Source organism: Luteibacter sp. 329MFSha (assembly GCF_900111665.1).
Classification (GTDB): Bacteria; Pseudomonadota; Gammaproteobacteria; order Xanthomonadales; family Rhodanobacteraceae; genus Luteibacter.
This window is the reverse complement of record NZ_FOJE01000001.1, coordinates 795,808-853,478: the sequence shown is the minus strand read 5'-3', so window position 1 is coordinate 853,478 and position 57,671 is coordinate 795,808. Positions and strand designations below refer to the sequence as shown.

The 57,671-nt window shown below is 67.7% G+C and carries 45 protein-coding genes and 1 tRNA gene (1 of these 46 running past the window's edge); 21 read left to right on the top strand and 25 right to left on the bottom strand.

The window, feature by feature from the left end; all coding sequences use genetic code 11:
• Positions 1 to 970: the 3' portion of a GDSL-type esterase/lipase family protein gene (locus tag BMW54_RS03720; protein WP_090053083.1), read on the top strand. Its footprint begins 581 nt before the window's first position; 970 of the gene's 1,551 nt are visible here — the last part of the coding sequence; its start codon lies off the left edge, out of view; its stop codon occupies positions 968 to 970.
• 177 nt (positions 971 to 1,147) lie between these two features.
• On the opposite strand, the gene BMW54_RS03715 is transcribed toward BMW54_RS03720, so the two are convergent.
• The 3 genes from BMW54_RS03715 to BMW54_RS03710 form a co-directional block, all read right to left on the bottom strand.
• Positions 1,148 to 1,702 (bottom strand): hypothetical protein, encoded by a 555-nt coding sequence (locus tag BMW54_RS03715; protein WP_090053082.1) that lies wholly within the window; start codon positions 1,700 to 1,702, stop codon positions 1,148 to 1,150.
• Positions 1,703 to 1,978: 276 nt separating this feature from the next.
• Positions 1,979 to 2,479 (bottom strand): hypothetical protein, encoded by a 501-nt coding sequence (locus tag BMW54_RS18430; protein WP_139206030.1) that lies wholly within the window; start codon positions 2,477 to 2,479, stop codon positions 1,979 to 1,981.
• On the bottom strand, positions 2,476 to 3,474 hold the full coding sequence (locus BMW54_RS03710) for a hypothetical protein (RefSeq protein ID WP_139206029.1): 999 nt from the start codon (positions 3,472 to 3,474) through the stop codon (positions 2,476 to 2,478). Before BMW54_RS03710 ends, BMW54_RS18430 begins: the two co-directional genes overlap by 4 nt.
• A 545-nt stretch (positions 3,475 to 4,019) precedes the next feature.
• Between BMW54_RS03710 and BMW54_RS18425 the strand changes: the two genes are divergently transcribed.
• Complete coding sequence (locus BMW54_RS18425; protein WP_139206028.1) at positions 4,020 to 5,546, top strand: site-specific integrase; 1,527 nt, start codon at positions 4,020 to 4,022, stop codon at positions 5,544 to 5,546.
• 54 nt (positions 5,547 to 5,600) lie between these two features.
• On the top strand, positions 5,601 to 6,905 hold the full coding sequence (gene mauJ, locus BMW54_RS03690) for a methylamine utilization protein MauJ (protein WP_090053074.1): 1,305 nt from the start codon (positions 5,601 to 5,603) through the stop codon (positions 6,903 to 6,905).
• A 247-nt stretch (positions 6,906 to 7,152) separates the two neighbouring features.
• Here mauJ and BMW54_RS03685 read toward each other — a convergent pair.
• The 6 genes from BMW54_RS03685 to BMW54_RS03660 all read right to left on the bottom strand — a co-directional run bounded on the left by BMW54_RS03685 (position 7,153) and on the right by BMW54_RS03660 (position 15,008).
• Positions 7,153 to 7,242: transfer RNA gene (locus BMW54_RS03685), tRNA-Ser, on the bottom strand.
• Positions 7,243 to 7,341: 99 nt separating this feature from the next.
• Positions 7,342 to 8,622 (bottom strand): serine--tRNA ligase, encoded by a 1,281-nt coding sequence (serS, locus tag BMW54_RS03680; RefSeq protein WP_090053072.1) that lies wholly within the window; start codon positions 8,620 to 8,622, stop codon positions 7,342 to 7,344.
• A 242-nt stretch (positions 8,623 to 8,864) separates the two neighbouring features.
• A complete protein-coding gene (locus tag BMW54_RS03675; RefSeq protein WP_090053071.1) occupies positions 8,865 to 9,437 on the bottom strand; it encodes a hypothetical protein in 573 nt (190 codons plus the stop codon).
• A gap of 157 nt (positions 9,438 to 9,594) precedes the next feature.
• Positions 9,595 to 10,923, bottom strand: coding sequence for a replication-associated recombination protein A (locus BMW54_RS03670; protein WP_175472750.1), 1,329 nt, complete (start codon positions 10,921 to 10,923; stop codon positions 9,595 to 9,597).
• Between the two features lie 64 nt (positions 10,924 to 10,987).
• Positions 10,988 to 12,340, bottom strand: a complete 1,353-nt coding sequence (locus tag BMW54_RS03665) for a DUF3999 family protein (RefSeq protein WP_090053068.1) — start codon at positions 12,338 to 12,340, stop codon at positions 10,988 to 10,990.
• Positions 12,330 to 15,008 (bottom strand): DUF2339 domain-containing protein, encoded by a 2,679-nt coding sequence (locus BMW54_RS03660; RefSeq protein ID WP_090053066.1) that lies wholly within the window; start codon positions 15,006 to 15,008, stop codon positions 12,330 to 12,332. Before BMW54_RS03660 ends, BMW54_RS03665 begins: the two co-directional genes overlap by 11 nt.
• 139 nt (positions 15,009 to 15,147) lie before the next feature.
• Between BMW54_RS03660 and BMW54_RS03655 the strand changes: the two genes are divergently transcribed.
• Positions 15,148 to 18,162, top strand: a complete 3,015-nt coding sequence (locus tag BMW54_RS03655; RefSeq protein WP_139206027.1) for a sensor histidine kinase — start codon at positions 15,148 to 15,150, stop codon at positions 18,160 to 18,162.
• 107 nt (positions 18,163 to 18,269) lie between these two features.
• Here BMW54_RS03655 and lolA read toward each other — a convergent pair whose 3' ends face one another.
• The 4 genes from lolA to BMW54_RS03635 all read right to left on the bottom strand — a co-directional run bounded on the left by lolA (position 18,270) and on the right by BMW54_RS03635 (position 22,829).
• Positions 18,270 to 18,920 (bottom strand): outer membrane lipoprotein periplasmic chaperone LolA, encoded by a 651-nt coding sequence (gene lolA / locus BMW54_RS03650; protein ID WP_090053063.1) that lies wholly within the window; start codon positions 18,918 to 18,920, stop codon positions 18,270 to 18,272.
• 32 nt (positions 18,921 to 18,952) lie between these two features.
• Positions 18,953 to 19,381: a hypothetical protein gene (locus tag BMW54_RS03645; RefSeq protein WP_090053061.1), complete on the bottom strand. Its 429-nt coding sequence runs from the start codon at positions 19,379 to 19,381 to the stop codon at positions 18,953 to 18,955.
• A 6-nt stretch (positions 19,382 to 19,387) separates the two neighbouring features.
• Entirely contained in the window at positions 19,388 to 21,667 is a 2,280-nt protein-coding gene (locus BMW54_RS03640; RefSeq protein ID WP_254779043.1) for a DNA translocase FtsK, read from the bottom strand.
• 97 nt (positions 21,668 to 21,764) lie between these two features.
• Entirely contained in the window at positions 21,765 to 22,829 is a 1,065-nt protein-coding gene (locus BMW54_RS03635; protein WP_090053058.1) for an alanine dehydrogenase, read from the bottom strand.
• A gap of 222 nt (positions 22,830 to 23,051) precedes the next feature.
• Between BMW54_RS03635 and trxB the strand changes: the two genes are divergently transcribed.
• The 3 genes from trxB to aat are packed head-to-tail and all read left to right on the top strand — an operon-like array spanning position 23,052 to position 25,896.
• The gene (gene trxB, locus BMW54_RS03630; RefSeq protein WP_090053057.1) at positions 23,052 to 24,014 is read left to right on the top strand and encodes a thioredoxin-disulfide reductase; all 963 of its coding nucleotides are present in this window, start codon (positions 23,052 to 23,054) and stop codon (positions 24,012 to 24,014) included.
• 38 nt (positions 24,015 to 24,052) lie between these two features.
• Positions 24,053 to 25,186 (top strand): GNAT family N-acetyltransferase, encoded by a 1,134-nt coding sequence (locus BMW54_RS03625; RefSeq protein WP_090053055.1) that lies wholly within the window; start codon positions 24,053 to 24,055, stop codon positions 25,184 to 25,186.
• On the top strand, positions 25,183 to 25,896 hold the full coding sequence (aat, locus tag BMW54_RS03620; protein WP_090053054.1) for a leucyl/phenylalanyl-tRNA--protein transferase: 714 nt from the start codon (positions 25,183 to 25,185) through the stop codon (positions 25,894 to 25,896). The genes BMW54_RS03625 and aat overlap by 4 nt, the downstream gene beginning before the upstream one ends.
• Positions 25,897 to 26,009: 113 nt before the next feature.
• Here the strand turns inward: aat and BMW54_RS03615 are convergent, their stop codons facing one another.
• Both BMW54_RS03615 and BMW54_RS03610 read right to left on the bottom strand, forming a co-directional pair.
• The gene (locus BMW54_RS03615; protein ID WP_090053052.1) at positions 26,010 to 27,407 is read right to left on the bottom strand and encodes a DHA2 family efflux MFS transporter permease subunit; all 1,398 of its coding nucleotides are present in this window, start codon (positions 27,405 to 27,407) and stop codon (positions 26,010 to 26,012) included.
• A 44-nt stretch (positions 27,408 to 27,451) separates the two neighbouring features.
• Positions 27,452 to 28,315 (bottom strand): pseudouridine synthase, encoded by an 864-nt coding sequence (locus tag BMW54_RS03610; protein WP_090053050.1) that lies wholly within the window; start codon positions 28,313 to 28,315, stop codon positions 27,452 to 27,454.
• 210 nt (positions 28,316 to 28,525) lie between these two features.
• Here BMW54_RS03610 and BMW54_RS03605 point away from each other — a divergent pair, with 210 nt between their 5' ends.
• Positions 28,526 to 29,473, top strand: coding sequence for an HDOD domain-containing protein (locus BMW54_RS03605; RefSeq protein ID WP_175472749.1), 948 nt, complete (start codon positions 28,526 to 28,528; stop codon positions 29,471 to 29,473).
• Between the two features lie 31 nt (positions 29,474 to 29,504).
• On the opposite strand, the gene BMW54_RS18720 is transcribed toward BMW54_RS03605, so the two are convergent.
• Positions 29,505 to 30,032, bottom strand: coding sequence for a hypothetical protein (locus BMW54_RS18720; RefSeq protein ID WP_175472748.1), 528 nt, complete (start codon positions 30,030 to 30,032; stop codon positions 29,505 to 29,507).
• 214 nt (positions 30,033 to 30,246) lie between these two features.
• On the opposite strand from BMW54_RS18720, the gene BMW54_RS18715 reads away from it, so the two are divergent.
• The 3 genes from BMW54_RS18715 to BMW54_RS03590 all read left to right on the top strand — a co-directional run bounded on the left by BMW54_RS18715 (position 30,247) and on the right by BMW54_RS03590 (position 34,513).
• Positions 30,247 to 31,032 (top strand): restriction endonuclease, encoded by a 786-nt coding sequence (locus tag BMW54_RS18715; RefSeq protein ID WP_175472747.1) that lies wholly within the window; start codon positions 30,247 to 30,249, stop codon positions 31,030 to 31,032.
• A gap of 86 nt (positions 31,033 to 31,118) precedes the next feature.
• On the top strand, positions 31,119 to 33,485 hold the full coding sequence (locus tag BMW54_RS03595) for a phosphoketolase family protein (protein ID WP_090053046.1): 2,367 nt from the start codon (positions 31,119 to 31,121) through the stop codon (positions 33,483 to 33,485).
• A complete protein-coding gene (locus BMW54_RS03590) occupies positions 33,482 to 34,513 on the top strand; it encodes an acetate/propionate family kinase (RefSeq protein WP_090053044.1) in 1,032 nt (343 codons plus the stop codon). The genes BMW54_RS03595 and BMW54_RS03590 overlap by 4 nt, the downstream gene beginning before the upstream one ends.
• A gap of 60 nt (positions 34,514 to 34,573) precedes the next feature.
• Here the strand turns inward: BMW54_RS03590 and BMW54_RS03585 are convergent, their stop codons facing one another.
• The gene (locus BMW54_RS03585) at positions 34,574 to 36,091 is read right to left on the bottom strand and encodes a fumarate hydratase (protein WP_090053043.1); all 1,518 of its coding nucleotides are present in this window, start codon (positions 36,089 to 36,091) and stop codon (positions 34,574 to 34,576) included.
• 117 nt (positions 36,092 to 36,208) lie between these two features.
• Between BMW54_RS03585 and BMW54_RS03580 the strand changes: the two genes are divergently transcribed.
• The 5 genes from BMW54_RS03580 to BMW54_RS03560 all read left to right on the top strand — a co-directional run bounded on the left by BMW54_RS03580 (position 36,209) and on the right by BMW54_RS03560 (position 42,044).
• On the top strand, positions 36,209 to 37,180 hold the full coding sequence (locus BMW54_RS03580) for a thioredoxin family protein (protein ID WP_090053041.1): 972 nt from the start codon (positions 36,209 to 36,211) through the stop codon (positions 37,178 to 37,180).
• A gap of 81 nt (positions 37,181 to 37,261) precedes the next feature.
• Positions 37,262 to 37,867, top strand: coding sequence for a PadR family transcriptional regulator (locus tag BMW54_RS03575; protein ID WP_254779041.1), 606 nt, complete (start codon positions 37,262 to 37,264; stop codon positions 37,865 to 37,867).
• Positions 37,864 to 38,613 carry a siderophore-interacting protein gene (locus BMW54_RS03570; RefSeq protein ID WP_090053039.1) on the top strand — a complete coding sequence of 250 codons (750 nt, stop codon included), beginning with the start codon at positions 37,864 to 37,866 and terminating at the stop codon, positions 38,611 to 38,613. Before BMW54_RS03575 ends, BMW54_RS03570 begins: the two co-directional genes overlap by 4 nt.
• Before the next feature lie 240 nt (positions 38,614 to 38,853).
• Positions 38,854 to 41,001, top strand: coding sequence for an AsmA family protein (locus tag BMW54_RS03565; protein ID WP_090053038.1), 2,148 nt, complete (start codon positions 38,854 to 38,856; stop codon positions 40,999 to 41,001).
• A gap of 146 nt (positions 41,002 to 41,147) precedes the next feature.
• Positions 41,148 to 42,044 carry a DMT family transporter gene (locus tag BMW54_RS03560; protein ID WP_090053037.1) on the top strand — a complete coding sequence of 299 codons (897 nt, stop codon included), beginning with the start codon at positions 41,148 to 41,150 and terminating at the stop codon, positions 42,042 to 42,044.
• Between the two features lie 209 nt (positions 42,045 to 42,253).
• On the opposite strand, the gene BMW54_RS03555 is transcribed toward BMW54_RS03560, so the two are convergent.
• The 4 genes from BMW54_RS03555 to orn all read right to left on the bottom strand — a co-directional run bounded on the left by BMW54_RS03555 (position 42,254) and on the right by orn (position 46,220).
• On the bottom strand, positions 42,254 to 43,192 hold the full coding sequence (locus BMW54_RS03555; RefSeq protein WP_090053036.1) for an isopenicillin N synthase family dioxygenase: 939 nt from the start codon (positions 43,190 to 43,192) through the stop codon (positions 42,254 to 42,256).
• Positions 43,193 to 43,256: 64 nt separating this feature from the next.
• Entirely contained in the window at positions 43,257 to 44,660 is a 1,404-nt protein-coding gene (glmM, locus tag BMW54_RS03550) for a phosphoglucosamine mutase (RefSeq protein ID WP_090053034.1), read from the bottom strand.
• 83 nt (positions 44,661 to 44,743) lie between these two features.
• Positions 44,744 to 45,649 (bottom strand): dihydropteroate synthase, encoded by a 906-nt coding sequence (folP, locus tag BMW54_RS03545; RefSeq protein WP_090053033.1) that lies wholly within the window; start codon positions 45,647 to 45,649, stop codon positions 44,744 to 44,746.
• Between the two features lie 4 nt (positions 45,650 to 45,653).
• Positions 45,654 to 46,220 carry an oligoribonuclease gene (orn, locus tag BMW54_RS03540; protein WP_090053031.1) on the bottom strand — a complete coding sequence of 189 codons (567 nt, stop codon included), beginning with the start codon at positions 46,218 to 46,220 and terminating at the stop codon, positions 45,654 to 45,656.
• A gap of 105 nt (positions 46,221 to 46,325) precedes the next feature.
• Here orn and sbcB point away from each other — a divergent pair, with 105 nt between their 5' ends.
• Together sbcB and BMW54_RS03530 are read left to right on the top strand one after the other, a co-directional pair.
• A complete protein-coding gene (gene sbcB, locus BMW54_RS03535; RefSeq protein WP_090053030.1) occupies positions 46,326 to 47,750 on the top strand; it encodes an exodeoxyribonuclease I in 1,425 nt (474 codons plus the stop codon).
• Between the two features lie 8 nt (positions 47,751 to 47,758).
• Positions 47,759 to 48,445 carry a DUF2461 domain-containing protein gene (locus tag BMW54_RS03530; protein ID WP_090053028.1) on the top strand — a complete coding sequence of 229 codons (687 nt, stop codon included), beginning with the start codon at positions 47,759 to 47,761 and terminating at the stop codon, positions 48,443 to 48,445.
• Between the two features lie 541 nt (positions 48,446 to 48,986).
• Here the strand turns inward: BMW54_RS03530 and BMW54_RS03520 are convergent.
• The 3 genes from BMW54_RS03520 to ligA are packed head-to-tail and all read right to left on the bottom strand — an operon-like array spanning position 48,987 to position 52,713.
• Complete coding sequence (locus BMW54_RS03520) at positions 48,987 to 49,370, bottom strand: SMU1112c/YaeR family gloxylase I-like metalloprotein (RefSeq protein ID WP_090053025.1); 384 nt, start codon at positions 49,368 to 49,370, stop codon at positions 48,987 to 48,989.
• Between the two features lie 5 nt (positions 49,371 to 49,375).
• Positions 49,376 to 50,326 (bottom strand): EF-P lysine aminoacylase EpmA, encoded by a 951-nt coding sequence (gene epmA / locus BMW54_RS03515; protein WP_090053023.1) that lies wholly within the window; start codon positions 50,324 to 50,326, stop codon positions 49,376 to 49,378.
• Complete coding sequence (gene ligA, locus BMW54_RS03510) at positions 50,323 to 52,713, bottom strand: NAD-dependent DNA ligase LigA (RefSeq protein WP_090053022.1); 2,391 nt, start codon at positions 52,711 to 52,713, stop codon at positions 50,323 to 50,325. Before ligA ends, epmA begins: the two co-directional genes overlap by 4 nt.
• A gap of 144 nt (positions 52,714 to 52,857) precedes the next feature.
• On the opposite strand from ligA, the gene BMW54_RS03505 reads away from it, so the two are divergent.
• On the top strand, positions 52,858 to 54,288 hold the full coding sequence (locus BMW54_RS03505) for an MFS transporter (protein ID WP_254779234.1): 1,431 nt from the start codon (positions 52,858 to 52,860) through the stop codon (positions 54,286 to 54,288).
• Between the two features lie 65 nt (positions 54,289 to 54,353).
• Positions 54,354 to 55,541: a cation:proton antiporter gene (locus BMW54_RS03500; protein ID WP_090053018.1), complete on the top strand. Its 1,188-nt coding sequence runs from the start codon at positions 54,354 to 54,356 to the stop codon at positions 55,539 to 55,541.
• On the opposite strand, the gene BMW54_RS03495 is transcribed toward BMW54_RS03500, so the two are convergent.
• Positions 55,480 to 56,958 carry a cryptochrome/photolyase family protein gene (locus BMW54_RS03495; RefSeq protein WP_090053017.1) on the bottom strand — a complete coding sequence of 493 codons (1,479 nt, stop codon included), beginning with the start codon at positions 56,956 to 56,958 and terminating at the stop codon, positions 55,480 to 55,482. The genes BMW54_RS03500 and BMW54_RS03495 overlap by 62 nt on opposite strands.
• Before the next feature lie 115 nt (positions 56,959 to 57,073).
• Between BMW54_RS03495 and BMW54_RS03490 the strand changes: the two genes are divergently transcribed.
• Positions 57,074 to 57,523, top strand: coding sequence for a glycine zipper 2TM domain-containing protein (locus BMW54_RS03490; RefSeq protein ID WP_090053015.1), 450 nt, complete (start codon positions 57,074 to 57,076; stop codon positions 57,521 to 57,523).
• Positions 57,524 to 57,671 lie beyond the last annotated feature (148 nt).

Below are 57,671 nucleotides of genomic sequence, written 5' to 3'. Positions count from 1 at the left end.
CGTGGTGACGCTGGGCGCCTCGATCACGGACGGCTATGGATCCGGCTACAACGCCAACCATCGTTGGCCCAATCGGCTGGCCGACCGCCTGCACGACGCCGGCCTGGAGGTCGGCGTCATCAACGAGGGCATCAGCGGCAACAACCTCTTCGACGACGGTGAAAGCCCCTTGCTGCGCTTCGACCGCGATGTCCTCGGCCAGGCCGGCGTCCGCTGGGTGATCTTCTCCGACGATCCGCTCAACGACCTCGCCAATGGGCACGCCGACGCGACGGTGCCGCAGCTCGTGACCGCCTATCGGTCGCTCATCGACCGCGCGCATGCCGCAGGCATTCGCTTCGCATGCTCCACGCTCACTCCCTGGCAGGGATCCGATCGCTGGACCGCCGCCCGGGAAGCGGTGCGACAGGATCTCAACGCGTGGATCAAGGGCAGCGACTCCGCCTGCGACGCCGTCGTGGATCAGGACGCGCTCACGCACGACCCGGAGCATCCCGAGGCGTTCCTGCCGGCTTATGATTCCGGCGATCACCTGCACCCCAACGATGCCGGCTACGCGGCCATTGCGCAGGCCGTGGATCTGGCGCTCTTCACGCCGGTCACGCTGTCGCCGGTCACACCGCCGACCGGTTGCGCCGCGTTCCAACCGGGCAACGGCCTCAAACCGCAAGACATGCTTCGCTCGTGCGACGGTCGATTCACGCTCATCCTGCAAGGCGACGGCAACGTGGTGCTCTACAAGGAACCCGGTCAACCGCTATGGGCATCGGGTACGGTCAATCGCGATGCCGCGCAGCTCGAGCTGACCACCAGCGGCGACTTCGTGCTGTATGGCAGGCTCGGTGAGCAGCTGTGGCGCTCGGGCCACGCGGGCCAGACCGCCGCGCAGGCCTTCCTGCAGACCGACGGCAACCTGGTCATCTACGGCCCGAACAGTCCGGTGTGGGCCTCCAACACATCCCAGCCGTAAGCACGACCACCGGCGGCCGATGGGATGCCGCCGGTGGTTCCTGCGTCAACGCGTGGCAGCGGCGTCGAGCGCCTGCGAGCGAGCGCACATTGCGCCCCTCCTTGGGGCCAAGCGAAGAGCGCTTGACAGTCCCCGAATCGACGCTACACATGCCTTCGCCCACGCGCCCTACGGACGTCACGGATGAAACACCATGGAACGGACGATTTGGTCGCCCAGCGTGATCAAGCGGTTCCGATCCGAGGTGGGCCCGACGATCTGGACGGACCCATCGGCAACGGAACGGCCGACGGGCGCACTAAAAGTTACGGTACGGTTAAACATCGACTGGCCTCCGACAAGGCCGCTCGCATCTTCGGCCCATGCGGTCGCGCCACGCATAATCACCATTCGAGCCTGCGGGGGACGTCGCGGGGCTTCGTCCTCCTCCACCCGCCAGCCGATGTTCACCACGATGCAGGCGCTGTTGTCTGCGGCCGGGAACAACGCGAAGCCATGAAACGGGGCTCCGGTGCCATCGGGGAATACTGCCGCCCCCCACGCCGTCATCCCATCGGGGATGCGCACGCTCATGTGGTAGTCATCGTTGACGACCAAGCCGCGATATTTCGCGCCCTTCGAAGGCTGTGCATTGGTCACCTGATCACAGGTGACCACCGGCGATGCGCAGGCTGCGCCATGCGCCAGCGCTGCCACCGCGGCGAGCCCTTGGATGTACTGTCTCATCAGCATGGTGCCACCCTCAAAACGTGGTGCCGCAATCGGCGGTTGCGCTCACGAGCTGCTTGTACCGAGTGGCCAACTCGCCGGGATACTTGGGCGAGGCGTTGTACTGATGGCCGGGCGTGCTCGTCAGCGCCTTCGCGTAATCCTGGATGGTTCTCGGACCACGTCTGTCCCAGTGCTGGCAACGAACAATTCTGGGAACGACAAACCGCTGCCGCTACTTCGGACAGGTATGGATGCTAGGCGAATGCCAAGGGCACCGCTCAACCGGGCCACATGCGCCTAACGACGTTTGCTCTCGCCCTCGCTTTTTTGCGCAGGTTTTCGGGCATCTCGAACAGCTTGATCGAGGCGCCGAAGGTATTCTTCCGATAGGTTATGCGGCAGCGAAAACGACAATAAAAAAGCAAAGACGGCAACACCTAAGGTAATGCCGTTTAGCCAGCTTCGGTGCTCATCGCTTAACTGAATTTTCAACGAATCCGCAAACGCCAAAAAGCAAGCTGAAAGATAGAGCGAAAACAACATCCGGTGACGCGACAAGCGTCGCCGAATTGTCTTGGCGTTGTAGTGTTTGGCTCGCCAACTGCTCCCTCTAAGCCCTCGGTCGTCGGCCGTAAGCGCGATGACTGCGACCAAGAAGCCGGCTAAGACTGAGAAGAACGACAAGATGTTAGAGAGTGCGTCGGAGTTCTCATTGAGCCAACTGGCTCCAAAGACACCACTGAGCACGGACACACCAAGAGCGCCCGCGCCAAGTGCGAGGCGGCCCCAGGCAATCATTCGTCGAGCGTCCCTTGCCCATGGAGGGTCTCACGGTACGAGCGCAGAATCGCCCATACCTCTGTATCCAACAGAGAGTTTTCGCTGTTACGTCGGTTGATTCCAAAGTTTTCGCTCACCGACGCCTCCGAAACCGACACGCGGTTCTTTCTGTTGGTAATTAAGACAGGGGAGATATCTTCGTCCTCTGCCGGCTCACCGTCTGAGACTAAGCTTTGGCCCAACGCCTCAACGGCCGCGCGCGAACTGTCGGGACCGCGAAGCCCACCTTTCACGCTAATCAGAAGCTTCACCTGGACATCGGCCAAGTGTTCGTTGAGGTCCTCGCTCTCGTCCTGATCAATGAGCGCCCGGGCACTGTCAAGAATTCCGTCGAGGGCTTCGCGGAACGGATTCAGCAAAGCGATGCCTTTGGTTGGCTGGTCCAGCGTAGCTGCATAAAGACTGCTGTTCAGCTCGATCGCTTTGATTCCCTCGTCCGCTAGCATTTTCACCTTGTTGTGCCGAGCCACCGGGCGTATCTCGAACGCCGCAGCATCCGGGATCCCGGGCAGGAGGTGCCCGAACAAATCGCGAAGGTAGCTCTCCACCGGCCCAAGCCGTAAGTGATCGCCCACGCAGAGGACGTTATTTCCTTCAATAAGCAAGAAGAAATCACCACCTTTGAAGGCCATTGCATCCGGGGGAAGCGCCGAGTCCTCTGCGTTCTGGTTCGGCTTGAGCGCAAGCGGGACGATGGTGGCGTTTTCGCCAGGCGCGAGGGCGACCACTTTCACTTCTATGGTGGTGCCGTTGACCGAGAGCTGATTTATGCGCAGCTGACCGTGGTTGGGCGAATCGCGGGTGGTGGCATTTAGATTGGGCGCACCGTTCACCACCGGCAGCGCTGCAACAGCCTGCTGAAGCAGTGCCTGAAGATTGATGCCAGCCGCCGCTGCCCCAGCGAAGTCCGCGCGCAATAGATAGACGCGCTTTTGTGCCTTACGTGTTGCCATCCCTAGTCCCCTATTGAAGTCGTGACATTCTATTTGTGATGAATGTCACAGAGAGGGCTATGTCCTCCACTGACCTTGAGAAGATGGTGCATTTTCGGCAAGTCCTCTGAAGGCCTACTAAATCGATATGCAAATATGGCAGATGGGTCCTTCCGCCTGTTCATCCGGGACAGGATCCCACAAGCTAGACGTCGACCGAAATCCCCTGCCAACTCAATCGGTTCTGCGCTCTCTAAAGAACATGTGCTAAGACTCTGCAATTTCGCCTTGACTACTAAGGGTTAAAGTCCGAAATAAGAGATACCAGCGAGAGAGCGCATGACGAAGCTCCGGTTGAAAGACAGCTCCACGCTATCCGAAATCTTCCGTTCGTCAATCAGTTGAGGCTATTTCGGCTAGCTATCTGTTGTGTCGAAGCTGGTAAAGCCCTTCTTGCGATGCCCGCGAGATGTTGCTTCCGAAACTGTGTTGAATGTTCCCTTCGGGGAGTCGACAGGTCGCTGCCCCGCAGTAGCACGACGCTCCCTCATGTTGTTGGAGCATCCATGTTCACCGATTGCGGCGAGCCATCCTCAGAGGACGCACATGGCACCCTCTATGATGTGGTCGCTACCTCGACCGGCGTCGGGCTATCGGCATGCTCGGAACGCGGCCATGCCCTTGTCGTCAACCTCATGCAACACTTGGGGCTGTCCGCCGACGCCCGATTGCCTGCCGTCATCCCCGCGGTCCTGCCTACGCCAAACCTCGTGAAGAGTACAACGGTGGAAGCGCGTGACGCGCTCTCGTCATCCCTGCCGAACGCCGATTCATCCGCAACCGGTCCATTGATGGTGACACCTTCAGCACCGTCGGAGGTACATCTGGGCTTGAGCGAACTCATTGAGCGGCACATCAAAAACTTGAATCGAGGCGGGGTCAAGGAGCGATTGGCCGTGCGCGAGCGTCGCCACATTCTCGACCTGCTGATGCAGGCCACCGGCGACAAGCCGGTGGGCGACATCACTGAAGACGACGCGGAGGATCTTGCCGACTTGTTGATCGGATGGCCGGCGTATCGGCGCCACCAAACTGACTTGGCCCACATGTCGGTGCGCAGCATCGTCGCCCGGGCAAAAGAACAGGAGCTTCCTACTATTCAAAAGAGCACGCAGTCCAAGCATATCAAGGCGATCAACGCTTTCTTCGGATGGGTGCGTCCATGCCGAATTGATTCAGCCCCACAACCCGCTGAAAACGCTGCATTGCTTCCGCCAGAAGGGATTGCCGGTGCCGGTCTGGGCGAGCATCCATGTCAGGCGGCGACGTCCCTTAGCGTCGAAATGGCTGGAGGTATGCAGGGCGAGGTCGATGCGGGCGGAATAACCCATCTGATTCTGCGTTCACGCGTTCGCGCTCCAACGAAATCGGCCAGCTCAAACGGCCACATGTCCGGATCGAGCAGATGCCCGACCGCGACGGTGTCGTCCACGACGTTCTTTACATGCAGCTCGGACGCGGCAAGAAGCGAAAAGGCAAAAATGACGTGCGCGTTGTTCCGATTCCAAAACGGGTGCTCGCCCTCGAGTTCGAGAGGTATCTTCTGGGCCTCGATGCCGTCGGCGAGAAGGACCTGTTTCCGGGCCTTCGGACGAGCGAGGGGGCAGCCAGGCGGCACGATTGAGAGCTGGGTGAACGGGAAGCTCAGGACCGACTGGGTCATCCTGGACAAGGACGTCACGTTTCACTGCTTCCGGCACACGATCTCCAACCTGATGAGGAATGCGCGTACTCCGCTCGCGATCCGCCGTGCCCTCATGGCACACAGCAGGAAGCCTCGCCCCGGAAGCGTGCCGAGCGGCAACAGCGTAGCCGAGGAACACTATGAGGACGTCGTTACACCGCTCGACATTCTCCTGGAGCTTGACCGCCTCCCCTTCCCCGAGCTCGACGTCGCGCTTTATGAGAGACCAAGGTCTGATGACTACCTCATGCAAGAGGGGGTGCGTCGGCGATCGAACGAACTCCTCGTGGCGGCAGGGAAAGCACACAAACCCAAGCGGGGGCCGTTGCCGAAGGCAAAATCCGTATGACTTGAGCGTTGCCGGCGCGCTGGTACGGTGCGTCCAACACAGGAGGACAGCACCATGCCAAAGCCGTATCTGCGGGATCTCAGGGGTGAAGCCGAGCAGCTCCAGAGGGAAGTCGGCGATTGGGTCATTGCCGGCGTCGAGACCACGGTCCCCTGGCCGACCACCGCGCAGGTTGTGCCGTATGACGGCTTTGATTTCATCCTCAGGCCTGGCACGCCCCAGCTTTCGCCCACCGTTTGCCTCAATGCCCGCAAACACGGCCTGACGACGTCGCAGGCACATGATGCTGTGTCTCGTCTGGGAAGTGCCATGGCATGGAGTGGCGACTGGCAGTTCGAGGTGGTGATGTGGATGTCTGGCAGTCACCCATTCGGGGTCGGACGCATGCAGATGGGCATCGTGCAGGATTTCTTCGACATCGAGGAACTGGCCAGCATCCCGGATGACGATGCGGCCACGGCCCTCGCCTTCTTTCGCGAAGGGGTGTCCTCGCGTAGTCCTTTTTATGGATTTCTGAACCTCTATAAGGCCATTGCCTTCATTCATCGGGATGGCCGCGCTCGGGGGCGCTGGGTCGATGAAGCCCTGCCTGTGCTTACTGAACGTGATGCCATCGACCGACTTGATGAGCTCAGGGCGGGCAATATCGACCCGTCATCCTACCTGGTTGAACAGGGACGGCATGCCATCGCGCACGCTGAAAGGGATGTCTTCGTCAATCCCGATAAGATGGGTGACCACCAACGCATCACCCGCGACCTGCCTGTCATTCGGGCCCTTGCCCGCATGGCCATCGAGGAGAAGTTCGGCATCCACCACCGGTTGTCGAGAAAGGCAGTGCGGTCTTCCCCCATCGCAGGCTTCCGGGCGCTGCTCGGACAGGAGGTCATCGACCAGACCCTTGACGGGATCGACCTGTCGGGTCACACCATTTCCCTTCCGAATCAATTGACCGTCCTTGTTCGCAGGGGAGCCGACGTCCATGCGTTTGAAGACCTCACCATCCGGGGCCTCAAGCAGCTCAGAGGTAGCATCGGACTGTGGATGCAGAATGCCGAAGGGACGTTGCAGGCCACACTTGTGATCAACCTCGAAAACGACTCCCTTGAGATGGCGCCCGACGGCATCGAGTGTCTGATGAACGCAAACAGCCGGTCGAGTGTCGACCAGGCGCTCAAGGCACACCAATTTTCCTGGACACACCTCCGCAACGGCAGAGTGGAGCTGTGGAGCCCGGACGATACCCTGCTGGGCAAGACGGCCCCCTATATGCCGGTCAATGCCATGGCCAATCCAGAGTGGCATACAAGGTCGGTCGCTGAGCTAACCGCCATGCGCGATGCGGCTCCTGACCCCTGAGCATTTCCGCAACCCTGACCGTTTGCCTGGGACTTGCCTCCAAAAGGTTGCATGGTAGGAAGGACGCCATCGTCCAGGATGTGACCATGCAGACCCACCAGTTGACGGAAACGCCAGATGCCGGTGGCCGAACGGTGGAGATAATGGGGAAGTCGCATCGGGGTCTCGTGTGACCCGATTTTGTGACCCGGTGACGTTGTCCCCGGCCAGCGCTCAAACCCTCGGAGGAACTGGATTTTCAGGCTACTGGCGGAGAGAGTGGGATTCGAACCCACGGTAGGCTTACACCTACGGCAGTTTTCAAGACTGCTGCCTTAAACCACTCGGCCATCTCTCCGTTTTGTTCCTCACCGCCACGCGTTGCACGTGGCGGCTTCCTGCGTCGACACGCCGGGCGCTGGGCGGCCGGCGCGCCGATTGTACCCTGCCCTTTCCCTCAGGCGATGGCTTCGATGCCGGCCATGTAGGGGCGGAGCACTTCGGGGACCTCGATCGAGCCGTCCTTCTGCTGGTAGTTCTCCATCACGGCGACCAGCGTGCGGCCGACGGCCAGGCCGGAGCCGTTGAGGGTGTGGACCAGTTCCGGCTTGTTCGTGGCCGGGTTGCGCCACCGCGCCTGCATGCGGCGTGCCTGGAAGTCGGTGCAGTTGGAGCAGCTGCTGATCTCGCGGTAGGTGTTCTGGCTGGGCAGCCAGACTTCGAGGTCGTAGGTCTTGGCGGCGGCGAAGCCCATGTCGCCGGTGCACAGCTGCACCTTGCGGTACGGGAGCTTCAGGGCCTGGAGGACGGCTTCGGCGTGGCCCACCAGTTCCTCGAGCTGCTGCATGCTCGTTTCCGGCGCGACGATCTGCACCATTTCGACCTTCTCGAACTGGTGCTGGCGGATCATGCCGCGCGTGTCGCGGCCGTAGCTGCCGGCTTCGGCGCGGAAGCACATGGTGTGCGCGGCGAGGCGCATGGGCAGCGCGTCGGCTTCGGTGATGCTCTCGCGGACGAGGTTGGTCAGCGTGACTTCGGCCGTCGGGATCAGGTAGCGCTTCGTTTCGCCGACTTCGGTGGCGAAGAGGTCTTCCTCGAACTTCGGCAGCTGGCTCGTGCCTTCCATCGCCGCGCTGTTCACGATCAGCGGGACGTTGTGTTCGAGGTAGCCGTGCTTGGTCGTGTGCAGGTCGAGCATGAACTGCGCGAGCGCGCGGTGCAGGTGCGCAAGCTGGCCGCGGAGCACGGTAAAGCGCGCGCCGCTGAGCTTCGCGCCGGCGTCGGCGTCGAGCCAGCCGTGACGGGCGCCGAGGTCGACGTGGTCCTTCACTTCGAAGTCGAACGGACGCGCGTGGCCCCAGCGGAGGATTTCGACGTTGTCGTTTTCGTCCTTGCCGATGGGCACGGAGGCGTCGGGCAGGTTCGGGATGCCGAGGGCGATCTCGTTGATCTTCGCCTGGACGGCGGCGAGCGCGTCTTCGTTGGCTTTGAGCTTTTCGCCCAGGCCGGCCACTTCCGCCATCAGGGGGGCGACGTCTTCGCCCTTGGCCTTGGCCTGGCCGATGGCCTTGGAACGCGTGTTGCGGAGGTTCTGCAGCTCCTGCGTCTCCGTGGAGAGCGACTTGCGCTCGGATTCGAGGCGCTCGACCGTGGCTACGTCGAGGTCGAAGTTCCGGGCGGCGCGGAGGCGTTCTGCCGTTTCGGCGAGGCGGCCGCGCAGGAGGGCGGGATCCAGCATGTTTGCGTTCCGAGGGCGGGTGGATTCGGGATTATCGCAAAGTTTGGGGGCTGGACGGTGGGGGCCTTGGGATGTGGTTGCTCGTTCGGGCGTGGTCGCCGTGGGTACCGGCGTGCGCCGGTACGACGGTGAGGGGGTTTATGGTGTTGTGGCAACGTGCCGGGGCTCGGGAGGAAGCGCGTCGTGTCGCCTGGGCGTGGTCGCCGTGGGTACCGGCGTGCGCCGGTACGACGGTGAGGGCCTCAGGGGGTCCGGTGGCGGCCTAGCCACCAGCCCATGACGGCGCCGGCGACGAGCCAGCCGAAGGCCTGTTCGACGAGGCTGCCGAGGGTGAACGCGCCGGGGAAGCGGTACCAGTTCCAGTACGGCACGCTGAGCGAGAGCCAGCTGAAGATGCCGAAGCCCAGGCCGATGAGCAGGCCCCGGGCGGCGCCGGTGCCTGCGCGGATCATGATCAGCGCGACGATCAGCGCGGCGAGGGTCTCGGAAAGCCACTGGTGGAACAGGTTGTACGGCATCGACGCCATGGGGTCCTTGCCATAGGGCGTGTAGACGATGAAGGCGTACGGGTTGGCCTTGGCCTTGGCGGAGAACGTGGCGATGGACTTTTCGTCGCCCTGCGTGGCGGGGTCGTAGTGCGGGAGCACGTAGATGCCGTGTTCGCCCGGGAGGCCGTCGTGGAGTGCGGCCAGCACCTTGTCTTCGTCGAGCGGTGCGCGCATGGACATCTCGCCCAGCGGCAGCACCATGTGCGCGAATGCGCCCCAGAGGAACATCACGATGCCGCCCAGCAGCGTTGCGATGGCGATGCGCATGGCCGTGCTCCCGCGGGTTGGATGGGCCGAGGGTACGTCCGGTGTGGCGTCGGGGGGTATCGGACTTTTGGCAGGGGTGCGAGCGTTGGCGAGATTGCCCGCTGGCGCGGGATCGCCGATGCGATCGGCTCCCACCCTTCGGTAGGTTGGCGCGCCTTCAGCGCTTCTTGCGGGCTTCGGTTCGTGCGGCGCGGAGGGCGTTGAGTTTTTCGCCGAGCTTGAGTTCGAGGCCGCGGTCGACGGGCTCGTAGAACGTCATGCCTTCGAGCTCGTCGGGCAGGCATTGCTGGTCGAGGGCGATGCCGCCTTCGGCGTCGTGGTCGTACTGGTAATCCTTGCCGTAGCCGAGGCCTTTCATCAGCTTCGTCGGCGCGTTGCGCAGGTGCATCGGCACGTCGAGCGTGCCCATCTGCTTCACCGTGGCCTTCGCCTTGTTGTACGCCATGTACGCCGCGTTGCTCTTCGGTGCGATGGCGAGCCAGATGGCGAGCTGCGCGAGGCCGAGTTCGCCTTCGGGGCTGCCGAGGCGCTCGTAGGTGTCCCATGCGTCCAGCGCCATGCGCCACGCGCGTGGCTCGGCGAGACCCACGTCTTCCACCGCCATGCGCGTCATGCGGCGCGCGAGGTACAGCGGGTCGCAGCCGCCGTCGAGCATGCGCGTCAGCCAGTACACGGCCGCGTCGGGATCGGACGAGCGCACGGATTTGTGCAGCGCCGAGATCTGGTCGTAGAACTGCTCGCCGCTCTTGTCGAAGCGGCGCGTGCGGTCGGCGAGCACCTGTTCCAGCGTGGTGTCGTCGATGCGGCCGTCTTCCGCGAGCTCCGCGGCGATTTCCAGCAGCGTGAGCGCGCGGCGCACGTCGCCGTCGGCCGCGCTGGCGATGAGCCGCAGCGAGCCTTCGTCGACATGCAGTCCGAGATCGCCCAGGCCGCGTTCGGTATCGGCGAGCGCGCGGTGCAGCGCGGCGACGATGTCGTCGACACCGACGGCGTCGAGCACGTGCACCCGGCAGCGCGAGAGCAACGCGGAGTTGAGCTCGAACGACGGGTTCTCGGTGGTGGCGCCGACGAAGATGATCACGCCGCGTTCGATGTGCGGCAGGAAGGCGTCCTGCTGCGCCTTGTTGAAGCGGTGCACCTCGTCCACGAACAGCACGGTGCGGCGCCCCTGCGCGAAGTTGCCTTCCGCTTCGGCCAGCGCCTTGCGCACGTCGGGCAGTCCGCTCATCACCGCGGAAATCGCGCGGAAGTCGGCGTCGGCGTAGCGCGCCACCAGCAGGGCCAGCGTGGTCTTGCCGCAGCCCGGCGGGCCCCAGAGGATCATCGAATGCACCCTGCCCGCCTCCAGCGCACGGCGCAGCGGCTTGCCCTCGCCCACCACGCGCTGCTGGCCCACGATCTCGTCGAGGGCGCGCGGCCGCATGCGCTCGGCGAGCGGCTTCAGGGCTTCGGGTTCGGCGAACAGGCCGGGGGACTGGAAGGACATGGGGCTCATGACGTGCGGTGAACGCGCATTATCGCGCGTTCGCCGTGCATGGCGCCTCAACGGCTCATTCGCCGCCGTTCTTCGGCTTCCGCAGGAGGCTGGCGGCCATGGCGGCGACCACCGCCGCGCCGAGCAGCAGCACCACCCACAGGAGCGGGCGCGTCCAGTCGAACGGCGCGTCGGCGGGGTCGACGGCCTTCTTGCCCGCCAGCTCCTGCGCCTTGCCCGTCGTGGCTTCCGCCGGACGCCATGCGGGGCCGCCTTCCTTGCGCAACGCCGCGACGGCCTCGTCGATCGGCCAGGCCGGGCGACGCTCCGAGCGGCTGCCGACGAAAAGGCGATACGGCCCGTCGCCCTCGGGCAGGAAGACGATGCGATCGGATCGCCAGCCCACCAGCAGGCGCGGCGGCTCGCGCAGCGGCGTCACCGAATGCAGGCGGATGAGATCGCGGCGCATCGGGGTCAGTTCCAGCGGGTGAACGTCGCCGTTCGGCGCACCCGGGGTCACCACCAGCGTGCCGAGCTGCTCGCCGCGCATCGTGTCCTGCACGGCGATGGCGTCGAGGCGCGCGACGTTGTCGCCCCGCCCCAGCTTCACGCGCAGCGCGCCGACGGGAACCGCGGCAGGTAGCCGGTAGTCGTAGTCGACGCCCTGATCCTTGGTCGCGGTGTCGGTCGGGCCGAGGTCGAGCCATCGGCGCGGGGATTCGTCCTTCGCCGAGGCATCGGTCACCGTGCCGGACAGCGTCACGCTGCCGGGGTGGCCGTCGGCCCAGGGCGCGTCGCCCGAGGTCACGCGCACGCGGTAATAGCGTGCCGTGTCGCCGGCGAGCTTCACGACGCGCGCGTCGACCGCGCCATCGCCGCTGCCGAGCGAGACGACCGACGCGCCACGCACGAGTGGTATCCAGTCCTGCAGGTTGGTGCTGGCGTCGATGTCGATCCGCAGGTTCGCGTCGCGCCCCAGCGGCGCGAACTCGATGCGCTCGGGTCGCAGCGGCTGGCGCGCGTCGACGAGCCATTCGGAGGGCTTTCCGCTCGTGGCCGCGGCGCCGGGCTCGATCAGGATGTCGCCCGTGGTGCTGCGCTGGATGCGCGGGCCCACGGCACCGTTCGCGCTCGGCGGCACGGTGAGCATCGGCGCGTCCACCGTCAGCGGGTGCGACGTCGGGGCGGCGGCGTGGTAGATGCCCGCCGCCACCTGGCGCCCTTTCGCATCCACCACGACGACGTCGGTGAGGCCCGCATCGCGCACGGCCCAGGCGTAGACGTCTTCGGGCATGGACACGACGTACGCCTTCGCGCCGGGCGCAGCGGCCAGCGGGTAACTTACCGCGAATCGCGGCGGGGCGTCGGCGTGCGCCAGGGTGGCGAGCAGGCCTGCGAGGGGGAGGACACGACGCCAGTCACGCTGCATGCGACGACTCCGGAGGAGGAACCGAACCCTGCCGTGGCGGCGCGGGCGCGAGATAACCGATCACGGTGCAAAGCAGACCGTACGCGATGAACGACGCGATGCCGAACAGGTTGCCGAGGTGCCCGCGATCGACGATCAGAAGCTTCAGCAGCACCAGCGCCATGGTCACCGCGCCTGCCAGCCAGAGCATGCGCTGCCCTCGCTTCGAGCCCAGCACCCAGGCCACCACGCCGATGACGCTCCACACCACCGTGAGCGACAGCTCGGCGAGGCTGCTGCGATGCATGTCGCCGTCCCACGGCACGCCGCCCAGGTGGTGCACGGCACGCAGCGTCATGCTGGTGGCGATCACGAAGAACAGGGCCGCGAGCACCGCGGGCCGCAGTCGCCGCACCTCGGAGGGGATGGCGTCGTCGGAGATGGCACGCGCCACGAAGAGCAGCACGGCGACCAGCAGCAGGTCGACCGGGTTGAGCACGGGCACTAACGGCAGCGGTCGTGGATCGCCCGCGGCGCCGAGCGCGCCGATGCCGATCGCGATCATGCCCAGCGTCGTGCACGCCCCCACGGCAAGACGGATCTCGCGGGCATGCGCGTGCAGCGGCATCGCCAGCCAGCGCGCGCCCCACAGTACGAGCGTCGCGAGCAGCAGCGTCGGCATGGAGACGGCGGCCAATCGCCAGCCCTGCCCCAGCGACTGGCCGTCGAGCGCGATGGCGATCGCGACGGTGAAGACGGCGAGCCAGCGCACCCACCAGATCGTGGACGTGGCGACCGCGGCGATCGGGTGTTTCGCTTCACCGGCCAGCGCGAACCAGCCGGATGCACCCATCACCGCCACCGCGACGAGCGGCCACCCGGCGAGCCACTGCGTGCCGGCGTTGGCGGCATCGAGGATCACGGCCATGCTCACGAGCAGGAACAGCGGCACGCCGAAGGCGAGCGTGGTGCCCAGGTCGAGCTTGCGCGCACGCGGGCACGCGATGGCCAGCAAGGCGGCGGTGACGGACGACAACGCGAGCCAGCTCGCCGCCTGCGGCGCGCCGTTGACCACGAAGCGATCGATCTGGTCGGCGAAACCGACGAGCCACCACAGGGTGGCCCAGACCAGCAGGCCGATGCGCGCGAGCGCGGAGACGCCACGCGAGGTGCCATGGCGATCAAACTGCCACATGCCCACGACGGCCCCGATCACGAGCAGCAGGCTGCCAATGAAAGCTGCATTGAAGAACGGCACGTCGTCCACGCCGTGGCGGAACAGCGCGGCGATCACCCACGCCGCGCCCGCCGCGAACTGCAGGAACACGCCGGCCCAGCGCGGCAGGCGCCGGCCCTGGCGGAAGCCGAGCCAGATCAGGCCCGCGCCTTCCAGCGCGAACACGCTCGCCGTCACGCTGGCGCTGAGCGCGAGCGGCACGGCGATCGTCGCGAACGCGACCGCGAGCACGGCCCACGTCTCGCGCAGCAGCGTCATGTCGTCGCGACGACGGATGGCGAAGGCGATCGCGACGTAGATCGCCGCGGCCGCCAGCGCGGAGATCGCCAGGGGCATGGGCCGCCAGTCGAGCAGCGCGCCCTGCAGCAGCAGGCTGGCGATCGGATTGCCGAACATCAGGCAGCCATCGAGGATCGCCCGCTCGCGCCGCGGCGAACGCAGCACGTGCAGCCAGGGCACGGCGAGGTAGAGCAGGAAATGCAGCACGAGGAACGGCTCGGTGCTGGCGAACAGCCCGGGCCGATAGCTGAGCACGCCCCACAGCGTGCCCACGCCGAACGTGCCGACGAAACCCAGCACGTTGAGCACGCGCCACGCGCGTTTCCAGGCGATGCCGAGGATGCCCAGGTTGAGCACCGCGTAGTACGAGAACAGCGCGACGTGGTTGCCCTGCCCGGTCGACGCGATGATCGGCGCGGCGAAACCGGCGACGAGGCCGAGCACCGCGAGCGCGAGCGCATCCTGCAGCACCGCGAGCACGCCGAGGGCACCGACGAAGACGATCAGCAGCGCGAACGCCCATCCGGCCGGAAGCAGCCCGTACATGCGGTATGCGGCGAAGACGGTCATCACCAGCACGCCGATGGCGCCGCCCTGCAGCGACAGGGCGAACGCGCGCCGCCGGTCGCGTTGCAGCCAGCCGAACACGACACCCGCGATGGCGGCGAGCGCGACGATGCACAGGCGCACCGACACGGGCACGCGCAGCAGGCCGGTGTCGGCGGCGTATTCGAGGAACGCGGCGACGCCGGCGAAGAGCACGAGCATGCCGACCTTCACCGGCACGTTGCCTTCGGTGAACCAGCGTTTGATGGCGGTGGCGAGGCGCTCGGCAAGGGTCGGGCCGCTGGGTGGCTCGACCGCGGCGTGGACGGCTGCCGCCGGCCTGACCGCAGTCGCGGGTGGCGCGGGTGGCGCGACCGGGGGGACCGGGGATACGGGCTCCGGCGCGCGCCGGGGCGACGGTATCGGGGGCGGTGTCGTATCCGCGGCTTCCGCTCGCTTGCCGCCGGCCAGGTCGTCGATCAGCCGCCGCGCGTCGTCGAGATCGCGACGCAGCTGGGCGGTGCGCGCCCAGAGGAATCCGATGGCGAATCCGGCAACGGCGCCGGCGACGCCCTCACCCACAAAGGCGCCGATGATCGCACCCACGATGGCCCACACCACATACATGCCCTTGCTCCCCCGCCGACCACGTCCGTTGTCTTCAGGTGGAGTCTGGCATGAAAGCGGGACGTTGCGGATCGGCCGCCCGGCCGCGCCACCGCCTCGATACGGTACGCTGGGCGTTCGTCCCTCCCGTCCTGTGCCGATGATCTTCACTGCGCGTCGCGCGATCCGCTTCCTGTTGTGCCTCGTCGCGCTGTGCACCGGCGTGCCGGCCGCGCATGCCACGGATCCGACACGCACGCTCGAACAGCTGCATCACACCGCGCTGCGTGCGCAGGACGGCGCGCCGGTCGGAGCGACGTCGATCGCGCAGACCGAGGACGGCTGGCTGTGGTTCGCCACGCGGATCGGCCTGTTCCGTTACGACGGTTTCGAGTTCGAGAAATACCCGCTGCTTCCGCCCGCGAGCAACGAGAGCGAGGCGATGTGGGCGCTTTACGCGGCACCCGGCGGCGACCTCTGGGTGGCCCGCGCCGGCGGCGGTCTGCTGCGGCTGCGCCGAGACACCGTCACGTCGTACGGCGCCAATGAGGGCCTGCCGGATCACGTCGCGGTCGACGAGTTCGCCACCGCGGGCGACGGTGCGCTCTGGGTCGCGTCCGAGGCGGGCATCTTCCGTTTCGACGGTTCGCGCTGGAACGACGTGTCGGACTGGGGACTGAAGGGCGAGTTCGACCAGTTCCTCGAAGCGCCGGACGGCGTGCTCTGGGTGGTGACCGATCAGGGCACCTTCGTGCTGCCGAAGGGCGCCCGCCGTTTCGAGGACACCGGACTGCCGACGCCGTCGCCGCAGGTGCTCCTGCTCGACAACGACGGCAGCATCTGGCGCCGCCAGGAATCCGGCGTGGCGCCGCTTCCCGGCGACTGGGGCAAGCCGCATCCCTTCGCGCGGCAGCGGCGCGCCAACGGCAATACGAGCCTGCTGGATCGGGACGGCACGCTGTGGACGGTCGCCTGCGACCGGAACCTCTGCCGCGTTCCGGCGGGCTCGGTGCGACAGACGGGCGACCTCGCCGGGAACCCGAAGCTACAGGCCATGAGCGAGCAGCTCGGCATGACGTCGCAAGGCACGATGACGATGCTGGAGGACCGCGACGGCAGCATCTGGGTCGCGACCAAGGCGGGCCTCGACCGCTTCCGCGACAGCTGGCTGGCGACCGTGCGCTTCCCGCAGATGTCGCTGTACTTTTCCGTGTTCGAAGACGCCGCCGGCACGGTGTGGACCGGCACGGCCGCGCTGACCGCTTACGACGACCGGCTGTGGACGCTCACGCCCGATCCACGGCCGCTTCCGGGTTTCACCGGCGCGCTGACGAGCGTCTGGACCGAGCCCGACGGAAGCACCCTGATGGGTGGCTATGGCGAGATGTGGCGCAAGAAGACGGGCGCATTGCCCGTGTCCGTGCCCTTGCCGGATGGCGCGGCGAAGCGACGCTCCGTGGTACAGGCCATCGCGCGCGACGCCACGGGACGGCTGTGGCTGTCGCTGCGCCTGCGCGGCGTGTTCTATCAGGAAGGCGACGGAGCGTGGCAGTCGGCCACGCCGTTCGGAGCGCCGCCGGACGTCGCCCCCTGGGTCATCCACATCGACCCGCGCGGCCGTCCCTGGTTCGGCTACCAGGATGGCTCGGTCTCGGTCTTCGACGGCACGAAGATGCGCCGTTACGGCGAGGCCGAGGGGCTGCGACTGGGGCCGGTCTCGGCGGTCGCGTCGGTCGGCGACACGCTGGTGGTCGGTTCCGAACACGGCATGTCGTTCCTCGACGGCGACCGCTTCCGCATGCTCACTTCCCTGCCCCGGGACCGTCTCGACATGGTCACCGGCATCGTCGGCACGCGCGACGGCGCGGTCTGGGCGTACGGTGTGAACGGCCTGATCCACTTCACGCACGACGCGTGGAAGGCCGCGCTGGCGAAGCCGGAGACACCCGTCGAGGCCATGGTGCTGACGATGGAAGACGGCGTGCCCGGCCCGGCGCAGCTCGTGCGGCCCCTGCCCACCGTGTTCGCGGCGCGCAACGGATACCTATGGTTCTCCGGGTCGCAAGGGCTCGCATGGCTCGACACCTCCAAGCCGCTCGCCCGTCCGCCACCGCCGCCGGTCATCATCCGCTCGATCGAATCCGGCACGACGACCATCCGCCCTGGCGAAGACGTGGTGCTGAGGCGCAGCCGCGACCTGCACGTGTCGTATACCGCGCTAGCGCCCGGACGGCCGCGGGGCGTGCTGTTCCGTTATCGGCTGGAAGGCGTCGACGCCACGTACCAGGACGGCACCGCGCATCGCGATGCGCATTACATGGACCTCGCGCCGGGCGACTACCGCTTCGTCGCCGAGGCGTCGTACGACGGTCGGCACTGGAGTCGCTCCGAACCGCTGGCCGTGCGCGTGCCCGCGCGGCTGTTCGAGATGCGCTGGTTCCAGCTCGCCTGTCTCGGCCTCGTCGGACTGCTCGTCTGGCTGGCGCACCGGTGGCGTGTCCGCCTGCTGACGCGCCGCCTGCGCATGCGGCTCGACGAACGCCATCGCGAGCGCGAACGCATCGCCCGCGATCTGCACGACACGCTGCTGCAGGGCGTGCAGGGGCTGATCCTGCGCTTCCAGGCCTTCGTCGATGGACTATCGCCCGAGGACCGCTCGCGCACGACGCTGGAGCGCACCATCGATCGCGCCGAGGCGTTGCTCGTGGAGGGCCGCGACCGCGTCAAGGGCCTGCGCACGCAGGCGTCCGTGCATGGGTCGCTGGAGGAGCGCATCGCGGCGCAGTCGGAAGACATCGGCATTCCGGTGCATTTCGAGGTGATCGCACCGCGGATGCGCCGTCCGGTCAGCGAGGTGGCGACCGACGAGTTGCACAGCATCGTGCGCGAGGCGTTGCTCAACGCCACCCAGCACAGCCACGCGAAGTCGATCTGGATCACGATCGAATACGCGCGGCGATGGCTCACGGTGACCGTGCGCGACGATGGCGACGGCTTCGACGGCTCGCCGAGCATGATGCCCGGCGAGGGGCACTACGGCATCGTCGGCATGCGCGAACGCGCGGCGCGATTGAACGGCCGGCTCGACGTGGTATCGCTGCCGCAGCGCGGTGTCGCGGTCACGGCGAAGGTGCCGGCACGCGTGGCGTACGCGCGGGATCGGAAGAAACGCTGAGTGGTAGGAGCGCGCCCTGCGCGCGACATCTTTTGAGGCCGTGAGCATCAGGACCTGATGCTCTTCGCGAAAAGCTGTCGCGCGCAGGGCGCGCTCCTACCAGGCGATCAGTGGACGGGCTGGGTCTGCAGGACCGGGGCATCGCCGACGACGTCGGTGCCTTGCGGCGGGACGAAGGTGAACGTGCCCTCCGGCAACGCGGTATTGCGCGTCAGGTTCGCGAAGGTGATCTTCGTGAGGTTGCCGAGCTGGTCCTGGAAACGCATGGCGGCGAGCGCGCCCTTCGCGTCGAACCCGAGGTCCGCGTAGGTGAACTGCGGATCCGCGCTCGTCGAGGTCAGGCGCAGCCACTGGTACCCGTCGTGCTGGCCCTGCTCCGTCACATGGAAGTCGCGGTCGAGCTGCGAGATGTCGGTGAGCACGGTCAGCGGGCTCTGCGCCTCTTCGCTGCTCTGCTTGCGCACGGTGACCTGTTCCAGGTCGGGATCGTAGAGCCACACGCGGCTGCCGTCGGCGACGATGGTCTGCTTGTACGGCGCCGTGGTCTCCCAGCGGAACTGCCGCGGCGCCTCGAGCGCAAGCGTGCCCTTGCTGGTCTTGCCGGCTTCGCCGTTCGGGCCCGACAGGGTCTGCGTGAAGCTGCCCGCGAGCGAATGCATCCCCTTGGCGAAGGCGTCGAGGCGGTCGCGCGCCGGGCCGGCGGCGAAGGTCGGCAGGCTGAGCAGGGACAGCGTCGCGGCGAGCAGGAGGCGTTTCATGGGCGTGGATTCCGTGGGATTCGGCGCGATTGTCAGCGATCGGTTTCGAACAGCGACTTAAGCATGTCGATGGCCTCGGCGGGCGTGATCTCGCCGGCTTCCATCTTCTCGCTGATGTCGGCGATGGCCTTGCCGTCGCGGTGCCAGTAAGGCGCGTCGCGCGTGGCCGTGTGCACCGGGCGGGCCTCCTGCCCCAGCACCGCGATCTCCGCGATCTCGGGCTGTTCGGCGAAGATGACTTCCAGCGCGTCGTCCACCCCGGCGGTATGGCCGCTCGGGTAGTCGCGGGTGACGAAGCATGCGCGGCCGTCGTCGGCGCGCAGCTCCAGCCCGGGGATCGACGGGTTAAGTTCGAAGATGCTCTCGACCTCGTCGAGTACCTCGGCCGTGGGCGCGAGGTCGCCGGTGACGAGCAGGCTCCAGGGGCGCTGGCGGAGCGCGCCCGGCTTCATCGGGTTCATGCGGGATCAGTCCTTCGGAGGCGGCGGCGCCAGCACTTCGCGGTTGCCGTTGTGCTGCGGCGCGCTGACGATGCCGTCCTGCTCCATCTGCTCGACGAGGCGGGCGGCGCGGTTGTAGCCGATGCGCAGGTGGCGCTGCACGCCGGAGATCGAGGCGCGGCGCGTCTCGGTCACCACGCGCACGGCGCGATCGTAGAGCGCGTTGTCGCCGTCGCCCTCGCCCTCGGCGTCCTGCGGCAGACCCGAGTCGTTGATGATCTTGCCGTCGGCGGTGGACTGGACCTCTTCCAGCACGCCTTCGATGTAGTTCGGCGCACCCTGCGCGCGCAGCCATTCCACGACGTTGTGCACCTCGTGATCGTCCACGAACGCGCCGTGGACGCGCTCGGGCGTGGCGGTGCCCGGCGGCAGGTAGAGCATGTCACCGTGGCCCAGGAGGGCTTCGGCGCCCGACTGGTCGAGGATGGTGCGCGAGTCGATCTTCGACGAGACCTGGAACGCAATGCGCGTCGGGATGTTCGCTTTGATCAGGCCCGTGATCACGTCGACCGACGGACGCTGCGTGGCGAGGATCAGGTGCACGCCCGCGGCGCGCGCCTTCTGCGCCAGGCGCGCGATGAGTTCTTCGACCTTCTTGCCGACGATCATCATCATGTCGGCGAATTCGTCGATGATGATGACGATGTGCGGCAGGGGTTCGAGCGGTTCGGCCGTCATGCCCGGCATGTCCGGGTTGGCGCGGAACAGCGGATCGAGCAACGGCTGGCCGCTGCTCTCGGCGTCCTTCACCTTCTTGTTGAAGCCGCCGAGGTTGCGCACCCCGACCGCCGCCATGAGCTTGTAGCGGCGCTCCATCTCGGCCACGCACCAGCGCAGCGCGTTGGCGGCTTCCTTCATGTCCGTGACGACCGGTGCCAGCAGGTGCGGGATGCCTTCGTAGACCGAAAGCTCCAGCATCTTCGGATCGATCATGATCATCCGGACGTCCTTGGCGCTCGACTTGTACAGCAAGCTGAGCACCATGGCGTTCACCGCCACGGACTTACCGGAGCCGGTGGTGCCGGCCACGAGCAGGTGGGGCATCTTGGCCAGGTCGGTGACCACGGCCTTGCCGCCGATGTCCTTGCCCAGCGCGAGCGCCAGCGGCGACTTCACCTGGTCGTAGCGCTCGGAGCGCAGGATCTCGGAGAGGTAGACGATCTGCTTCTTGGTGTTCGGGATTTCCAGGCCGATGACGTTCTTGCCCGGAATGACGTCGACGACGCGCACGCTGACGACGGAAAGGCCGCGCGCGATGTCCTTGTCGAGGCTGGACACCTGGCTGCCGCGCACGCCGGCGGCGGGTTCCAGTTCGAAACGGGTGATGACCGGGCCGGGATAGACCCCGACGACGCGGGCCTCGACGCGGAAATCCTTGAGTTTCAGCTCCACCTGGCGCGAGAGCACCTCGAGGGTTTCCTCGGAGTAGCCCGGGCCCTGCGGCGGCGCTTCGTCGAGCAGCGACAGCGGCGGCAGTTCGCCGTCCATCGACGCGCCGGTGAACAGAGGAATCTGGTTCTCGCGCGTGGCGCGATCGCTCTTGACCACCACCGGGGCAGGCGTTTCGATGCGGACCGGTTCGCGCCTGGCCTGCTTGACGGCCTCGGCCTTCTTCACGACCTCGCGCTCCGCACGCGCGGTGCGCGCGGCCATGACGTCCGGCGCGCTGCGCAGCTTGCCGCCGAACCAGCCGCCGATGCGCATGACGAGCTCGCCCGTGGCGTCCATCAGCCGGAACCAGGAGAGGCCGGTGGCCAGCGTGACGGCGATCAGGCACACGGCGAGCAGCAGCAGCGGCGCGCCCTTGTCACCGAACGCGCCGTGCAGGCCGCGCCCCACCCACTTGCCGACGATGCCGCCCGGGCCTTCCGGCAGGACGGCGGTGTCGACGTTGAGGTACATCAGCGCGGGCGCGGTGATGAAGAAGAACACGAAACCGATGAGCCGCAGCGACGGCTCCCACGGCTGCACGTTGCGCTCCCCGCGATGACGGAGCACCTGGATGCCCAGCGCGAGGAGCAGCAACGGGAAGCCGTAACTCACCAGGCCGAAGATGTACCGGAGCAGGTTGGCGATGTTCGCGCCGACCGAGCCACCGAAATTGGTGGCGTGTTCGGCGACGCCCATGTGCCCCCAGCTCGGGTCCTGGTCGTTGTAGCTGAGCAGGCAGACGAGGAGGTAAAGGGCCAACGGCAGGAGGAGCAGCGCCCCGGCCTCGCGGAGGCGGCGCTTGAGCTCTTCGCTCAAGCCCTCCCGCTGGGCCTTGACCTGCGCCTTCGCCTGCTTCTTTACGACTTTCGCGCTTCGCGCCACTAACGAACGACCTCGGTCCCGGTTGCCGGCATCATGCCATGCCCTGGAGGGCCGGGTGCACGATCTTGCCGTTCTCGATGTTGATGCCCGCGGCGAGCGGGGCGTAGTCGCGCCACTCGTTGCCGGCGGCCAGGCGCTGCACGTACGGCAGGATGGCGGCGGAGATGGCGGTGGACGACGTCTGCGGCACGGCGCCCGGCATGTTCGTCACGCAGAAATGCGTCACGCCGTGGACCTCGTAGGTCGGCTCCTTCCAGGTGGTCGGACGCGACGTCTCGAAGCAGCCGCCCTGGTCGATCGAGATGTCGACGAGCACCGAGCCCTTCTCCATCGTCTTGACCATCGCTTCGGTGACCACGCGCGGCGCCTTGGCGCTCGGGATCAGCACGGCACCGACGACGATGTCGGCGTTGCGGACTTCCTCGGCGACCGACGACTCATACGCGTACAGCGCGGTGACGTTCGGGCCCAGGGCCATCATCTCGGCCATGCGGTCCGGACGCTTGTCGAACACGACCACGTTGGCACCGGCCGACGCGGCGAGCGCGGCGGCGTTGCCACCGGCGGCGCCGGCGCCGAGCACGACCACCTTGCCACGCGGCGTGGACGCCATGCCGCCCAGCAGCTTGCCCTTGCCGCCGTTGGGCTGGTGCAGGAGCGTGGTGCCGATCTGGGTGGCGATGCGGCCGGCGATGACGGACATCGGCAGCAGCAGCGGCAGCGCGCCGTTCTCGTCGACGGACTCGAAGGCGACGCCGGTCAGGCCGATGTCCAGCAGGCTCTTGGTGAGCGCCGGCTCGGCGGCCAGGTGCAGGTAGCAGAACAGCAGGTGGTGCTTCTTCAGGAGCTTCAGGTCGCCTTCGATCGGCTCCTTCACCTTGACGATCAGCTCGCCCTTCTCGTAGACGGCGGCGGCATCGGGCACGACAGTGACGCCCAGGGCGGCGTAGTCGGCATCCGCGTAGCCGCTCTTGGTGCCGGCACCGGACTGGATGAAGACCTCGTGGCCACGGCGGACCAGATCGGCCGCGGCGGCCGGGATGAGGGCCACGCGGCCTTCGAGGGTCTTGGTTTCGGAGGGAATACCGATGCGCATCTTATGGAGGATCCTGAATGAGCCGATAAAAGTCGGGAGTAAGCCGCTCCGTGGGGACGAAGCGGGCACCATCGTGAGCCGAGCGTCTTGAATCGCACCCCCGTCTTCCCCATTCTTCCGGGTCGACCATGTCCTCGCGGACCTCGATACGGCCTTAGCATCCTGCCGCAAGAGGCGAGCGGTACGACTTAAAACACGCCGCAGTAAACCCAAGGATTATACATGAGCACCCCCAAGCACAGCCGTCTCCTGATCCTCGGATCCGGTCCCGCCGGCTACACGGCCGCGGTGTACGCCGCGCGCGCCAACCTGAAGCCGACCATGGTGACCGGCCTGGCGCAGGGCGGCCAGCTGATGACCACCACCGAGGTGGACAACTGGCCGGGCGACGAGAAGGGGGTGCAGGGCCCGGAACTGATGCGCCGCATGGCCGAGCACGCCGAGCGCTTCGAGACCGAGATGGTGTTCGACCACATCCATAGCGTCGACCTGCAGACCCGCCCGTTCCGCCTCAAGGGCGACGCCGGCGAGTACACCGCCGACGCCCTGATCGTGACCACCGGCGCCACGGCCAAGTACCTGGGCATCGCCTCCGAGGAGAAGTTCAAGGGCCGCGGCGTGTCCGCTTGCGCCACGTGCGACGGCTTCTTCTTCCGCGACCAGGACGTCGTGGTCGTCGGCGGCGGCAACACGGCCGTCGAAGAGGCGCTCTACCTCTCGAACATCGCCCGCAAGGTCTATCTCGTCCACCGCCGCGACAAGCTGCGCGCCGAGAAGATCCAGCAGGACAAGATCTTCGAGAAGGCCGCGGCCGGCAAGATCGAACTGCTCTGGAACCACAAGGTGGACGAGGTGCTGGGCGACGATTCCGGCGTCAACGGCGTGCGCGTCGAGGACGTCAACACCGGCGCGAAGCGCGATCTCGACGTCCAGGGCTTCTTCGTCGCCATCGGCCACACCCCGGCCACGGGCATCTTCGAAGGCCAGCTCGAGATGACCGACGGCTACATCCAGATCAAGTCGGGCCTGAACGGCATGGCCACCGCCACGTCGGTGCCGGGCGTGTTCGCCGCGGGCGACGTCGCCGACCACGTGTATCGCCAGGCGATCACTTCCGCCGGCTTCGGCTGCATGGCGGCGCTCGACGCCGAGCGCTGGCTCGACCAGCAGAACATGCTGGCCTGAGGGAACCGCCCCGCGACCCACGCGGGGCGTTCCGCTACATGGACGGCATCCGCTTCCTCGATGGTCTCGGCGGCATCGCGTCCGCCGACTGGGATGCGCTCGTCCCGGACGGCAACCCCTTCGTCTCGCACGCGTTCCTGAGCGGCCTGGAGTCCCGGGGCTGCCTGCGCGAGGACTACGGCTGGAAGCCCTACCACCTGGCCCTGTTCGAACAGGGCCGACTGGTCGCCGCCGCTCCCACGTATCTGAAGGGCAACTCGCACGGCGAGTTCGTCTTCGACTGGAGCTGGGCTTCCGCCTGGGAGCGGGCCGGTGGCGACTACTATCCGAAGCTGCTCGTCGCCTCGCCCTACTCGCCCGTGCCCGGCCCGCGCCTGCTGGTGCCGGAAGGACCGGCCGCCGAGGTGATCCGCAATCGCCTGACGGCCGCGCTGGTCGACGAGGCCGACCGCCTGGGGCTGTCGTCGATCCATGCCAACTTCCTGGCCGACGCCGACCTCGACGCCTTCGACGACCGCTGGCTCGCGCGCTCCGACTACCAGTTCCACTGGCACAACCGGGGCTATGCCGACTTCGACGCCTTCCTCGCCGCCCTCACCGCGAAGAAGCGCAAGAACATCCGGCAGGAGCGCGCACGCGCGCACGCGTCGGGCCTCACGATCGAGATGCGCGGCGGCGACGAGCTGTCCGACACCGAGTGGCGGCAGATCCACGCCCTGTATGAGCTTACGTTCGACATGAAAGGCAACCACGCGGCCCTGACCGCGCGGTTCTTCCAATACCTCGGCCGCACCCTCGGCTCGAATGTGCAGGTGGCACTGGCGCGCGATTCGCACGACATCGTCGCCATGGCGCTGTTTCTCCGTGGCGGCGGTGCGTTGTACGGACGTTATTGGGGTGCGAGCGTGGAGGTATCGGGTCTGCATTTCGAACTGTGCTACTACCGCGGCATCGAGTACGCGATTCGCGAAGGGCTCGCCCGTTTCGAGCCCGGGGCACAGGGCGAGCACAAGCTCGCGCGCGGCTTCCTGCCCACGCCGACGCACTCGCGGCATTACATCGCCCACGAAGGCTTCCGCCGCGCGGTGGCGGACGCGCTGGAGCACGAGGCCCGCCATCGCGAGGCGTATCGCGAGGAGCTCATGACCCACTCGCCTTACGCCGATCGATGATTCGCCTGCCGCAACTGCACCGGACGCGCGTCAGCCTGTTTCCGGATCCGGAGACGGCCCTGCAGGACCCGAACGGTCTGCTGGCCTGGGGCGGCGACCTCTCGCCGGAGCGGCTGCTCGCGGCTTACGGTCAGGGTGTGTTCCCGTGGTTCAACGCCGATGAACCGATCCTGTGGTGGTCGCCCGATCCGCGCTGCGTCTTCCGCACCGACGGCGTGCACCTCAGTCGCAGCCTGCGCAAGCAGCTGCGCCACTCGAACTGGCAGGTCACGGCCGATACGTCGTTCAGCCGGGTGATGCACGCGTGCGCCGCGCCGCGCGACGGCCAGCCCGGCACCTGGATCGGCGACGACATGATCGCGGCGTACGAGGAACTGCACCGGCGCGGGCACGCGCACAGCGTCGAGGTGTGGGATCGCGGGTCGCTCGTGGGCGGCATCTACGGCGTGGCCGTCGGCAGGCTGTTCTGCGGCGAGTCGATGTTCAGCGCGCGCAGCGGGGGGTCGAAGGTCGCGCTCGCGGCGCTGTGCAACCTGCTGCATGGCTGGGGCTTTCCGCTGCTCGATGCCCAGGTGACGAACAGCCACCTGCTCAGCATGGGCGCCGTGGAAGTGCCACGCGCGGAGTTCGTCGTGCAGGCCCGCCGCCTTGCCGCGATGCCGGGCGTGGCGGGGTCGTGGGTGAAGTATCCGCTCGCGCTGCCTCTGTAGCGTCGCTCCCGTCGCCGATACGATCGGCTCCCACCCTTCGGTAGGGAGCGGTGGCTGGTGGGAGCCGATCGTATCGGCGATCCCGCGGCAGCGGGCACGCGCGCGACCGCCTTCTAGCGTGCCCTGTGACCGCTCATTTCCGCGCCGGCATTTCGGGGCAACAGCGCGCACACCGGTGCCGCGATCAGCGACACGAACGTCACCACCAGGAACGCCGCGCTGAAGTCGGGCAACTGCGCGCTCGCGTGCCCGTTCCACACCACGGACACATGCAGCGCGGCGGACGCCACGCAGATACCCAGCGACAGCATCAGCTGCTGGAACGTGGTGTAGAAACTGGTCGCGCTGGAGAAGCGCTCGCTCGGCACATCCGCATAGGCCACGGTGTTGTACGCGCTGAACTGCAGCGACTGGAAGAATCCCGAAAGCAGCAGCACGGTGTAGATCGTCCACAGCGGCCAGTCGGGGCGGAACGCCGCGCACAGCGCCACGCACACCATCGACAGCACGCCGTTCCACATCAGCGTGGCGCGGAATCCCCAACGGCGCAGCACCGGCGCGGCGGTCGCCTTCATCAGCATCGCGCCCAGCGCGGACACGAACGTGACGACACCGCTGTGCGCGGCCGAGAGGCCGAATCCGAGCTGCATCATCAGCGGCAGCAGGAACGGCACCGCGCCGGCGGTGATGCGCGTGAGCGAGCCGGCCACCACCGAAAGACGGAACGTGGTGAAGCGCATCAGCGACAGGTCGAGGATCGGGTTCGGCACGCGGCGCGAATGCCATACGTACAAGGCGCCCACCAGCAACCCGCCGACGATCAGCAGGGCCGAAAGGTTCGACGACGCCGTGCCGTGGCTGACCATTTCGAGACCGAACACCAGGCATGACAACGCGACGCCGGACAGCACGAAACCGAGCCGGTCGAACCGCACCTTGTCCGGCAGGCGCACGTCGGGAATGTATTTCGTGGCGAGCCACATCCCCGCGAGGCCGATGGGCACGTTGATGTAGAAGATCCAGCGCCACGACACCCAAGTGACGATGAAACCGCCCAGCGGCGGCCCGACCACCGGACCGATCAGCGCGGGCACCAGCAGCCACGACATCGCCGAGACCAGCTCGGATTTCGGCACGGAACGCAGGAGCACGAGGCGCCCGACGGGCACCATCATCGCGCCGCCGATGCCTTGCAGCAGGCGCGAGGCCACGAGCAGCGGTAGGTTGCCGGAGACGCCGCAGAGGATGGAGCCGAGGGTGAACAGCGCGATGGCGGCACGGAAGACGTTGCGCGAGCCGTAGCGATCGGCGATGGCGCCGCTGGCAGGAATGAACACGGCCAGGCTCAGCATGTACGACGTGAGCGCCACGCTCATGTGCAGGGGTGACACGTCGAACGACTGCGCCATCGACGGCAGCGCCGTCGCCAGGATGGTGCCGTCCAGTTGCTCCATGAACATCGCGCTCGCGATGATCAGGGCGACGGTGCGGAAGCCTGGTGCGGAAGTCATCGGGGACGCGCGGCTGAGAGGCGCATAGTTTGCGCCTGCAAGCGTCAAAGGTCGAGGCTTCGTCCGCTGCGGAAGTGGCGGGGCTCGCCGCTGAGCGGGTCGACGAAGCGCAACTCGCGCGCGAGCAGGCGCAGCGGATCGCCGTAATCGCCCGTGTCGTCGCGCAGCCTGGGATAGGTGCGGTCGCCGAGGATCGGCGCGCCCAGACTGGCCATGTGCACGCGAAGCTGATGCTTGCGACCGGTCGCGGGCTCCAGGCGGTAACGCCAGTGACGCTCGCCGCGCTCGATGACGTCGACACACGTTCGCGCGTTCGGCTCGCCGGACACCTCGCGCATGCGGAAGAATGGCTCGGCGCGTTCCAGGCGCGATGCGTGGACGAAGGGGAAGTCACGCCCCGGCATCGGCGGCGCGATCGCTTCGTAGATTTTCACGATGGCGCGCTCCCGGAACAGGCGCGTGTACGCGTCGCGGCTCGCGGGACGCGCGGAAAAGACCACGAGGCCCGCGGTGCCGCGGTCCAGTCGATGAAGCGCGGCGAGGTCCGGATTGTCCAGGCGGCGCATGAGCCTGACCGACAGCGTCTCCTCGACATGACGACCGGCCGGCATGACGGGAAGGAAGTGCGGCTTGTCGGCGATGACGAGGTCGTCGTCCATGAAGACGATCGATTCGTCGAACGGGATGCGTGGTTCGTCGGGCACCTCGCGCCGGTAGGCCACGACCGCGCCCGGGCGATAGGGTGACGTGCGCGACACCGTCTGCCCGTCGGCCGTGACGGTGCCGCGCTCCATCCGGTCGATCCACGTCGCGCGATCGATTGTGGCGAAGCGCTCGCAAAGGAAATCGAGGACGGACGCCCAGCCGCCGGGAGGCAGGACGATGCGGCTCGTGGGGTGATGGGTCATGTCGGTATCTTACGGCCGTCCGGTCCGCCGACAGGCGACACGCCTCGCCAATCGTTTCGACCCACCATGGGGCATATACTGCCGCATCGTCCCCATCCCAACGCGGAGCCACACGTGATCGGCCGGTTCTTCAGGAAGTGGTTCGGAGGTGCGCGAGCGCGGTCCGCCGACGCATCGGCGCGCCTGTCGCTACCCGATGCCGCGCCATTCGTGCCCAAACCGTCCGACGCACCGCCTGGCGCCCTCACGGGCGACGAGATCGAAGATCGCTTCTATCGCCTCGTGTTCGGCATCGGTCCCGCGCGCGACCCGGGCCTGACGCCCGCCGAACAGAACGTGCTGCGCCGCGTGCGCGACGCCTTCGGCAGCGAGCGCTTCGACGTCGCCACCCTGCCCCGGCTGCCCGCGGTCGTGCCGCAGCTGATGCGCTCGCTGCGCAACGACGATGCCGACAATCGCGCGCTGGCCGAACAGATCTCGCGCGACACCGTCCTCGTCGGCGAAGTGCTCCGGGTGGCGAACAGCGCCTACTTCCGCACGGCGCGGCCCGTTTCGGGCCTGCCCCAGGCCATCGCGATCATGGGCCACGACGGCCTGCGCCGCGTGGTGATGCAGATGGTGATGCGACCGATCCTGCGCACGGACGACGGCCCGCTGGGGCGCGACGCCGGCGAGCGGCTGTGGGAACACGCGGAACGCTGCGCGCGGGCCTGTGCGTTTCTGAGCCGTGGCGTGTGCGACCCCTTCGAGGCGTTCCTCGCCGGCATCGCTAGTCAGGCGGGCGCGCAATCGATCATCCGCGAGGTCGCCAACGTGCCCGGCGCGGCCGGTCTGGCGTACAGCCGTCCGTTCATGGCGGCGATAGGGCAACAGATCGAACGCCTGTCGCTGCACGCGGCGCGGCACTGGAGCTTTCCCTCGCGTGTGGTGCAGGCGCTGGCGGAGCGCGCGGATCCGGCCGATGCGGGCGCGCGAACCCCGCTGGGGCGGGCGCTGCTCGCCGCCAGCCGCGTGGCGATGCTGGACGTGCTGACGGAACGCGGCGCGGCGGATCCCGAGGCGGTGCTGCTGGCGCACGCCACGCTCGGCTTCGGCCAGGAGAGGCTCGTGGCCTGCCGGGACGAGCTGCGCACCGCCGTGGCGGTCGCGGAGGCCTGAGCAGGCGCCCCGGCGACCACCTGGCGCCAGGCTAGCGCTTCACGCCCGTACCGAGGACGTCGGTCCAGAGACGCTCGGCCAGATCGGCCGAGGCGGCATCGATCAGCGTCGGCACCGCGACATCGAGCCGGGGCGAGGCCGGGTCCAGCTTCCGCGATGCGTGGAGACGATACGACTTCGCGGCGATCAGCCCGCGCGCCACGATGCGGCAGTCGATCGCCATGTCGATGTCCAGCGACGGCGGCTCGGCGTCGGCCTTCGCGCCGACCAGGACCTCGAGCCCACGGCAGTTGATGATGAGGTCGGTGAAATACTTCGGCTGCAGCGCCGTGCGCAGGCGCGCTTCGACCACGCTGGCGATGTCCGGCGTGACCTGCACCTTTTCCTTCGATTCGAGGCCCGCCACGGTCAGCACCCGCGCGCCCGGGTTTTCCACGGTCAGCCACGGCGACGATGGGCTTGCCGACACCGCGCGGCTCATGTCGCTTTCGATCATCGCGCGGCCGCCACAACCGGCCAGCGCCAGCGCCGCGGAGGCGACGATTACATGCTTCAACACCTGTCTTTCCCCGATTTCCCCTGACTCGACCTCCCAATGTACCGGGCATGTGCATATGCGGCAAGAAAGTCAGGAATGTGAAGGGACGGATGCGCGGCCGGGAGCGCGTCGCCGCCAACCCCGCTATCATCTGGCGCCTGTACGTCTGGAATCCCGCCACCTCATGTTCGACGCGCGATCGCACCCACCTGTCGGCACGGATGCCCTGGCGCGCATGAGCTGGCATACGTTCGAGCACCTGCTCGCCGAGCACTACCGCGAGCAGGGCTGGCGTGTCGAATACGACTCCCGTCCGAAATCCCTCAAGGCGCTGGGCGCGAGCCTCGACCTGCGCATGCGCCGCGGCAACGAGGTCACCATCCTCCAGTGCCGCCAGTGGGACGCCAGCGAAGTGCAGGTGCAGGACGTCAACGAACTCCTCGCGACGATGCTCAACGAAGGCGCATCGGGCGGCATCCTCGTCACGCGCGGCACCTTCAGCGGCGACGCGCGCACGGTGCAGCTTCGCCAGCCACGGCTGCAGCTGATCGACGGCGACGTGCTGCGCGTGATGCTGAAGCTCGACGGTCCGGCGACCGGCGTGACCTCGCACGTCGCCGCCAACGAGACGCCGGCACGCAAGGAGAAGGCCGCACGTGTCCCGACGTCCCGTCACGACCGGCCCTGGCTGCTTCCCTCGATCGTCGCCGCGGTGGTGGTCTGCCTGCTCGGCCTGTTCGTGTGGCGCGCGATGACGCGGGTCACGGCGACGCCACCGCCCGTCGCCGCGACGCCGGCCGCTCCTCCGGCCGCTCCGGCCCCAGCCGCCACCACACCGCCCGTCGTCGCGACGCGCCCCCGGAACGACCTGCCCTCGCCGACGATCTCGCGCGAGCTCGCCGAACGCGCGCGCCTGCAGGAATCGCGTTCGGATGCGTCCCGCCACGGCACGCAGCGCCAGGCCGAGGACGCGATGAAGGTGATGGAGCGAAACACGCGGGAACTCGGCTCGGCGGAATGACCCGCCAAGCGGCGCGACGTTCTTTCACGCCAGGCGAATCCGCCCGGGCCTAGGCTGAAGGGCGACCTCGTCGCCTGGAATGCCCCATGACCGATCCGCTTGCGCCCGATCTGCTGCGCCGCATGCACGCCTACTGGCGCGCCGCGAACTATCTCTCCGTCGGCCAGATCTACCTGCGCGACAATCCGCTGCTCGAGGAGCCGCTGGGCAAGGAGCACATCAAGCATCGCCTGCTCGGTCACTGGGGAACGACGACCGGACTCAACTTCATCTACACGCACCTGAACCGGGCGATCGTCGAACGCGACCTCGACATGATCTACGTGATCGGCCCGGGCCACGGTGGACCCGGCCTCGTCGCGCACACGTACCTCGAAGGCTCGTACACCGAGGTCTATCCGCACATCGATCGCAGCGCGGCCGGCATGCGCGAGCTGTTCAGGCAATTCTCGTGGCCGTACGGCATCCCGAGTCATGTGGCCCCGGAAACGCCGGGCTCGATCCATGAAGGCGGCGAGCTCGGTTATTCCCTCTCGCACGCGTACGGCGCGGCCTTCGACAATCCGGAACTCGTCGTCGCGTGCATCGTCGGCGACGGCGAGGCCGAGACCGGCGCGCTCGCGACGAGCTGGCACTCGAACAAGTTCCTCAATCCCGCCCGCGACGGCGCGGTGCTGCCGATCCTGCACCTCAATGGCTTCAAGATCGCGAACCCCACCGTGCTCGCGCGCATCGAGCCCGACGAGCTGCGCGACCTCATGCGCGGCTACGGCTACGAGCCGCACTTCGTCGAAGGCCACGAGTTCGAACCGATGCACCAGGCCTTCGCCGCCGCGCTCGACCGCTGCCTCGACGAGATCCGCCGCATCCAGGACAAGGCGCGCGGCGGCGACGCCGACGCGGCCACGCGTCCGCGCTGGCCCATGATCGTGTTCCGCAGCCCCAAGGGCTGGACCGGGCCGAAGGAGGTCGACGGCAAGCCCGTGGAAGGCACGTGGCGCGCACACCAGGTGCCGATCGCGAAGTTCGAGAACGACGAACACGTGGCGATCCTCGAGCGCTGGATGAAGAGCTACGAGCCGGAGGAGCTCTTCGACGAGCGCGGCCGCTTCCGCGAGGAGTTCGCCTCGCTCGCTCCGACGGGGCGCCGGCGCATGGGCATGAACCCGCACGCGAACGGCGGGCTGCTGCTGAAGCCCCTGCACATGCCCGACTTCCGCGGTTTCGCCGAGGACGTGAAGACACCCGGCGATCACAAGGCGGAGGCGACGCGCGTACTGGGCCGTTTCCTGCGCGAGGTGATGCGGCAGAACATGGAGACCTTCCGCCTGTTCGGCCCCGACGAGACGGCCTCGAACCGGCTCGAGGCGGTGTACGAAGCCAGTGGCAAGACATGGCTGGCCGAAACGGAAAGCGTCGACGAGAACCTCTCGCCGGCCGGGCGCGTGATGGAGGTGCTGAGCGAACACCAGTGCCAGGGCTGGCTCGAGGGCTACCTGCTGACGGGCCGGCATGGCTTCTTCTCGTGCTACGAGGCCTTCATCCATATCATCGATTCCATGTTCAACCAGCACGCGAAGTGGCTGAAGGTGACGCGCAAGATGGCATGGCGCCCGCCGATCGCGTCGCTGAACTACCTGCTGAGTTCGCACGTGTGGCACCAGGACCACAACGGCTTCTCGCACCAGGATCCGGGCTTCATCGACCACGTCGCCAACAAGAAATCGGAGATCGTGCGCGTCTACCTTCCGCCGGACGCGAATTGCCTGCTCTCGGTCGCCGACCATTGCCTGCGCAGCCGCCATTACGTCAACGTGATCGTGGCCGGCAAGCAGCCCGACTGGCAGTGGCTGGACATGGAGAGCGCCGTGCGCCATTGCACGGCCGGCGCGGGGATCTGGGAATGGGCAGGACGCGGCGGAGACGATCCCGACGTGGTCATGGCCTGCGCGGGCGACGCGCCGACGGTGGAGACGCTCGCCGCGGTGATGCTGCTGCGCGAGTACGTGCCCGACATCCGCATCCGCGTGGTCAACGTGGTCGACCTGATGTCGCTGGAAACGCCCGACGAACATCCGCACGGCATGGACGACGAGCAGTTCGACGGCCTGTTCACGAAGGATCGTCCGGTGATCTTCGCCTTCCATGGCTACCCCGGCATCATCCACAAGCTGACCTATCGCCGGCACAACCACGACAACATCCACGTGCGCGGCTACAAGGAAGAAGGCACGACCACCACCGCGCTCGACATGATGGTGCTGAACAACATGGACCGCTTCCAGCTCGCGCTCGACGCGATCAACCGCATCCCGCGCCTGGCGGGCGAACGCGAAAAGGCGGCGCAGCGCTACTGGTCGGACATCGAGCGGCACAAGCTCTACGTCAGCGAACATGGGCAGGACCTGCCCGACGTGCGCGACTGGCAGTGGAAGGCCGAGGAGGCCTCGTGAGTCGCGCCGGGCACGTGCTGGCCCTCAACACGGGCTCGTCGTCGCTGAAATACGGGCTCTATCGTGTGGAAGGCGACGCGTGCGAGGCACTCTTCGCCGACCAGACCGACGCGCCGGGCGGTGACGCGGACCCGGTGGCGGCGATCGTCGATGCCCTGCGCACGCGTTCGCTGCCCACGCCGGACGCCGTCGGTCACCGACTCGTGCATGGCGGGCCGAACATCCGCCGGCATGCGCGTATCGACGATGCCCTGATGGCGCACCTGGAAGAGGCGAAGGCGTTCGCGCCGTTGCACGTTCCCCCGGCGGTCGAGATGGTGAAGCGGGCGCGCAAGGCATTCCCCGATGCGCCGCAGGTCGCCTGTTTCGACACGGCGTTCCACGCCACCATGCCCGTCGTCGCGCGCGCCCTGCCCCTTCCCGCGGATCTTCGCGAGGGCGGTATCGAGCGGTACGGGTTCCACGGGCTGTCGTACGAATCGATCGTGCGGAAGCTGGGGCCGTCGATACCACCGCGCGTCGTGATCGCGCACCTGGGCAACGGCGCGAGCCTGTGCGCGGTGCGTGATGGCGAATCGGTGGATACGACGATGGGTCTGACGCCCACGGGCGGCATCGTGATGGGCACGCGGCCGGGCGATCTGGATCCCGGCGTGTTGCTGTACCTGATGCGCGAACGCGGCTACGACGCGAAACGCCTCGAGTTGCTGGTCGACCGAGAGTCGGGCCTGAAGGGACTTTCGGGCGGCATCAGCGACATGCGCAAGCTGCGCGAGTCGCACGACGCGGCGGCGAAACTGGCGCGCGACGTGTTCGTGCATGTCGCACGCAAGCACGTCGCGGCGATGGTGGCGTCGCTGGGCGGGCTCGACCTGCTGGTGTTCACCGGTGGCATCGGGGAGAACGACGCGGCCACGCGGGAAGCGATCCTGGCGGGACTGCAGTGGTTCGGCGACTTCGAGGTTCGCGTGATCGCGACGGAAGAGGACGAACAGATCGCAAGGCACACCTGGCGCCTCGCTTCGTAGGATCGCCGATACGATCGGCTCCCACCTACCGAGTGGGAGCCGATCGTATCGGCGATTCCGTTACACGACCACGACCGGGATCTTCCCGATCTTCGAGCGCCACTCCTTCGGGCCCGTCTCGTGCACCGACGTGCCGGCGCTGTCGACCGCGACCGTCACCGGCATGTCCTTGACCTCGAACTCGTAGATCGCCTCCATGCCGAGGTCTTCGAACGCGAGCACGCGCGAGGCCTTGATCGCCTTGGAGACGAGGTACGCCGAGCCGCCGACGGCCATCAGGTACACGGCCTTGTTGTCGCGGATCGCCTCGATCGCGGCCGGACCGCGCTCGGACTTGCCGACCATGCCCAGCAGGCCCGTCGTCTCCAGCATCTGGCGCGTGAACTTGTCCATGCGCGTGGCCGTGGTCGGGCCGGCCGGACCAACGACCTCGTCGCGCACCGGATCGACCGGACCGACGTAGTAGATGAAGCGGTTCGTGAAATCGACGGGCAGCGTTTCGCCGCGGTTGAGCATGTCGATCATGCGCTTGTGCGCGGCGTCGCGGCCCGTCAGCAGCTTGCCGTTGAGCAGGATCGTCTCGCCCGGCTTCCAGCTCTGCACGTCCTCGCGGGTGATCGTGTCGAGGTCCACGCGACGGCCCTTCGAGGCGTCGTACGTGAGCTTCGGCCAGTCTTCCAGCGACGGCGGATCGAGCGCGACCGGACCGGAGCCGTCGAGCACGAAGTGCGCGTGGCGCGTGGCGGCGCAGTTCGGGATCATCGCCACGGGCAGGTTCGCCGCGTGCGTCGGGTAATCCTTCACCTTGATGTCAAGCACGGTGGTGAGGCCACCCAGGCCCTGCGCGCCGATGCCGAGCGCGTTGACCTTCTCGTAGAGCTCGAGGCGCAGTTCCTCCGCGCGGTTCGACGGGCCGCGCGCGATCAGGTCGACGATGTCGATCGGTTCCATCAGCGCTTCCTTCGCCAGCAGCATCGCCTTCTCGGCGGTACCGCCGATGCCGATGCCGAGCATGCCCGGCGGGCACCAGCCGGCGCCCATCGTCGGCACGGTCTTCAGCACCCAGTCGACGATGGAGTCGGACGGGTTGAGCATCGCGAACTTCGACTTCGCTTCGGAGCCGCCGCCCTTGGCGGCGACGATGACGTCGACCTTGTCGCCCGGCACCACCGAGACGTTCACCACGGCCGGCGTGTTGTCGCGCGTGTTCATGCGCTTGCCCGCCGGATCGGCGAGCACCGAGGCGCGCAGCTTGTTGTCCGGGTGGTTATACGCGCGGCGCACGCCCTCGTTGACCATGTCCTCGACGCCCATGGTGGCGTCGTCCCAGCGCACGTTCATGCCGATCTTGAGGAACACGGTGACGATGCCGGTGTCCTGGCAGATCGGCCGGTGGCCCTCGGCGCACATGCGCGAATTGATCAGGATCTGGGCGATGGCGTCCTTCGCCGCCGGGGATTCCTCGCGGTCGTACGCGGCCGAGAGGTTCCGGATGTAATCCACCGGGTGGTAGTACGAGATGTACTGGAGGGCGTCGGCGACGCTGGTGATGAGGTCGTCCTGCTTGATCGAGGTCATGGCGCTACGGCTGGCTCGCGAGGCTGGCAAAGACCACGATTTTAACGCACCCGGGCGTGTAAGGTGCCGCTGCCCCGTCCGGTCTTCTTCCGTACCCGCCAGAACCCTGGAGTCTCCATGCGCCACCCGTTCCGTTCCGCCTTCCTCGTCGTCGCCCTCGCCGCCACGGCGCTGGGACTGGCGCGCCCTGCCGCCGCGGCGCAGACCGCGCCGGAGTTCGCCGGCATCGCCACCTGGCAGAACTCGAAGCCGCTGACCATGAAGCAGCTGCGCGGCAAGGTCGTGCTGATCGATTTCTGGGCCTATTCCTGCATCAACTGCCTGCGCACCCTGCCCCACGTGACCCGCTGGTACGACCAGTACAAGGACAAGGGCCTGGTCGTCGTGGGCGTGCATTCGCCGGAATTCCCGTTCGAGAAGCAGGAAGGCAACGTCCGCGACGCCATCAAGCGGTACAACATCCACTACCCCGTGGCGCAGGACAACGACCTAGCCACCTGGGACGCCTGGGACAACCAGTACTGGCCCGCCGAGTACCTCGTCGACCAGCGCGGCAACGTCGTCGCCCATCACTTCGGCGAGGGCAACTACGCCGAGATGGAGAACGCGATCCGCACCCTGCTCGGCCTGCCGCGCCTCGACGCCGCGGCCGCGGGCGAGGACAAGGACGCCCCCGACTTCACGCAGCTGGGTTCGCCGGAGATGTACTTCGGCAGCGACCGCAGCCAGAACAACGCCAGCCCCGAGGGTTCCCGCGGCGGCACGCGCGACTTCACCGCCCCGTCGCGCCTCGACCTGAACAAGTTCGCGCTCGTGGGCCGCTGGGAGATCGGCCGGCAGAACGCGACGCTGGAAGGCCCGTCCGGTGAGATCCGCCTGCACTTCAAGGCGAAGAAGGTCCACATGGTGGCCAGCGCGAACGATCCGGTGACCGTGGAGGTGCTGGTGGACGGCAAGCCGCAGGCGCCCGTCACGATCCAGGCCTCGCAGCTGTACACGCTGTATACCGCCAACGACTACAAGGACCACGTGCTGACGATCCGCATTCCCAAGGCGAATTTCCACGCGTTCACCTTCACGTTCGGCTGAGGCCCTCCTCCACCCCTCTTGCGTGACTGTTACTTGCGATATATCGTACGTGCACTACGTACGATATATCGGAGTATGCCCATGCACTTTTTCCACCACGCGCGGCACCGCCTCCACGAGCAGATGCACGCGATCGGTCGCGGTGGCGGCCGCTTCGGCGGCAGTCCCTTCGAATTCGACGACCGCGAAGGCGGCCGCGGCGGTCGCGGTGGCGGCCGGTTCGGCGGACGGATGTTCGGCACCGGCGATCTGCGGCTCCTGCTCCTGGCCCTCATCGAGGAGCAGCCCCGCCACGGCTACGAGCTGATCCGCACCATCGAGGAGATGTTCGACGGCCAGTACAGCCCGAGCCCCGGCGCGATCTACCCCACCCTGACGATGCTCGAGGAGCTCGGCTATGCCCGGGTGGAAGCCGAGACGGGCGGCAAGAAGCTCTACGCGATCACCGATGCCGGCCGCGCCTTTCTCGCCGAGAACCGCGACAGCCTCGAGGCCCTGACCGAGCGGCTGCAGGTGATGTCGCGCCACATGCGCCGCATGAGCGTGCCGGAAGAGGTGCGCGAGGCCATGCACCGCCTGAAGTACCAGCTGATCAACCATCACAAGGCGTGGGACGCCGCGGAGATCGCGCGCGTCGCGAAGCTCGTCGACGCCGCCGCCAAAGCCGTGGGAGAGCGCCAGCCATGACGGAACGCCATGCGATCACCCGCGTACGCCATCCCCTGAAGATGCGTCGGCTCGAGGTGGCGCGGGTGGAGAACCTCACGCCGCACATGGTCCGCGTGACGCTGACGGGACCCGATCTCGAAGGCTTCGTTTCCGCCGCGCCGGACGACCATGTGAAGCTGTTCTTCGCCACCTCGGACGGCTCCCTGAACCTGCCGACGTTCGGCGACAACGGACCGGTGTACGCGGACGGCGAGCACTCGCCCTCGCGCGATTACACGCCGCGCCGTCACGATCCCATCGCCAACGAACTCGACATCGACTTCGTCATCCATGGTGACGGCCCGGCGTCGAGCTGGGCCGAAACGGCCCGACCCGGTGACGTGCTGCACGTGGGCGGCCCCCGTGGATCGATGGTCGTGCCCGACGATTACGACCATTACGTGCTGTTGGGCGATGCGACGGCCTTGCCCGCGATCGGGCGATGGCTGGAGGAGATGCCGGCGAGCCGGAAGGTCACCGTGTTCGTCGAGGTCGCATCCCCCGCCGAACGCCAGACCCTCGCACGCGACGTGCGCTGGTTCGTACCCGGCGAGTCGCCGACGCTCGACGAGGCGCTCGCCAGGCTGCCGATCCCTCCGGGCGATACGTTCTGGTGGGTCGCCACCGAGTCGAAGCGAGCGCGGGCATTGCGGTCGTTGCTCGTCGAGACCCGCGGCATCGACAAGGATTGGGTCAAGGCCACCGGTTACTGGCAGGCGGATTGACGGTTCGCCGCACCGTATCTCGCCGCCTCGCTCGCCCTCGGTTATCGCCGATGCGATCGGCTCCCACCCTTCGGTAGCAAGGCAGGGGTGGGAGCCGATCGTATCGGCGATCGTGCGTTGGGCATGTGGGACGGTCTACACACTCCCTGCACGTCGCTTAATCGCGCCACGCTCATGAACACATAACCTTGGCGGCTCGCGCGTTAACCCTATGCGCGTTATGGGATCGGGAGCGGCACGATGCGGCGTGGCAGGAAAATTCTGGCGTGGGTTCTCGGGATCGTCGTCCTGCTCGTCGTGGCGGTCATTCTGTTCATCGCCTTCTTCGACTGGAACCGGCTGAAGCCGACCATCAACGAAAAGGTGTCCGAGGCGATCGGGCGGCCCTTCGCGATCAACGGCGACCTCTCCGCGAGCTGGTCGCGCGAGCCCGGTGAAGGCGGTCTGGTCGGCCTGATTCCCTGGCCGCATTTCACCGCGCGCGACATCACGGTGGCGAACCCCGATTGGGCGAAGGACAAGCACTTCGCCACGCTGGAGACGATCCAGTTCCGGCTGTCGCCCTTCCCGCTCATCGCACACCGCATCGTCGTGCCCGAGATTCGCCTCGGCCAGCCGCGCATGGCGCTGCAGCGCGCGAAGAACGGCGACAACACCTGGACGTTCAAGCTCCCCGAGAGCACGGGCCCGTCCGAGTGGCAGCTCGAACTCAACGCGATCGCGTTCGACAAGGGGCACATCGATTTCTCCGACGCGACGAACCAGATCGTCATGGGTATCGACGTGACGCCGCTGGGCAAGGGCATTCCGTTCGACGAGATCATGGCGCAGCAGGAGAAGGATGCCCGCGCGCAGGCGAAGAAGACGACCGGTGCCAGCGCGAAGACGATGGCGAAGAGCGACGCCGACGAGAAGGACCGTCAGGACCAGACCAAGAAGAGCCAGGTCTATCAGTTCGCATGGGACGCCAAGGGCACCTACAAGAAGTCGACCGTCTCCGCCAAGGCGCGGACCGGCGGGGTGCTCGCGCTTCGCGATGCCGCTCGCCCCTTCCCGGTCCAGGCCGATGCGCGCTTCGGCGACACGCATATCGCCTTCGTCGGCACGCTGACCGACCCGGTCAACATGGGCGCCCTCGACGTGCGCCTGTGGTTCTCGGGCACGAGCATGTCGCATCTTTACGACCTCACCGGCGTCACGCTGCCGGATACGCCGCCCTTCGCGACCGAGGGGCATCTCAAGGCGAACCTGAAGAAGGGCGCCAGCGTGTTCACGTACGAGAACTTCACCGGGCGCGTCGGCGGCAGCGATCTTGGCGGCAGCCTTACCTTCGACACCGGCGGCGCGCGGCCGAAGCTCAGCGGCAATCTGAAGTCGAACCAGCTGCTGTTCGCCGACCTGGCGCCGCTGGTGGGCGGCGGCTCGGACGAGGAGAAGGCGGAGCGCGGCGACGCGTTGAAGCAGCCGCCCGACAAGGTGCTGCCCGTCGAGCCGTTCAAGACGGATCGCTGGAACGCGATGGATGCCGATGTCACGTTTACCGGCGTCAAGATCGTCCACGGCGAACGGCTGCCGTTCGAGAACGTGTCCACGCACCTGATCATGAAGGATGCGGTGCTCACGCTCGACCCGCTGAAATTCGGCGTCGCCGGCGGCACGGTGGGCAGCAACATGCGCCTCGACGGTTCGAAGACGCCGATGCGCGGCGGCTTCAACCTCGGCGCGCGACACCTCAAGCTGAAGGAGCTGTTCCCCACGTTCGCGCCGATGCAGACGAGCTTCGGCGAGCTCAACGGCGACGCGTCCCTGACCGCCGTCGGCAATTCGCCGGCCGCGCTGCTCGGCTCCTCGAACGGCGAGGTGAAGCTGCTGATCAACGACGGCGCCATCAGCGGCTCGCTGCTGGAGCTGGCCGGCCTCAACGTGGGCAGCTACGCGGTGACGAAGCTGTTCGGCGACGACGTGGTGAAGATCAACTGCATGGCGGCCGATCTGGTGGCGACGGACGGCGTCATGGAATCGCGTCTGTTCGCGTTCGACACCGAGAAGGCGTTGATCAACGTGACGGGCAACGTGAACTTCCGCGACGAGAAGCTCGATCTCGACATCGTGCCGCACACCAAGGGTTTCCGCCTGTTCTCGCTGCGCTCGCCACTGTACGTGCATGGCACGTTCAAGAATCCCGCGCCGGGCGTGCATGCCGGTCCGTTGATCCTGCGCGCGGGCGGCGCCGCGGCCCTCGCGGTGTTCGCGGCCCCCGTGGCGGCACTGGGCGCGCTGGCCGTGCCGGAGAGCGGCAAGGCCGACGCCACGCAGTGCAAGCCGTTGCTCGACGATCTGAAGCGCAGCCCGCCGAAGGCGCCGCCGGCGGGTAAGTCGGCGCGCTAGGGGATGCCGTAGGAGCGGACCTGGCCGCGACAGGTGTTCGCGAAGAGCAACAGGCCCCGTCGCGCATGGCCCCAAGAGCTGTCGCGGCCAGGTCCGCTCCCACAGACCGCTGGTGGGTATGACGACGTTCGGGCAATCTTCCCCGCATGTCGCCTTCCCGCATCGCCCACTGGCAAATCCATTTCTGCGTCCTGCTCTGGGGCTTCACGGCCATCCTCGGCAAGCTGATCGCCCTGCCCGCGTTGCCGCTGGTCTGGTGGCGCATGTTGCTGGTGTCGGGCACGCTGCTCTGCGTGCCGCGCGTCTGGCGCGGCCTGCGTGCCATGCCGGCGCGTCTGCTGTTCTCCTACGCCGGCATCGGCGTCATCGTCGCGCTGCACTGGCTCACCTTCTACGGCGCCATCAAGCTCGCCAACGCCTCGGTGGCGGCCACGTGCATCGCGCTCTGCCCGGTGTTCCTCGCCCTGGTGGAGCCCTGGATCGCGGGGCGCCGCTTCGATCCGCGCGAACTGATGATCGGCGCGGCGGTGGTGCCTGGTGTCGCGCTCGTGGCCGGCGGGCTGCCGGGCGAGATGCGGCTCGGTCTCGCGATCGGCGTGCTGTCGGCGCTCTTCGTGGCGTTCTTCAGCGCGTTGAACAAGCGGCTCGTCGATCGCGCCGACGCGCTGACCGTCACCTGTGTCGAACTCGGCACCGGTACCGTATTTCTGACCTTGCTTGCGCCCTTCATCGCCGCGCCCGCCTTTCCGCTTCCGGACGCCCACGACGGCGCTTTGCTGCTCGTGCTCGCCTATGGCTGCACCCTGCTGCCCTTCGCGCTGGCGCTGTCCGCGTTGCGCCACCTGTCCGCCTTCGCCACGCAGATGGTGACGAACCTCGAGCCGGTCTATGCGATCGTACTGGCGATTCCGCTGCTCGGCGAGCAGCGGGAGCTGGGATGGACGTTCTACACGGGTGTCGCGATCATCCTGATCGCCGTGTTCGCTCATCCGTGGCTGCATCGCGGGGATCGGGCGGAGGCTGGGGATCTGGTGGCACCCTAGCGGTCGAGATGGCTGGTTCAGGCGCGGCCGCGCGCCTTCATCGTGCGCTGGCGACGGGCGCGCTGCGCCGCCGACCGCGTCGACGTTTTCCGGGGTGACGAGCGTTTGGCTCGCACGGGCGGGCTGGAGGGCTTCACGGGATGCTCCGGGAGAGGGTCCGGGAGGATCGATGCTGCGACCCGCCCGGTGAATATCCCGCTAAGAAGGCGTCAGATGAGCTTGATTTCGCGCAGGCGTTCCTGCAGGTACTCGTGCGCCGTGATCGGTTCCGGATAGCGCTTCGGATTGTCCGGCGTGACGCAGGATTCCAGCACGTCGAGCACGACATCCGGGTTCGGATGCAGGAAGAACGGCACGGAGTAGCGCGGCTTGCGCGCGGCGTCGCCGTCCGTCGGGTTCGTCACGCGGTGCGTCGTCGACGGATACACGTGGTTGGTGAGGCGCTGGAGCATGTCGCCGATGTTCACCACGATGGCGTCGCCTTCGGTGGTGATCGGCAGCCACTCGCCTTCGCGCGTCTTCACTTCCAGGCCGGCCGTGCTCGCGCCGACCAGCAGCGTGATGAAGTTGATGTCCTCGTGCGCGCCGGCGCGTACGTTCGGGATGTCGCCTTCGGGAATCGGCGGGTAATGGATCGGGCGCAGGATGGAGTTGCCCGAGTCGATCTTGTCGTCGAAGAACTTCTCCGGCAGGCCGATGTGCAGCGCCAGCGCGCGCAGCACGCGCGAGCCGAGCTGGTCGAGCTGCTGGTAGATGCCGTAACCCTTGTCCTTGAACGCCGGCACTTCCGACGGCCACACGTTCGGCGGCATCACGTCGGCGTACTTCGAATCGCGCGGGATCTCGCGGCCGATGTGCCAGAACTCCTTGAGGTCGGCGAACTTGCTGTCCTTCGCGGTCTCCACCTTGAACGGCGTGTAGCCGCGCGCGCCGCCACCGCCCGGGATGTGGTACTTGCGCTTGGTGTCGTCGGGCAGCGCGAAGAAGGCCTTGAACGCGTCGTACGCGCCGTCGATGGCTTCCTTCGGAATGCCGTGACCGCTGATGCAGCAGAAACCGAATTCGCGGTAGGCGGCGCCGATCTCGGCGACGAAGGCCTCGCGATCGGTGTCGTAGCGGCGGATATCGAGGGTGGGAACCGTCTTCATGATGTACCTGCGTGGCAGCGTGACGAGGCCGGCGCGTGAATCGCGCCGGACGCTCGCTCGTGGGTCAGGCCGTCGCCTGGGCCGCCGATTTTACGGCCTCGGCCAGCTGCCCCGCCAGACGGTCGACCTCGGCCGCGTCGGCGGCCTCGATCGTGACGCGGACCAGCGGCTCGGTGCCCGAGGCCCGCAGGACGACCCGGCCGCGGCCTTCCAGCGCGGTTTCGACCTCCGCCAGCGCCTGTTTCACCGCGTCGGACTTCAACGCTTCCTTCGCCCCCTGGACGCGGACGTTGACCATGGTCTGCGGCAGCTTTACCAGGCCGGCACGCGCCTCGGCGAAGGTTTCGCCGGATTCCGCCAGCGCCTCGAGCAGCGCCAGGGCGGCCACCACGCCGTCGCCGGTGGTGAAGCGGTCGAGGCAGAGGATGTGGCCCGACGTCTCGCCGCCCAGCACGCCGCCGTGTTCCTTGAGCTGCTGGAGAACGTAGCGGTCGCCGACGTTGGCGCGCACGAAGGGGATGTCCAGCTGTTTCAGCGCGCGCTGGAGGCCGTAATTGCTCATCAGCGTGCCGACGACCGGGCCCGGGAGCGCGGCCTTCGTCTTCCAGTGCCGGGCGATCACGTAGAGCATGTCGTCGCCATCGGTGACCGTGCCGTCGCGGTCGACGACGCGCACGCGGTCGCCGTCGCCGTCGAAGGCGATGCCGAGGTCGGCGCCGCGCTCGACGACGGTGCGGGCCAGCGATTCCGGGTCGGTGGAGCCGACGCCGCGGTTGATGTTGAGGCCGTCCGGCTCGGCGCCGATGGTCGACACCTCCGCGCCGAGGTCGCGGAAGACCTTCGGTGCCACCTGGTAGGTGGCGCCGTGCGCGCAGTCGAGCACGATGCGCATGCCGGCCAGCGAGAAATCGTCGGACACCGTGGACTTGCAGAACTCGGCGTAGCGGGTGACGGCGTCGTCCACGCGGCTGGCCTTGCCCAGCGCCTCGGACGCGACGGTCGCGAACTCGGCGTCCAGTTCGGCTTCGATCTCGGCCTCGAGGTCGTCGTCGAGCTTTTCGCCCTGGCCGGAGAAGAACTTGATGCCGTTGTCCTGGTGCGGATTGTGCGAGGCGCTGATGACGATGCCGGCATCCGCACGCAGGGAGCGCGTGAGGTAGGCGACGCCGGGCGTCGGCATTGGGCCGAGCAGACGCACGTCGGCGCCCGACGCGACCAGCCCCGCTTCCAGGGCGGATTCGAACATGTAGCCGGACACCCGGGTGTCCTTGCCGATGACGACCATCACCTTGCGATTGTGGTCGCGGCGGTCGGGCCCGGCGCCCGCCGGCCGGCGGTCGGCGGCGCGGCGGCGCGCCAGCACGGCGCCGGCGGCGCGTCCCAGCCGCAGGATGAAATCCGCGCTGATCGGGTACGTGCCGACGTGACCGCGGATGCCGTCCGTGCCGAAATACTTGCGTTCGCTCATGGTGTTGTCGTCCTTACTTCCGGATCGGGCGAGGATACTCCCATGGAGCACCACGGGAGCGGCCACGGATCGGGCGTGGCGGGTCAGTCGTCGTCCGGCCAGCGGGGCATGGCGGGCCGGTCGTGGCGGGGCGCGGTGTCGCCGGCCTTGACGGCGGCCCAGACCGCCAGGGCGTCGACCGTGGCGGCGACGTCGTGGACCCGGACCATGACGGCGCCGCGCTGCACGCCGATCAGGGCGGCGGCGACGGAGCCGTGCACCCGGTCGGTGGGCGTCTGGCGCCCCGTCAGGGCGCCGATCATCGACTTGCGCGACAGGCCGATGTACGCGCCTGCGCCGAGTTCGGCGAAGCGTGCCGTGGCGCGCAGCAGCGCGAGGTTGTGCTCGAGGTTCTTGCCGAACCCGAAACCCGGGTCGACCAGCACGCGGCGGCGGTCGATCCCGGCCAGTTCGCAGGCGAACAGGCGATCCGTCAGGAAGCGGTGGACCTCGCCGACCACGTCGTCGTACGCCGGCTCCTGCTGCATCGAGCGCGGCTCGCCCTGCATGTGCATGAGGCACACGGGCACGCGCAGGTCCGCGGCAGCGTCGAGCGCACCCTCGCGACGCAGGGCGTACACGTCGTTGATCATGCCGGCGCCCGCGCCGACGGCCGCGCGCATCACCTCGGGCTTCGAGGTGTCGATGGCGATGGGCAGCGTGGTCGCGGCGGCGAGGCGCTCGATCAGCGGCACGACGCGGCGGATCTCTTCCTCGACCGGCACCTCGTCGGCGCCTGGCCGTGTCGATTCGCCGCCGACGTCCAGCATGTCCGCGCCCTCTTCCGCCAGCCGCATGGCATGCGCATAGGCGGCCTCGAGCGTGTCGTGGCGGCCCCCGTCCGAGAACGAATCGGGCGTGACGTTGACGATGCCGACGACACGCGGACGATCGAGCGACAGCGCGCGTCCGTTGCAGTCGAGCACGGTGGCGAACGGATCGACGTTCATGCGATCAGCCGGGCTGCTGGCCGCCGAGCGCGCCCATGAAACGGCGGTAGTGGCGGAGCTCGTCGATGGAATCGCGGATGTCGGACAGGGCGGTGTGCGCGGAGTCCTTGCTGAATCCGCGCGCGATCTCGGGCGACCAGCGGCGCGACAGCTCCTTCAGCGTGGAGACGTCGAGGTTGCGGTAATGGAAGTAGCGCTCGAGCTGCGGCATCTCGCGATGCAGGAAGCGGCGGTCCTGGCAGATGGAATTGCCGCACATCGGCGACTTGCCGGCGGGCACCCATTCCTTGAGGAACGCGATGGTGGCGGCTTCGGCCTGCTCCAGCGTGTCGTCGGATTCGACGGCGCGGGCCCACAGCCCCGAACGGCCATGCTGGTTGCGGTTCCAGGCGTCCATCTGCTGGAGGCGCGCGTCGGTTTGCGAGATGGCGAACACCGGCCCCTCGGCGAGGACGTTCAGGTCCTTGTCCGTCACGATCGTGGCGATTTCGAGGATGGAGTCGTTGTCGGTATCCAGTCCCGTCATCTCCAGGTCGATCCAGATGAGGTTGTCGTCGTTCGCTGGTGTCATGGGCGCTCCTTGAATGCCGCCGAGTCTAACCCGGCGGGGGCCGGCCTGTATCGCAGACGACAGTTGCGGGCCGTACCGGTGAACGGAACGTGAGATCATCCGCGGATGGCCGAACCGACCTTCTTCTGGCACGACTACGAAACCTTCGGCGCCGATCCGCGGCGCGACCGGCCCAGCCAGTTCGCCGGCATCCGCACCGACGCGGACCTGCGGATCGTCGGCGAGCCGGTGATGATCTACTGCCGCCCGCCGCGCGACATGCCGCCGCAGCCCGCGGCGTGCCTGATCACCGGCATCGCGCCCCAGCTGACCGAGCGCGAGGGGATGTCCGAGGCCGCCTTCGCCGCCGCGATCCACGACGAGATCGCCCGGCCCGGCACCTGCACGGTGGGCTACAACTCGCTGCGTTTCGACGACGAGTTCACCCGCCACCTCCTGTACCGGAACTTCTACGACCCGTACGGGCGCGAGTGGGAGAACGGCAACTCGCGCTGGGACCTGATCGATCTGGTCCGCATGTGCCAGGCCCTGCGTCCCGAGGGCATCGTCTGGCCGAGGCGCGAGGACGGCACGCCCAGTTTCAAGCTCGAGCACCTGGCCACCGCCAACGGCCTCAAGCAGGATCGCGCGCACGACGCGCTCTCCGACGTCGAGGCCCTGATCGGCCTGGCACGCCTCATCCGCGCGCACCAGCCGAAGCTCTGGGACTGGTACTACGCCCTGCGCCGCAAGCAGCGCGTGTTCGAATTGCTGGACGTCGCCGCGATGACGCCCGTCGTGCACGTCTCGTCGCGCTACCCCGCCAGCCGCCATTGCCTGACCGTGATCGCACCGCTCGCGGCGCATCCGACACGCGCGGGCGAGGTGATCGTCTACGACCTGAGCGCCGATCCGACCGACCTGCTGACCCTCGACAGCGACGACATCGCCGATCGCGTGTTCGTCGCGCGGGCCGACCTGCCGGAAGGCGTGGAGCGCATCGCGTTGCGCACGGTGCGCGCGAACCACGCGCCCGCGCTCGCGCCGCTGTCGGTGCTCAAGGGCGCCGACCACGGCCGCCTGGGCATCGACATGGGCGCCGTGGAACGGCACCTCGACGCGTTGCGCGGTAGCGACGGCCTGGCCGAGAAGCTGCGCCGCGTGTACGCGAAGGCGTCGGACCTGCCGCCTGCCGAAGATCCGGAGCTCGCCCTTTACGGATCGTTCCTTCCGGACGCCGATCGCCGCCTCCTCGCCGACGTGCGCGCCACGCCGCCGGACCAGCTCGGCACCCGCTCGTTCCCCTTCCGCGACGCGCGCTACCCCGAACTGCTGTTCCGCTACCGCGCGCGGAACTGGCCGGAGACGCTCAGCCTGGAGGAACACGCGCGCTGGGAAGCCTTCCGCGTCGACCGGCTGACCCGGCACGGCCCGCTCACCACGCTCACCCTCGACGAATACACCACCGAACTCGCCACCCTGCGCGCCCTGCCCGGCGCCCCGCTCGCCCTGCTCGACGAGCTGGAAGCGTGGGGCGAGGAACTCCGCTGACGACCGCCATGCCGAAACCCTATTTCACCCCCGCCACCTTCCGCTTCTTCCGATCCCTCGTCCGCAACAACAATCGCGAGTGGTTCCACGACCACAAGGACGACTACGAGCGCCACGTGCGCGAGCCCTTCCTCGCCCTGATCGGCGACCTGGCCGCGCCGCTGGCGAAGATCAGCCCGCACTTCCGCGCCGACACGCGGAAGGTCGGCGGATCGCTGTACCGCATCCATCGCGACACGCGCTTCGCGAACGACAAGCAGCCGTACAAGGGCTGGCAGGGCTCGCGGTTCTTCCACGAGCGCCGGCACGAGATCCAGGCGCCGGGTTTCTACCTGCACATCCAGCCCGGCGAATGCTTCGTCGGCGGCGGCATGTGGCATCCGGAACCGCCGGTGCTGAAAAAGCTGCGCGAGTTCCTCGCGGACAACCCGGGCGCGTGGAAACGCGCCACGCACACGAAGGCGTTCCAGGAACGGTTCTCGTTCTGGGGCGAAAGCCTCACGCGGCCCCCGCGCGGGTTCGATCCGGGCCACGAGCTGATCGAGGACCTGAAGCGGAAGAACTTCGCCGCCGGCCAGGACTTCGACGAGGCGATGGCATGCTCGGCCGAACTGCTGCCCTTCGTGATCGACAACTTCAAGCGGCTCGCACCGATGGTCGACTACCTGTGCGCGGCGCAGGAACTCGAGTTCTGAGGCGAGCGCGCTTGGTGGGAGCCGATCGCATCGGCGATCCCGCGGCAGCGGGCAAGCTCGCTGCGAGCACCCACCCCTTCGGTAGCACCGTCACATGAGCTCTGGTGGGAGCCGATCGCATCGGCGATCCCGCGGCAGCGGGCAAGCTCGCCGCGAGCACCCATCGCGGATACGATCCGCTCCCACCCCTTCGGTAGCAGCGTCACGAGAACATTGCCGATCCCGCGGCAGCGGGCAGGCTCGTCGCGAGCACCCATCGCGGATACGATCCGCTCCCACCCTTCGGTAGCACCGTCACGAGAACCGGGTGGGAGCCGATCGCATCGGCGATCCCGCGCAAGCGGGCAAGCTCGCCGCGAGCACCCATCGCGGATGCGATCCGCTCCCACCCCTTCGGTAGCAGCGTCACGAGAACATTGCCGATCCCGCGGCAGCGGGCAAGCTCGCCGCAAGCACCCATCGCGGATACGATCCGCTCCCACCCCTTCGGTAGCAGCGTCACGAGAACATTGGCGATCCCGCGGCGGCGGGCAGCCTTGCGTCAGCGCTCGTACAGCTCGATCGGCAGATCGTCCGGGTCGACGAAGAACGTGAAGCGCCGACCGGTGTATTCGTCGACGCGGATCGGCTCGCACGCAACGCCGTGGCCCGCCAGCTTCGCGACCGCCGCGTCGATGTCCGTCACGGTGAAGGCCAGGTGCCGCAATCCCTGCGCTTCCGGCCTCGAGGGCCGCTTCGGCGGCGAGGGGAACGAGAACAGCTCCAGCTGCACGCCCGGGCTGACTTCCAGGTCGAGCTTCCACGAATCGCGCGCCTCGCGGTACGCCTCGTGGATCACGCGCAGTCCCAGCACCTCGGTGTAGAACGCCTTCGAACGCGCGTAGTCGGAGCAGATGAGCGCGACATGGTGGATGGCTTCGAGCATCGGGATCAGGCCTCGGAAAATGGGAACGCGAGCACGTCGGCGATCGCATCGGTGCCCGCGAGCACCATGAGCAGGCGCTCGACGCCGAGCGCGACGCCCGCGCAGTCGGGCATCGTGTCGAGGACGGCGAGCAGGCGTTCGTCGATCGGCACCTCGGGCGTACCGCGCTCGCGCCGCTTCGCGTTGTCGCGCTCGAAGCGCGCGCGCTGCTCGGCCGCGTCGTTGAGTTCGTGGTAGCCGTTGGCCACCTCGTACGGACCGACGTAAACCTCGAACCGCTCGGCCACCGGCGGATCGTCGTGGCGAATGCGCGCGAGCGCGCACTGGCTGGCCGGAAAATCGGACACCACCGTCACGCGGTCGCGCGGGAAATGCGGCTGGATGCGGTGCGTCATCAGCAGGTCGAGCCAGTCGTCGCGTTCCAGACCTTCGGGATCGATGCCGATGTCGCCCAGCGCCTCGCGCAGGCGCTCGACGGGATCGGTCAACGCGTCGACGCCCAGAGCATCGCGGAACAGGCCGCGATACGTCGTCTCGACGATGTCGATGGTGCGCCCCGCCCCCAGCAGAAGGACCTCGAGGAGTTCGAGCACCTCCCGCGCGAGCGTCGCGTCGTTCCAGCCGACGCGGTACCACTCCAGCATCGTGAACTCGGGATTGTGTCGACCGCCCGCCTCGCCGTCGCGGAACACGCGGCCGAGCTCGTAGCAGTCGCCGACGCCCGCGGCGAGCAGTCGCTTCAGCGGAAACTCGGGCGACGTGCGCAACCAGCGCCACGGCGATCCCGCGTCGACATGGCCGGTGAACCGCGTGCTGAAACTCTGGATGTTCGGGTCGGTGTTGCCGGCGGCGGAGAGCATCGGCGTCTCGACCTCCAGCACGTGCCGTTCCGCGAAGAACGCGCGGATGCCGGCGTACACGCCGGCGCGCAGGCGCAGGTGTTTCAGGTCGCTCACGGCGCGATCCCGTGCTCGGTCAGCAGCGCGACGAGATCGGCTTCCGTGTACACCGGCACGCCGAGTTCGTTCGCCTTGTCGAGCTTGGATCCGGCCGCTTCGCCCGCGAATACGCCCGTCGTCTTCTTCGACACCGATCCGGCGACCTTGGCGCCGAGCGATTCCAGCCGGTCGGTCGCGTCGTCGCGCTTCAGCGACTCCATCGTGCCGGTGATGACATAGGTAAGGCCTTCGAGCGGCAGCGCGGCGGCGGCCTTCGCCGGCAACGCGGACGCGAGACGACGCATCGCTTCGTCGGCGCGGCGGAGCTCGTCCATGTGCCCGGCGTCGGCGAGGTACGCCGACAGATTCGTGGCCGCCGCCTGCGGCACGCCCGCGACGATCCACTGGTGTTCGCCCGCCTTCACGAGCGCATCGAGGCTCGCATAGTGGCGCGCGAGGATACCCGTGCTCTTCGGGCCGAGCTTCGGGACCTTCGCGGCGTCGAGCAGCACATCGAGGCCGAGTCGATCGCGCAGCTTCGGCGACGGCGCGCCCTCGTCGGCGAAGGTGATCCCGGCGGCGAGCAACGCATCGACCACCTTCTGGTTGCCCTCCTGTTCGAAGAACGCGGCGATCGACGTCGCGACCTCGTCGCCGATGTCGGGCAGCACGCGCAGCACGGGCGCGGGGGTGCGGCGCACGTGTTCGAGCGAGCCGAGCCAGGTCGCCAGCGTCTTCGCCGTGCTCTCGCCGATGTGCATGATGCCGAGGCCGAAGAGGAAGCGCGGCAGCGTGGAGCGCTTGCTCGCCTCGATGGCTTCGACGAGGTTCTCCGCCCACTTCGTCGCGACCTTGCCCTGCTTCACCGTCTCGGGCGTCGAGCCGTCGCGCTCGTCGGCGAGCGTCTTCATGCGCACGAAACTGTCGACCGTCAGGGCGTAGAGATCGGCGGGCGTATGCACCATGTCGAATTCGACGAGCGCGTCGACGAAACGGTCGCCCAGGCCATCGATGTCCATGGCGCGACGCGAGGCGAAATGGATCAGCGCCTCCTTGCGCTGCGCGTCGCAGATCAGTCCGCCGGAGCAGCGATAGGCCGCGGCGCCCTCCTCGCGCAGCAGCTCGGAATGGCACACGGGGCATGTGGCGGGCATCTTCCAGGGGACGGTGCCCGCGGGCCGCTCGGCCTCCACGACGCGCGCGACCTCGGGGATCACGTCACCCGCGCGGCGCACGATCACGGTATCGCCCACGCGCACGTCGAGCCGAGCGACCTGGTCGGCGTTGTGCAGGGTCGCGTTGGTGACGGTGACGCCGGCGACCTGCACGGGCTTCAGCCGGGCGACCGGCGTCGCGGCGCCGGTGCGGCCGATCTGGATCTCGATGGCCTCCACGGTCGTCATCTGTTCCTGCGCGGGATACTTGTGCGCGATCGCCCAGCGCGGCGCGCGCGAGACGAAGCCCATCGTGCGCTGGCCCTCGTAGTCGTCGAGCTTGTAGACCACGCCGTCGATGTCGTACGGCAGGCTGTCGCGCTTCTCGCCGATGCGGCGGAAATACGCCAGCAATCCCTCGAACCCTTTCGCCTTCGACACCTCGGGCGAAACCGGGAAGCCCCATTCGCGCAGCTTCGCGAGCGTGGCCGAATGCGTATCGGGCAACTCGCCGCCTTCGACCCGCCCCACGGCGTAGGCGAAGAACGCGAGCGGCCGCTTCGCGGTGACGGACGGATCGAGCTGACGCAACGAACCCGCGGCGCCGTTGCGCGGATTCGCGAGCGGCTTCTCGCCCGCCGCGCGGGCACGTTCGTTGAACGCTTCGAAGCCCGCGCGCGGCATGATCACTTCACCGCGCACCTCGATCACGCGCGGCCAGTCGTCGCCGCGCAGACGCAGCGGGATCGCCTTGACCGTGCGCAGGTTCGCGGTGACGTCTTCGCCTACTGCGCCGTCGCCGCGCGTCGCGCCCTGCACGAAGACGCCGTTCTCGTACGTGAGGCTGATGGCGAGGCCGTCGAGCTTGGGCTCGACGGAGAACTCCGGCTGCCTGCGATGCAGCGTCTGCTCGATGCGACGTTCGAAATCGGCCACTTCACGATATTTCTCACGATCGGTCTCGCCTTCCTGCTCGAACGCGTTGCCGAGGGACAGCATCGGCACGGCGTGCACGACCTCGGCGAAACCGCCCCGCGCACGCGCGCCGACGCGACGCGTCGGCGAGTCGTCGCTGGCCAGATCGGCGTATTCGGCTTCCAGCGCCTCGAGCTCGCGCATGAGGCTGTCGTACTCCGCATCGGCGATGTCCGGATCGTCCAGCACGTGATAGCGATAATTCGCGTCCTCGATGCGCTGGCGCAGGTGCTGCGCGCGCTCGACGGCTTCGACGGGGGCGGTTGGTTGTGCCATGTGCAGGGTCCGTGATGATGCGCTTGACCGACGCGACCCTGAACTGTCGGACGGGGACGCGGCGAAAGCAATCATCCCATCAGATATAATGCCGGCGCTATGCCACCCTCCGACGTCGCAAATCCTGAGCCGACCGACGTTCAGATCCTTCCGACAGACCGACCGGCGCTTGCGCCCGCCGAGCCCTCCAGCAGAGCCCGCTATCGTGGCCTGATCTGGCTTGTCTCGGCCGCGTTCTTCATGCAGGCGCTGGACTCCACGATCGTCAACACCGCCGTGCCGGCCATCTCGGGCGCACTGGCGGTGACGCCGCTCAGCATGCGCACGGCGCTCACCAGCTACGTGCTGACGCTGGCGATCTTCATTCCGATGAGCCCCTGGCTCTGCGACCGTTTCGGCACGCGTCGGGTGTTCGGCGGCGCGATCCTGGTGTTCGCGCTCGGCTCGCTGCTGTGCGGCGTGGCGCAGAGCCTTCCGCAACTGGTCGTGTCGCGCATCATCCAGGGCCTGGGCGGTGCCGCGCTGATGCCCGTGGGCCGTTATGTGCTCGTCCGCAGCATCGACCGTCGCGAGTTCGTCAGTTCGATGACCACCGTCGCGACGTTCGGCCTGCTCGGCTCGGTGTTCGGGCCCTTGCTCGGCGGCGCCCTGGTCGAGTACACGAACTGGCGCCTCATCTTCCTCATCAACGTGCCCGTCGGCCTCGTGGGCCTGCTGCTCAACCGGCGGGAGATGCCTGATTACCGGCTCGATCGCGCGCATCGCTTCGACACGAGCGGCTTCCTGCTCTTCGCGGGCGCGTCGGCGCTGTGCCTGATGGCCGCCGAAACGCTGGGCGGCGATGGCCACGGGCTCCTCGTGGCGGCCTATACCGCCGGCGCGGTGGCGCTCGGCACGCTCTACGTACGGCACAGCCGCCGCACCGCCTATCCGGTGAGCGATCTGTCGCTGCTGAAGGTGCGCAGCGTGTGGGTATCGCTCGCGGGCAACCTGTTCACGCGCCTCGGCGTCTCGGGCATGTACCTGTTGCTGGTGCTGTTCCTGCAGATCGGTTGCGGATGGTCGCCGCTGACCGCCGGCCTGATGATGGTGCCGCAGGCGATCGGTTCCATCGCGGTGAAGCCCTTCATCGACCGCCTGCTCACGCACTTCGGCTACCGGCGCCTGCTTCTGGGCAACACGATCCTCGTGGCGATCGTGCTCTGCGCGTTCGCGCTGCTCAGCCCGTCGACGCCGCCGCTCGTCATCGCCGCGTTCGTCTTCGTGTACGGCGCGGTGATGTCGGTGCAATACACCTCGATGAACACGCTGGCCTACGTCGACCTCGACGTGAAGTACGCGGCCATGGCGTCGTCGATGGCCTCGACGGCGCAGTACCTGTCGATGAGCTTCGGCATCGCGCTCGCGTCGCTGCTGATGGCCGGCTTCCTCGGCAGCCATGCGGCCGAGGGCTACGTGTGGGCCTTCCGCTGGTCGGTGATCGTGATGGGCATGATCACGCTGGCGGCGAGCTGGATCTTCGGGCGGCTGCGCGATACGCGGGCCACGCCTTCGGAAACGGCCGGGGCCACCTGACGGCCGCATAAGCTACCCTCAAGGACACCGCGCCTTCCTTCGCGGCTTCGATCCGGAACGATCCCATGCACGACTCCGCAGGCATCCTGCTCACCCTCTTCATCATCTTCGTCGCCGCGCAGGTCGGCGGCGAAGTGGCCCAGCGCCTGCGGCTGCCCGCCGTGGTCGGGGAAATCGCCGCCGGTTGCGCCATCGGCCCGTCCGCGCTGGGCTGGGTCACGTTGCCGGACATCGCCGTGGGTACCCCGCTCGACGTCCTCGCCGAGATCGGCGTGATCCTGCTGCTCTTCTCCGTGGGCCTGGAAACCCGTCTCGACGACCTCAAGAAGGTCGGCGCGAGCGCCTTCCTCGTCGGCGTGCTCGGCGTCGTCGTTCCCTTCGGCCTCGGCGCCGTCTGGGCGCATGGGTCGGGCTTCGACTGGGTCCGTTCCCTGTTCGTGGCGGCGGCCTTCGTCGCCACCTCGGCGGGCATCACCGCGCGCGTCCTGCAGGAGCTCGGCGTGCTGCAGCGACAGGAGGCACGGATCATCCTCGGCGCGGCGGTCATCGACGACATCCTCGCGATGCTGCTGCTCGGCATCGTGTCGTCGCTGCAGGGCGGTGGCCAGGTCGACGTCGGCAGCCTCGCCATGACGTTGCTCGGCGCCGTGGGTTTCGTCGCCGTCATCGGCTGGGGCGGCACGCGCGTGATGCGCCGGGGCTCCGGCTGGCTGGACAAGCCGAGCAACCCGATGTCGCCGCTGGCGATCGTGCTCGCGCTGTGCCTCGGGCTGGCGTATCTCTCGATGCGATTCCACCTCGCCGCGATCATCGGCGCGTTCCTGGCCGGCATGATCGCCTCCGAAACCCGCCAGAGGCACCAGCTCGAAGAGCAGACGGCGCCCCTGCTCGCCTTCCTCACGCCGTTCTTCTTCGTGATCACGGGTGCGAAGGTCGATCTCGAGGAGTTGGGCAGCGCGGCGGCGCTGGGGATGCTCGCGGTGGCGACGGCGATCGCGATCGTGTCGAAGCTGGCGGGCGGCTTCCTGGGTGCGATCCGCCTCGGACGTCGCGGCGCGACGATCGTCGGCTTCGGCATGGTGCCGCGCGGTGAGGTCGGCGTGGTGATCGCCAGCCTGGGCCTGGCCGCCGGCGTGTTCGACCAGCGGCTCTACGCGGTGATCGTGGCGATGTCCCTGCTCACGGCGATGGTCACTCCTCCCGTGCTGGCGCTTCTGCTGCGCGACCGCCACGGGACTGCCGGTACGCCCTGAGCGCGTCCTCGCGGGAGCTCTTGAGGTCGACGATCGGCTTCGGGTAACCCGACCGCCGAAGGAAATCGGCATCCTCCCACGGCGCGTGCACGAGCCGCCCGGGCGCCTTCGCGAGCTCCGGCACCCAACGGCGGATGTACGCGCCGTCCGGGTCGAATTTCTCGGACTGCGTCACCGGGTTGAAGATGCGGAAGTACGGCGCGGCATCCGCGCCCGAACCCGCCACCCACTGCCAGCCCATGGCGTTGTTGGCCAGGTCGGCGTCGACCAGCGTGTCCCAGAACCATTTCGCGCCGAGCAGCCAGTGCTGGCGCAGGTTCTTCGTCAGCAGGCTCGCCACGAGCATGCGCACCCGGTTGTGCATCCAGCCAGTCGCCCACAGCTCGCGCATCCCCGCGTCGACGATCGGGATGCCCGTGAGGCCCTGCTTCCACCGCCGGAGCGCGTGGGCGTCCCGGGGGGCCCAGCGCATGCCGTCGAACGCCGGATTGAAATTTTCCTTGGGCGTCTTCGGGAAGTGGAACAGCAGGTGGTGACCGAATTCCCGCCAGCCAAGCTGGCGCAGGTAGGGCTCGATGTCGGCGGAACGGCGGCGCGCCACGTGTTCGCGCAACGATGTCGCGATCTGCACCGGCGAGATCTCCCCGAAATGCAGGTGCGGTGACAGTCGCGAGGTGCCGTGCCGCGCCGGCAGGTCGCGGCCGTCCGCGTAGTGGCCGAGGGCGTCGTCCGCGAAGATGCCCACCATGTCATGGGCGCCCTGTTCGCCTGGTGTCCACTCCGCGAAGCCGCGCGCCCAGTCGAGGGTGGGCAGGAGCTGCAGGTTCTCGATGGCGGTGCTCGCCGCGGCGCCTTTCGCGCGCGAGCGCGCTTCCCACAGCGCGTCTTTTCCGCCGGCGAATGCCAGGCCGTGCGGTACCGGTAGCGGTTCAAGGCCTTCGATGCGCGGACGCAGGTTGCGCCAGAACGGCGTGAACACCCGGTAGGGCTCGCCCTGCTTCGTGGCGATGTCCCAGGGCTCGCACCAGAGGGCCGCGTTGCACGACGCGACGGCGATGCCGTCGGCCTCGAGCGCCTTGCGCAGCGCCTTGTCGCGACGGATCGCGCGCGGTTCGTACAGCCGGTTGAAATACACCGCCTCGGCGTCCGTCGCCGCGATCAGCGCGCGCAGGGCGTCGAGCGACGGGCCGCGCATCACGTGGAGCCGGCCACCGAGCCGGTCGAGCGAGGCGTCGAGCGCCTTCAGCGAGTGGTGCAGCCACCAGCGACTGGCGGCGCCGGGCGCCCACTCGCCTTCTTCCTCGGGTGCGTGGACGTAGACGGCGAGAACGGTGTCGTGTGCCTTCGCCGCCGCGGTCAGCGCGGGGTTATCGGCAAGACGGAGGTCGCGGCGGAACCATACGATGGCTGTACTCATCGGCGTAGTATCCATGAACTACGTGACGTGAGAATCGTGCTCGATCTTCGTTCAGTCGCCATGCTTAGACTGTAAGCGCAGACGACGCCTTCCCTGTCGTCCCAAAGGAGTTTCCATGAACATCAAGACCGTCCTCGGCCTTCCCCTCGCCGCCCTGCTCGCCACCGCGGCCGTGGCGCCCGCTTCGGCCGCGACGCTCACGCGTCCCGACGGCATCTACGTCCGCTGCGACCAGTGCGGCGTCGTCCAGAGCATCGAGCACAACGTCGTGGCCGGCCGCGAGCACGGCACCGCCGGCGCGGTGATCGGCGCCATCGCCGGCGGCGTCCTCGGCAACCAGGTCGGCAAGGGCAAAGGCCGCACACTCGCCACGGTCGGCGGCGCCGTCGGCGGCGGCTTCGCGGGCAACGCCATCGGCAAGGGCGGCGGCAGCGAGAGCTACACCCTGCGCCTGAAGATGGGCACCGGCGGCTACACCAACGTGCAGGTCAAGGACGCCTCGGCCATCCGCCAGGGCGACATCGTCGTCGTGGACGACCAGGGCAACGTGCAGCGCGTGCAGTAACGCTCGCGATGGTCGCGGAGAGAAAAGCCGGTCCACTGGGCCGGCTTTTTTCTTTGTGGGAGTCGCGCTCGTGGCAAGCATGCCCGCTGCCGCGGGATCGCCGATGCGATCGGCTCCCACCAGAGCTCATGTGACGGTGCTACCGAAG

Bases quoted from the DNA above. Each gene is read 5' to 3' on its own strand.
- BMW54_RS03715 (WP_090053082.1), bottom strand. From the start codon at position 1,702: ATGCTGATGAGACAGTACATCCAAGGGCTCGCCGCGGTGGCAGCGCTG.
- BMW54_RS18430 (WP_139206030.1), bottom strand. From the start codon at position 2,479: ATGATTGCCTGGGGCCGCCTCGCACTTGGCGCGGGCGCTCTTGGTGTG.
- BMW54_RS03710 (WP_139206029.1), bottom strand. From the start codon at position 3,474: ATGGCAACACGTAAGGCACAAAAGCGCGTCTATCTATTGCGCGCGGAC.
- BMW54_RS18425 (WP_139206028.1), top strand. From the start codon at position 4,020: ATGTTCACCGATTGCGGCGAGCCATCCTCAGAGGACGCACATGGCACC.
- mauJ (WP_090053074.1), top strand. From the start codon at position 5,601: ATGCCAAAGCCGTATCTGCGGGATCTCAGGGGTGAAGCCGAGCAGCTC.
- serS (WP_090053072.1), bottom strand. From the start codon at position 8,622: ATGCTGGATCCCGCCCTCCTGCGCGGCCGCCTCGCCGAAACGGCAGAA.
- BMW54_RS03675 (WP_090053071.1), bottom strand. From the start codon at position 9,437: ATGCGCATCGCCATCGCAACGCTGCTGGGCGGCATCGTGATGTTCCTC.
- BMW54_RS03670 (WP_175472750.1), bottom strand. From the start codon at position 10,923: ATGTCCTTCCAGTCCCCCGGCCTGTTCGCCGAACCCGAAGCCCTGAAG.
- BMW54_RS03665 (WP_090053068.1), bottom strand. From the start codon at position 12,340: ATGCAGCGTGACTGGCGTCGTGTCCTCCCCCTCGCAGGCCTGCTCGCC.
- BMW54_RS03660 (WP_090053066.1), bottom strand. From the start codon at position 15,008: ATGTATGTGGTGTGGGCCATCGTGGGTGCGATCATCGGCGCCTTTGTG.
- BMW54_RS03655 (WP_139206027.1), top strand. From the start codon at position 15,148: ATGATCTTCACTGCGCGTCGCGCGATCCGCTTCCTGTTGTGCCTCGTC.
- lolA (WP_090053063.1), bottom strand. From the start codon at position 18,920: ATGAAACGCCTCCTGCTCGCCGCGACGCTGTCCCTGCTCAGCCTGCCG.
- BMW54_RS03645 (WP_090053061.1), bottom strand. From the start codon at position 19,381: ATGAACCCGATGAAGCCGGGCGCGCTCCGCCAGCGCCCCTGGAGCCTG.
- BMW54_RS03635 (WP_090053058.1), bottom strand. From the start codon at position 22,829: ATGCGCATCGGTATTCCCTCCGAAACCAAGACCCTCGAAGGCCGCGTG.
- trxB (WP_090053057.1), top strand. From the start codon at position 23,052: ATGAGCACCCCCAAGCACAGCCGTCTCCTGATCCTCGGATCCGGTCCC.
- BMW54_RS03625 (WP_090053055.1), top strand. From the start codon at position 24,053: ATGGACGGCATCCGCTTCCTCGATGGTCTCGGCGGCATCGCGTCCGCC.
- aat (WP_090053054.1), top strand. From the start codon at position 25,183: ATGATTCGCCTGCCGCAACTGCACCGGACGCGCGTCAGCCTGTTTCCG.
- BMW54_RS03615 (WP_090053052.1), bottom strand. From the start codon at position 27,407: ATGACTTCCGCACCAGGCTTCCGCACCGTCGCCCTGATCATCGCGAGC.
- BMW54_RS03610 (WP_090053050.1), bottom strand. From the start codon at position 28,315: ATGACCCATCACCCCACGAGCCGCATCGTCCTGCCTCCCGGCGGCTGG.
- BMW54_RS18715 (WP_175472747.1), top strand. From the start codon at position 30,247: ATGAGCTGGCATACGTTCGAGCACCTGCTCGCCGAGCACTACCGCGAG.
- BMW54_RS03595 (WP_090053046.1), top strand. From the start codon at position 31,119: ATGACCGATCCGCTTGCGCCCGATCTGCTGCGCCGCATGCACGCCTAC.
- BMW54_RS03585 (WP_090053043.1), bottom strand. From the start codon at position 36,091: ATGACCTCGATCAAGCAGGACGACCTCATCACCAGCGTCGCCGACGCC.
- BMW54_RS03580 (WP_090053041.1), top strand. From the start codon at position 36,209: ATGCGCCACCCGTTCCGTTCCGCCTTCCTCGTCGTCGCCCTCGCCGCC.
- BMW54_RS03575 (WP_254779041.1), top strand. From the start codon at position 37,262: ATGCACTTTTTCCACCACGCGCGGCACCGCCTCCACGAGCAGATGCAC.
- BMW54_RS03570 (WP_090053039.1), top strand. From the start codon at position 37,864: ATGACGGAACGCCATGCGATCACCCGCGTACGCCATCCCCTGAAGATG.
- BMW54_RS03565 (WP_090053038.1), top strand. From the start codon at position 38,854: ATGCGGCGTGGCAGGAAAATTCTGGCGTGGGTTCTCGGGATCGTCGTC.
- BMW54_RS03560 (WP_090053037.1), top strand. From the start codon at position 41,148: ATGTCGCCTTCCCGCATCGCCCACTGGCAAATCCATTTCTGCGTCCTG.
- BMW54_RS03555 (WP_090053036.1), bottom strand. From the start codon at position 43,192: ATGAAGACGGTTCCCACCCTCGATATCCGCCGCTACGACACCGATCGC.
- glmM (WP_090053034.1), bottom strand. From the start codon at position 44,660: ATGAGCGAACGCAAGTATTTCGGCACGGACGGCATCCGCGGTCACGTC.
- folP (WP_090053033.1), bottom strand. From the start codon at position 45,649: ATGAACGTCGATCCGTTCGCCACCGTGCTCGACTGCAACGGACGCGCG.
- orn (WP_090053031.1), bottom strand. From the start codon at position 46,220: ATGACACCAGCGAACGACGACAACCTCATCTGGATCGACCTGGAGATG.
- sbcB (WP_090053030.1), top strand. From the start codon at position 46,326: ATGGCCGAACCGACCTTCTTCTGGCACGACTACGAAACCTTCGGCGCC.
- BMW54_RS03530 (WP_090053028.1), top strand. From the start codon at position 47,759: ATGCCGAAACCCTATTTCACCCCCGCCACCTTCCGCTTCTTCCGATCC.
- BMW54_RS03520 (WP_090053025.1), bottom strand. From the start codon at position 49,370: ATGCTCGAAGCCATCCACCATGTCGCGCTCATCTGCTCCGACTACGCG.
- ligA (WP_090053022.1), bottom strand. From the start codon at position 52,713: ATGGCACAACCAACCGCCCCCGTCGAAGCCGTCGAGCGCGCGCAGCAC.
- BMW54_RS03500 (WP_090053018.1), top strand. From the start codon at position 54,354: ATGCACGACTCCGCAGGCATCCTGCTCACCCTCTTCATCATCTTCGTC.
- BMW54_RS03495 (WP_090053017.1), bottom strand. From the start codon at position 56,958: ATGAGTACAGCCATCGTATGGTTCCGCCGCGACCTCCGTCTTGCCGAT.
- BMW54_RS03490 (WP_090053015.1), top strand. From the start codon at position 57,074: ATGAACATCAAGACCGTCCTCGGCCTTCCCCTCGCCGCCCTGCTCGCC.